Origin of the sequence: Belliella pelovolcani (genome assembly GCF_900156785.1) — a bacterium.
Taxonomy (GTDB): Bacteria; Bacteroidota; Bacteroidia; order Cytophagales; family Cyclobacteriaceae; genus Belliella; species Belliella pelovolcani.
Genome location: NZ_FTOP01000002.1, coordinates 115,344 through 173,014, shown reverse-complemented (window position 1 = coordinate 173,014; position 57,671 = coordinate 115,344). Strand labels below are relative to the sequence as shown.

Here is a 57,671-nt window from a genome sequence, read left to right as displayed (position 1 = left end):
CAACTTCAGAAGTTTGTAGGAATGGATTGATTTCACTTGCAACGTAGAGGATACGAAGTTTGGACATATCTTGTTATTTTTTGTTGAGGGATAATACGGGACTACAAAGTTACAAAAAAAATCCCGCAAATCCATTGTTTTTCTGAGGAATGACATAGCTTTGCGGCTATTTTACATTTGACAACTCAGGCAAATCGTGGATATTCTCAGGACCAAAAACGAAGTAAAATCAGCACTAGACATTCTTAGAAAAAGTCAAAAAACCATAGGTTTTGTTCCTACTATGGGAGCACTCCATTATGGCCACTTGTCTTTGGTCGAAAATGCAAAATTATCTTCTGACGCGGTGATTGTATCTATTTTTGTCAATCCTACGCAATTCAATAACAAAGAAGACTTTGAAAAGTATCCAATTACTTTAGAAGAAGACTTGAAACTTTTGGAAGAAAATGGAGTAGATTTTGTCTTTTTACCAAGTGTTTCTGAAATGTACCCTACCGAAACTCTCCTAAAAATAGACTTCGGAGACCTTGATAAAACCCTTGAAGGAGCCTTTAGACCGGGTCATTTTAATGGTGTAGGAGTGGTGGTTTCCAAACTGTTAAATATTGTTAAACCTTCCAAAGCCTACTTCGGTCAGAAGGATTTGCAGCAAGTTGCCATCATCAAAAGGCTTGTTTCTGATCTTTCATTTGATGTAGAAATCATCACAGTGCCCACCGTCAGGGAAAATGATGGGCTTGCCATGTCATCAAGAAATATCCGACTTAGCAAAGAAGATCGGCTTACGGCAACGATCCTTTACAAGTGTATGCTTTTTGCAAAAGATGAACTATTAGCTGGACAAAATTGGTTTGAAATCAAAGAAAAAGTCACTAAAAGATTCCATGACGAGCCCCAAGCTAGATTGGAATATTTTGAATTAGTACATACCGATACTTTGATCAAACTCAAAGGGATCAAAAACCAAAAGAAAGTATCGATCTGTACCGCAGCATATATCGGTGAAGTGAGGCTGATAGACAATCTCGAAATAATTTGATTAGTTTTGCGCAAAATTTGAGTCATGCATATCCAAATATTAAAATCTAAAATCCATAGGGTAAAAATCACACAGGCCGAGCTTCACTATGTAGGAAGCATTACAGTCGATGAAGACCTGATGGATGCTGCCAATATCATTGAAAACGAAAAAGTCCAGATCGTCAACATCAACAATGGTGAAAGACTAGAAACATACGTGATCAAAGGTGAGAGAGGAAGTGGAATGATCTGTCTCAATGGTCCAGCTGCGAGAAAAGCACAAGTGGGAGATGTAGTGATCATCATTTCTTATGCTTCAATGGACTTCGAGGCAGCCAAAAAATATAAACCCGTAGTCATCTTCCCAGATGACCACAATAAAGTCATCTAAATTTTGAAACTTAACATCAAACAATGGATCCAGGTCTTGCTATCTCTAGGAGTGGCGATCTGGATCTTTTGGTTTTTATACAAGGATATCAGCATCAGCGAACTATCCCAAGTAGTTTCGGAAATTTCTTGGGCTTGGATGGGAGCTTCTATTCTAATTGCTCTATGGGGTTTTTGGCTCCGGGCATGGCGATGGAAGCTTCTATTAGACGCTGGTGAGCAGCGTCAGATCAGAACATTGCGGGCTTTCTGGGCACTGATGATAGGCTACTTGGCAAATCTAATCATTCCAAGAGCTGGGGAGGTAGCCCGCTGTGGAGTCCTTCAGAAAACCGAGGGCTTGGAAATGGGTAAGCTGATCGGTACTGTCATATTAGAGCGCACCATTGATTTACTCTTTATGGCCTCCACGATATTCTTGGCTTTCTTTCTGGAGCGATCCCTCTTTATAACCTTGATTACCGATTTGGTTTCTTTAGTAGACTTATTCGATAAGATCAGTAGCATCCTACCAATTTTTATCGGCGGTTTAATGGTCGCTGCCTTATTTTTCTACTTCTTATTCAAAAGGTATCGAGACAATAGTTTGATCAAAAAGCTTCGACACTTCATCAGAGACTTGATCAAAGGCCTTATATCTGTAAGTAAAGTAAAAAATCAAGTGGGCTTTTGGGCATCTTCTATCGCGATTTGGTTTACCTACTATTTTACCATGTATGCTGTAGCTCTTGCCATTCCTTCTACTGCCAGTCTGTCACCTAGGTCCGTATTGATGGTCATGGTAATGGGTAGTATTGGCATGATAGCTCCTGTACAGGGAGGTATTGGAACCTTTCATGCACTTGTGGCCTTCATTTTGATCAGGTATGGTTTATCAGAAGATCAGGGAAAAATCTTTGCAGCCATCATTCATGGCTCTCAAGTTTTGACGATTATTGCCATCGGCTTATTAGCTTTCGGTATTTTCTTCAAAATCACTGCAAACAAAGAACCCAAAACTTCTTAAATTCGTATTGAAAAGCAGTTTAAAATAAAACAAAAGCTATGATTATTCTTATCGTCGTTGTATTCGGAGTCCTAGGATTCGTGGTGAGCAACAGGCTGAAAAGCAAATTCAAAAAGTATTCTCAAACACCACTTCAAGCAAACCTTTCAGGAAAAGAGGTCGCAGAATTGATGCTTGCGGACAATAATATTTCTAATGTGTCCGTAAATTGTGTGGAAGGTCAGTTATCTGATCACTACAATCCTGCCAATAGAACTGTCAACTTAAGCCCAGATGTATATTATGGTAGAAATGCTGCCGCTACAGCAGTAGCAGCGCACGAATGTGGTCACGCCATTCAGCATGCTACCGCTTACACTTGGTTAGAGATGCGCTCAGCTATGGTACCAATCCAAAATGCAAGTGGTAAAATTCTAAATATCGTCTTGATTGCTTCTCTATTGGGTGGCTTTTTCATTGGACTTCCTTATGAAATCATCGGATTCATCGTGGTAGGAGCTTACGGTATCATGACTTTATTTACTTTAGTAACACTTCCTGTAGAATTTGACGCAAGTCGGAGAGCATTGGCCTGGGTAAACCAAAGAAACATCGTGACACGCTCAGAATATGCCATGTCCAAAGACGCATTGAAATGGGCAGCAATGACTTATGTAGTTGCAGCCTTAGCCTCCTTGGCTACATTAGCTTATTACATCTTTATTTTCTTCGGAAATAGAGACTAAAAAAAACGGAAACCAAAATCTCACAAATCAGTTTACATAAGAGGCGCAAGTAATTGTGCCTCTTATTTTTTTGAATTATCTTTCAAGCGGAAAATTACTTAACCCAAATATATATATGAATTTCGACTATACAGAGGAGCACTTAGCAGTGCGGGACGCAGCGAGGGAATTTGCTCAGACTGAATTATTGCCTGGTGTTATCGATAGAGATACTGAGGCTAAGTTTCCCCACGAACAAATCAAAAAAATGGGAGAATTAGGCTTCATGGGCATGATGGTGGATCCCAAATACAACGGTGGTGGTATGGATACGGTCTCCTATGTATTGGCAATGGAAGAAATCTCCAAGATCGATGCCTCGGCATCTGTATCTATGTCTGTGAACAATTCTCTGGTCTGCTGGGGCTTGGAAAAATATGGTTCAGAAGCTCAAAAAGAAAAATACCTGAAACCATTGGCAACAGGAGAAATCATCGGTGCATTTTGTCTATCTGAGCCAGAAGCAGGCTCTGATGCTACTTCTCAAAAAACAGAGGCTGTCAAGGATGGAGATCATTATATTCTGAATGGTACCAAAAATTGGATTACTAATGGCAGCACCGCTAGCGTATATCTAGTCATCGCTCAAACCGATCCAGCCAAAGGTCATAAAGGCATCTCTGCCTTTATTGTCGAAAAAGGTTGGGATGGATTCATCATTGGTAAAAAAGAAGATAAGCTAGGCATCAGAGGATCTGATACACATTCTTTGATGTTTACAGATGTAAGAGTTCCTGTAGAGAATAGAATTGGAGAGGAAGGCTTCGGATTTACTTTCGCCATGGAAACACTCAATGGTGGAAGAATTGGTATCGCCGCACAGGCATTGGGAATAGCTTCTGGGGCTTATGAATTGGCTTTGGCATATTCCAAAGAAAGAAAAGCATTTGGAAAACCAATCAGTCAGCATCAAGCGATTCAGTTCAAACTTGCTGATATGGCCACCAATATTGAAGCGGCTAGACTGCTGGTCATCAAATCTGCCTGGCTCAAAGATCAAGGTCAAGATTATGCCCACGCTTCTGCGATGGCAAAATTATATGCTTCTCAAGTAGCTATGGATGTGAGTGTAGAGGCTGTTCAGGTACATGGAGGATATGGCTATGTCAAGGAATACCATGTAGAAAGATTGATGCGTGATGCTAAAATCACACAGATATATGAGGGGACTAGCGAGATTCAAAAAATAGTTATATCCCGTGGTATTTTAAGATAATCCAATTTTCAAGTCTAAAAAAGGGCAAAAAATCCAATTTTTTTGCCCTTTTTCTTTTTTACATGAAATTTTTATCAAATTATTCCATTGTGAATAAAATTTTTATCATAGTTTTACAATAAAACCACAAAGCCTTTATTCATGGAATTTTACAATAAAGTCATCGAATCAGTAGGAGTGCGCTTCTTAAAGGGCAATAACTACAAAGTTGAGAAAGCTGTAAGCATTTCAGATTTTAGTGATTCAGAAAATACAGCAATACTCTTACACCAAGGTTCTCTAAAATTCTCCGAGGAAGGAGAAGGTGTCAATGAAGGAGAAATTCTCTTTATCCCGGCAGGTAGGAAAACCAATATTTCATTTGGAGCAGTTTCCAAGAAGACAGATTTGAGCAACGAGTCTTTTTTGGATAACAAAAGAAAATACCTGCAAACTATCAGCTTCAAAGACATCAAAAATGCTGAAGAAGACTGTGTCACCATAGTCAATTTTGAAGCAAAAGTATTCGATGTTGTGAATTTCTTCAATTCACTCGGTATTCCTCCATTTGTAATCAGGTTCAATGATCAGATTGCAACTATACTAGAAGATATTGTAAAAGAGTCAGAACAACATACGCCAGGAAAAGAGCGTGTTTTGAAACTGTTCACAGAGCTTTTGGTAATCGAAATCGTCCGCCATATTTTGAAAAATAGACTATTTGTTGAAGAGCTTTCTACCAACAGTACTTATTTCAAAGACCCTAGACTAATAGAAATGTTCAATTACATCAAAAAGAACATTGGTGGAGATCTATCTAATAAAGTACTTGCTAAAGTGGCCAATGTATCCGAGGATTATGTAGGCCAATATTTCAAAATGCTCACGGGTATCAATCCACAGGACTACATCGAATATCAGCGTATGGAAGCAGCAGTAGAATTACTCAGAACTTCCAAAAAGAGCATCAGAGATATCGGTAAAGAGGTTGGCTATAAGGACACCGCCTACTTCTGTCGCAGATTCAAAATGATGTATGGTTTGCCAGCAGGCAAAATGCGTAGAAGAGAATCTTTAATTAATGTTCAAGGATAAATTGAGAACATGCACATATTCCAAAACCTCGGTCAATAGACTGAGGTTTTTTTCTGCACCATTGCCGATGACCACAACATCAGCCCCAGCTTTGAAGGATGATTTTACTTTGTCCAGCGTATTGAGTCCTCCGCCTACGATCAGGGGAGCGTCAATTTGACTTTTGATTGCTTGAATGATGGAACTGGAAACAGGTACTTGAGCACCACTCCCTGCGTCCAAATAAAAATACTTCAGACCTAAAAATGAACCCGCCAAAGCAGTAGCAAGTGCAATCTCAGGCTTATTGTTTGGTAAGGGAATAGTTTGGGAAATATAGTTCACACTGGTAGTCACTCCCCCATCTACTAGCATATAGCCTGTCGGTAATACTTCCATTTTGCTTTTTGCCAATAAAGGAGCCACTGTCACATGTTGACCAATCAAAAATTCAGGATTACGCCCCGAAATCAAGGAAAGAAACAGGATTGCGTCTGCATTAGGTGTAAACTGACTTGCATTTCCTGGAAATAAGATCACTGGAATAGTAGTGTCAATTTGCTTGATCGTAGCGATGATCTCTTCGGTGCCATTACTCTCAACCAAACTCCCACCAATAAAAATAAAATCAAGGTGGTGTCTCTGTACAATCTTAAGTTGAGCCAGAAAGTCAGCTTTGTCAGCCAACTTATCGGGGTCAATAAGCCAAGCGATAGCCTTTCTTCCCTCTCGGTAATTAGATAAAATCTTGTCAGTGACAGCACTATGCTTCATCTTCTTCTTCCTGAGATTGAAGGTAATTGTTCAAAAATTTATCTTTAGCATAAGCAATGGCCATCGGAATTAAAACTGCCGCCATTCTGCCCATAAAACCTGACTGCTTTTTAGCCGTGAGCTTTTCAGCGATTTCCTCGTCCAATAAGCCTTCCCTCTCGAGCACAGCCATGACTTTCTTTGTCTTTTTATTTTTCTTGCCTTTGAAGGCACTGACTAGACCAAAGGCAACCAATCCACCAACAAAGACTCCTGCACCTACTTTTACCCAATCTTGAGAATCAGATTTGAGTAAGTTCATCTGTGCTTGTAAAGTTTGCTCAAGCTCCTCCGCTTTTTTCTTTAAATCATCCTGCATGGCTTATTGCTTTTTGTTTCGAAATAAAAAAGCTCTGAAAAAAGCCCTAAAGGATGAAATTAAGCCATCAGACTCTCTCAGCAAAAATAGAAACACGAAGAGCAGCAAGTAAAGTAAACTCACATATAAAAACCCCATATATGGAGAATATAGCTTCTCCCCGATATAAAAAGCTAATGATATACTAGCAAATAATAAGATCATCAGAGAAGCTAGCCCCATCAAAACCAGAATAAAGATCCTAGATAAGACTTCCGAAAACTGCTCTTCGACCTGATTTTTGACAAGCTGAATTCTTACTTCTATCAGCTGCTTGATGGTCTGTACGATTTCTGAAACGTTCAGCATAGATGTAGTTTTTTAAAAATTCCTTTAATTACAATTGACTACAATATACGGCAAAAAGCTGGCATCAAAAATTATCTATCCCCTCAGGTTCATTGTTTTCAGTATAAAACATATAAGTCAATACTGTCTCTATAGCCTTTCTAATGGCAATATTGATTGGAAATTGCTCCTTGGTCAACTGAAAATCAATATTATATAGCTGTGAATAAAAATCTCCACTCGATGGAACTGCTGCACCTTCCTTGATCGCAGCAGCAGTTTGGTGATATGCTTCAGATTTTTGTTCCTTGATGATTTTGCAGGTGATCAGTTCTTTTTTTCCTTCTTTATTTCTTCTAGCAGCACTACCAAACAAGCGGCAAATCATACCACGATTTGCATAATCAGAGCAAAATCCAGACTTCGAATCCACGCTGAATGATTTGTAAATTATGCAATTGGCATCTTCACCCACTTCACCTAATAACTCTAGCGCTTTATCAGCTTTTCCCTTTTCGTATAAATCAAAAGCCAAGGGTAAAAATTCAAGCACCGATGCATGCACATTAGGATTGGCACAACAAGCCCCACACCCAGCTATACAAGAAAGCTGACTAGCCTGCATGAAGGCCTTGATTTCAACATCAAGATCCTCAAATACCTTCCTGACTTCCAGGGACTTTTCACGTAAATTCATAAGATCGAAAATAAAAGTCTGCGAAAGTAATACCTCTAACCATCTAAAGCAACAAGTATTTTTGAATGCAACTTTTTTGGACTAAAATCCATTATTACCAAGGTTTGTTTTACTTCTCTAAAAGAAAAATCTAACTTTACACGCTTAAAATAACTTTTGAGCCACTTTAAATCGTTTTTTAATTAAAGATTAAAAATTATGAGTGAAAATAACGGTCAAATAGACCCAAAACAAGAAGAAAGAATCCGCAAAGCATTCAAAGAAAGGGATTGGAATGAAATCAAGAGTGCCGACTCTTGGGCCATTTTCAAAGTGATGTCTGAATTTGTAGAGGGATTCGAAAAACTAGCGAAAATCGGACCTTGTGTATCTGTATTTGGTTCTGCAAGAACCCCAAGAGATCATCATTTTTACAAAATGGCAGAAGAAATAGCTGCCAAGCTTGTAAGGCATGGATATGGAGTCATCACAGGTGGCGGACCTGGTATCATGGAAGCTGGTAACAAAGGAGCACATTCTGAAAATGGAAAGTCTGTTGGTCTGAATATTGTTCTACCATTTGAGCAATTCAACAATATCTATATTGATCCAGACAAGCTGATTACATTCAATTACTTCTTCGTAAGAAAAGTGATGTTTACGAAATATGCACAAGGATTCATTGTATTACCTGGTGGTTTTGGAACATTGGACGAATTGTTTGAAGCTTTAACATTGATTCAAACAAATAAGATTGGAAAGTTCCCAATCGTACTTGTAGGTAAGAAGTATTGGTCTGGAATGGTAGATTGGTTGAAAGACACCATGCTCGCAGAGAAAAACATCAATGCGGAAGACTTGGATCTATTCTCCATCGTTGATAATCCAACTGATGCTGTGAAAGTGATCGATGATTTCTACAGCAAATATCTATTGTCACCAAACTATTAATTTTGAGAAGGTATCATCTTTTCATCATCTATGGGCTGATTGTCCTCCTTTTTGGGCTCGTTTTGTTGCCTTCTGGGCAGCAAGACGAACCCGAAATTCCTTATGAGGAAATCTATCTTCAACAAGAAACTGGCGAAAATATCAGGATACAAATCCCAGATAATAGAGCCAAGCTTTTTGAACTACCAAAGGAGATCAGCTTTGCAGGAGAAAATGTACCTTTAGACATAGAGGATGTCAGAGAGCGTCTTGAGCGGGAAATCTACGTGAACGCCTATTGGCAATCCAATATGATTCTATTGATGAAGCGCTCTGGCAAATACCTACCTATCATCGAAAAAATCCTCAAAGAAAACGGGATCCCCGAAGATTTCAAATACCTGGCCATGGCCGAGTCAGGGCTGATGAATGTAGTCTCTCCAGCAGGAGCTAGGGGTTTTTGGCAGTTTATGCCAAACACTGCCAAAGAATATAATCTTGAGGTCAGCAATGATGTAGACGAAAGATATCATCTCGAAAAATCCACACTCGCTGCCTGCAAATACCTCAAATCTGCCTATGCTAGATTTGGAAACTGGACCTCAGTAGCTGCCAGCTACAATATGGGCATGAGTGGCCTTTCTCGTAGAAAATCTGAACAAAAGCAAAATAACTACTACGACCTGCTGCTCAATGACGAAACAAGTCGATATGTATTCAGACTTTTGGCATTCAAAGAAATTTTTGAAAACTCTGAAAAATACGGATTCAATCTCAAGCAAACGGACTACTATCAAATGCCTGATCTCAGAGAAATCGTCGTAAGTGACAATATCAGCAGCCTTGCAGATTGGTCTATCAAACACAATAGCAATTACAAGTCACTTAAGTTGTATAACCCTTGGCTCCGATCTGATAAACTAAGAACGGCTAGAGGGAAAGTTTATACGATTCAGCTTCCTAGCTAAATTTCTTAGCCAATATCACTTGCTCCTGAACAAGGTGAGCTTGAAATCAGATTGCAGTTAGTGCTAAATTTTTCTATATTCATACCTTACAAACTTAACTTTTCAGAGAATTTTTATGAAGAAATGGACAATAATTGCCCTATTGGCCTTGGTTGTAGTGATCCTAGCCCTCAGAGGTATCCCTTTTTTGATCAATGTCTATCTGAATCAAAATGCTGATTCTATTGTCAGCAATATGATCACCAGGACGAGTGGCTTTGAGAATCACCACGTAAGCTTTGGAAATATCAAATTGGACTACAATTATGCTGGAACCTACTTGGACATTGAAGATATCAAGATCAAGCCTACGCAAGACTTACGCTCAGATCAAGCAAGCTTTGACCTGCTCCTCAGCCATGCTAAAATCACAGGGTTCAAATGGAAAAATTTTCTATTTAACAACACCATAGCCATTGACTCCGCTAATCTAGAAAACTTACAAATAAAAAGTGTCACTCCTCCTATCGACTCGCTAAACTTGGAAAGCAGGACAGAAAAAAGAGAAAGAAAGGATTATGATATGATTGCAGCAAATCAAATCATCCTCCACAACTTCAATCTTGAAAATAAAGACCTTTACTCTGATTCTATAAGACTCAACATTGAAAACTTATCGGTCAATGTTGAGAATTTTCAATTTACCAAAGAGGATCTTGCAGATCCTAATGCGCTTTTTGGTGTAAAGAACATCCATGGACAAATCACTGAAGTAGCTTTACACTTTGATGAATTCAGACAAACAGTCGCCATCAAAGGCCTATCCTTTGATACTGAGGATCAAGGTTTAGCTATAGAGGACTTTTCAGTCATCAACAAGTTTGAGAAATTTCCCTACACCCAATCCTTCAAACTGAGAAAACCTTGGCTTCAGCTCAAAGAAGGAAAAATGGATATCACTGGGATGAACTTTGAGGCATTTCTCAAAAGAGGCATCATAGAAATTGATAGCTTAAAAATCAGCCAAATTCACCTTGAAGTATTCAACAATAAAAAAATCCCTGAAGACATGGAAAGAAGACCAGCTATGGTTCACGAGATTTTTCAGACCATCAATGTTCCCATGGCTATAAGAAATACGATCTTGAAAAATGGATATTTGAGAATAGAAGAACAACCTGAAAAAAGCACACCAAGAACTGCACACCTTTTCTTTTCCAATCTAAATGCCGAAATCAGTGAGCTCAGCAACTTAGAAAACGGACAGGAAAGCAATGAATTGTCCCTCAAGGCTGATGCATTGCTGATGGGAAAAGGAAAGATTAACCTTGATCTCAATTATGCACTGGATGATAGTTTGGGCAACTTCCATCTACGAGGTACACTCGGCCCTATGGCGCTCAAGGAGGTCAATACCATGATAGAACCAGAAGCAAAAATCAGCCTTAAAGCAGGAATGATCAATCGACTTGATTTCAATATCTATGCAAATGACTATGATGGTTATGGAGAAGTTATCGTCCGCTATGACGACTTAGAAATCGAGCTGCTCAATGAAGATTACCAAAAGGATAAAAATATTCTCAGAAAAATAGGCTCCTTTCTAGCCAGCAAAGTCATCATCAAGTCCCAAAACCCAAAGAAAAATGGCGAGCTAAGAAAAGGGCCAGTCTATGCAAAAAGAGTCAAACACAAGTCCATGTTTTACTATTGGTGGCAACTGGTATTATCTGGCTTGAAATCAACAGTCACAGGTGAGGAACTCGAAGAACTCAAAGCCAAGGAAGTTCAGAAAAGCTAAATCAATACTCTTTGATTCATTGAACTTACTGCTAAACTATATCCCTCGAAAATAGGTTTATCAATCGCAATGCATCTTGGGATGGCAGTTATTAAATCCCTATTTTTGCAAGCTTGAAATCTAAAGGATTAGCCCTTCATGACAGAAACTATCGCCGACAAAGAAGAATTCATCGAAATATACGGTGCCCGCGAGCACAACCTCAAAAATATCGATATTGAAATTCCCCGCAACAAGCTTGTAGTCATCACGGGCTTGAGTGGTAGTGGAAAAAGCTCCTTGGCATTTGACACCATTTATGCCGAAGGTCAGCGTAGGTATATGGAGAGCTTTTCGGCCTATGCGAGGTCATTTTTGGGAGGTATGGAGAGGCCTGATGTGGATAAGATCAATGGCCTTTCCCCAGTGATTTCTATAGAACAAAAGACCACTTCTAAAAACCCACGCTCTACCGTAGGAACAGTCACCGAGATTTATGATTTCATGCGATTGCTCTATGCTAGAGCTGGTGAAGCCTTTTCTTATCTCTCTGGCCATAAAATGATCCGACAAACGGAAGATCAGATCATCGAGCAGCTTTTTGAAAACTTTGCTGGTAAAAAACTCTACATCCTTGCCCCTGTAGTCAAAGGTAGAAAAGGACATTATCGAGAGCTTTTTGAGCAGATCAGAAAAATGGGCTTCTCCAAAGTACGTGTGGACGGCGTAGTCATGGAGATGGTGCCAAAAATGCAGGTCGATCGGTACAAAATTCATGATATTGAAATCGTCATAGACAGGATCATTGCAGAGGAAGAAGACCGATATCGCATTACTCAATCCCTGAAAACAGCCCTGCAACATGGCAAAGGAGTAATCATGCTTCGAGATGAAGAGGGTAATATCCATCATTTTTCTAAATACTTGATGGACCCCACTACAGGACTTTCATACGACGAACCAGCTCCAAACAACTTTTCTTTCAACAGCCCTTATGGGGCCTGCCCAACATGCAATGGGTTGGGTGTGATCGAAGAAATCACCAAGGAAAACATCATACCTGACCCCAAACTCAGTATCAGCAGGGGAGGGATAGCTCCACTTGGTGAATACCGAGATATCTGGATATTCAAAAAAATCGATGCCATCCTCAAGCGGTACAAATGCAGTATCTCCACTCCAATTTCCAAGCTTCCAGAAGAGGTCATAGATGTTTTGCTTTATGGCGACAAACAGGAGGTTGAGGTTGACTCTGTCAAGTATCCTGGCACCAAGTGGACCACTACTTTCGAAGGGATCATCAACTTCCTGACCAAGCATCAAGAAGGAAGCTCTGACAAAATTCAACAATGGGTCAGTGAATACACTACTACCAAGACTTGTCCTGATTGTGAAGGCTACCGATTAAAGAAAGAAGCGCTACACTTCAAAATAGCGGAAAAACATATCGGTGAGCTGGCAATGATGGACATCAATACCCTTGGATCATGGTTTGCAAACATAGAATTGCGGATGACAGACCGTCAACAAGTGATTGGGAAGGAAGTCCTCAAGGAAATCAGAAAGAGAATTGGCTTTCTACTAGATATTGGTCTTGATTACCTTTCGCTCAATAGACCGCTGAGAACCCTCTCTGGTGGAGAAGCTCAGCGAATCCGACTAGCCACTCAAATAGGTACACAACTGGTTGGCGTACTCTATATTCTGGATGAACCCAGTATTGGACTGCACCAAAGGGACAATGTCAAACTGATCAAAGCACTCCAAGATCTTCGTGATTTGGGCAACACTGTCATTGTGGTGGAGCATGACAAGGACATGATGTTAGAATCAGATTATGTGGTGGATATTGGCCCTGGCGCAGGAAGACATGGAGGGCAGATCGTCGCCTCAGGTACACCTACAGATTTCCTGAATCAAAAAAGCATCACTGCCAAATACCTCTCCAACGAACTCAAAATCGAAGTTCCAAAATCCCGAAGAAAAGGCAATGGGGAAGTTTTGATCCTAAAAGGAGCTGAAGGCCATAACTTGAAAAAAGTAGATTTAAAACTACCTCTAGGCAAAATGATCTGTGTCACTGGCGTGTCTGGATCGGGCAAAAGCTCCTTGATCCACGAGACCTTGTATCCATTATTGAATAGTCATTTTTACAATTCCAAAAAAGAGCCTCTTGCCTACAAAGAAATCAAAGGATTAGAGCATCTCGATAAAGTAATAGAAGTAGATCAGTCACCGATCGGTAGAACACCAAGGTCTAATCCAGCGACTTATACAGGGGTATTTACTGATATTAGAGCGCTATTTACCGAGCTCCCAGAAGCAAAAATCCGCGGGTATAAGCCAGGCAGGTTCAGTTTCAATGTCAAGGGAGGCAGGTGTGAGGACTGCGAAGGTGCTGGTATGAAGCTGATCGAAATGGATTTCTTGCCAGATGTTCATATTCCTTGCGAAACCTGTAAGGGTAAACGATACAACAGAGAAACCTTAGAAGTGCGTTTCAAAGGAAAATCAATCTCCGATGTATTGGATATGACCGTTGAGCAAGCTGTAGAATTCTTTGAGTTTCAGCCCAAAATTCTTAGAAAAATACAAACCCTCAACGAGGTAGGCTTGGGCTATATCACCTTGGGTCAGCATGCCACCACCCTTTCTGGTGGCGAAGCTCAAAGAGTCAAATTGGCCACAGAACTATCCAAAAAAGATACTGGAAAAACCTTCTATATCTTAGATGAGCCAAGTACGGGACTCCACTTTCAAGACATTGAGCTACTGATGCAAGTGCTGAACAAATTGGTAGACAAAGGGAACACTGTTTTGATCATTGAGCACAACTTAGATATCATCAAAGTAGCCGACCATATTATCGATATGGGTCCAGAAGGAGGAAATCAAGGAGGGCAAATTGTAACAGAAGGTACGCCTGAGGAGGTTGCTAAAAATAAGAAAAGCTATACCGCCAAGTTTCTTAAAGTAGAACTAAAATGACGATTTGTCAATCAAACAAGCTATTTACCCATTGACATAATAGGATATAAGACTAACTTTAGCTTCCTTATCTTTGAGTTTGGGCATGAATAGAATCAAATTATACTGGATATTACAAGTCTTGGGTTGGTCTGGCTTTGCGCTGATCAACCTTTTCTTTGTATCCCTTGAGCGAGGAATCTCTCCAGTACAAACAGGTGCCTTTTTTACGCTTGCTGCTTTTTATTTGATATCTACACATGGACTTCGCTATGTCATCAAGGAATATGGCTGGTTTAGTCTGAGCTTTTCACAACTGATCTGGAATACTTTCTTGGCGCTGCTCGCCCTAGGCGTGTCCAATACCATCGCTCAGATCATCATCAACCTTGTATTTGATACGCTGATTCCAAGTATGGACCTCAGGCCGCTAGTCTTAGCAGTCAATACTTTTGTCAGCTTTCTATTCTACTCGCTTTGGGTGATGTTGTATTTTATTTTCCACTTTTTGGATAACTACAACCAATCCCTCAAGTACAAGGCTAAAATCAACGAAATACAGCTCAATCACCTCAAGTCTCAGCTCAACCCTCACTTCATATTCAATGCACTGAATAGCGTAAGGGCTTTGGTAGATGAGGATCCTGTCAAGGCGAAATCAGCCATCACCCAATTATCAAACATCCTGAGATTTTCCCTGATGATGGATAAAAAACGGGTGATTGATTTCGAAAATGAATTCAATACGGTGAAGGACTACCTCAACTTAGAAATGATCAGGTTTGAAGAAAGATTGACTGTGAAATATGAAGTAGAGCCAGAGGCGTTTGATTACAGAATTCCTCCGATGATGCTTCAAACAATCGTAGAAAACGCCATCAAACATGGTATTTCCAACAGGGTAAAGGGCGGAGAAATCATCATCAAATGCTATGAAGGCCTGACAGACGACTTATATATCCAAGTGAAAAATAGCGGTCAACTCAAAGGTCAGCCATTTGGTAAGAAGAAAGATGGAGAAGGCCACGGCATCACCAATACAATACAACGCCTCAAATTGATCTATGGAGAGCGGGCATCCTTCAAAATATTCAATTCTGGGAGCGATTTTGTCATCACTGAAATAAAAATTCCAAAACAAAACCTTACATTAGGTTAAAATTTCAAAGAAATGCGAGCACTTGTAATAGACGATGAAAGATTAGCCAGAAAAGAGCTGATCAATTTATTATCTCAATATGACCATGTAGAAGTAATCGGCGAAGCCAATAATGTGGATGATGCCAAGGAGAAAATCGATAACCTCCTACCTGATGTGGTCTTTCTAGATATTCAGATGCCTGAAAAAACCGGCTTTGACCTTTTGGAAGAATTGGACAATGTACCGCATGTGGTCTTCACTACTGCCTATGATGAATATGCCTTGAAAGCCTTTCAGGTCAATGCTTTAGACTATTTGCTAAAGCCCATAGAACCAAAAAGGTTAGGCGAAGCCATAGAGCGACTTCAGAAAAAACTCACGGATCAAAATCAAAAATCATCAGAATCCGAGAAAGACAATGGAGGTAAAAAGCTTACGCTGAATGATCAAGTATTTGTCAAAGACGGTGATAGGTGTTGGTTTGTCAAATTGGAGCATGTACGCTTGTTTGAATCCGATGGGAACTACATCAAGGTGTATTTTGACAACAATAAGCCGATGATTCATAAGTCACTCAATGCGCTAGATGAAAGACTAGATGAAAAATCATTCTTCAGAGCGAGTAGAAAGCACATTATCAACTTGAGTTGGGTAGAGGCTATTGAACCTTGGTTCAATGGAGGTCTGGTAGTGACGCTCAAAGGAGGTGATAGAATTGAAGTCAGCAGGAGACAAGCAGCTAGATTCAAGGATATGATGAGTCTATAATGACTCTTTGACATAAAAAAATCAGAAAAATGGGAAAACTATTGATTCTCCAAACTATATTTTGTAAATAGAATTGTTTAATTTCGTATACACAAAAATTGATTTGTTCACAGTAATCACGCCATATTTCCCATAACCATATATGAAAGAGGAAAGAATTCTGATCGTCGAGGACGATGTAAATATTGCAGAAAATATCGAGGAGATTCTCGAGCTTTTAGGTTATGTCAATATTGATATTGCCAATTCTGCCAATCAGGCCATCAAAATCATCAAGAAGTATAGACCTGATATGATTTTTATGGATATCAAGCTGAAAGGTGACAAAGATGGTATCGAGCTTGGTGAAATCCTAAAGCAAATGGTCGATGCACCATTGGTATTTGTAACTTCATATTCTGATCCTACCATCATCGAAAGAGCCAAACGAATCAACCCTGCCGGCTTTATCGTAAAACCATTCAACACGAATGATATCCATGCTATCGTAGAGATCGTACTGTACAACAAGCGCGTAAACCCTGTATCAGACGCAGCTTCTGTAAAGTCAAAAGATGAAAGCCCTTACTTGGTCACTGATGCAGTTTACATCAAAGCCGATAATGCATACGAGAAGGTTCCCTATACCGACATCTACTATGTAGAAGCCAACGGCAACATGGTCACGATTTTTACCAAACATAGGAACTACACCATCAGAAAATCTATGAAGGACATGGAAGAAAAACTTCCTTCGCATTTGTTCTTAAGAGTACAAAAATCGTTCATTGTACAACTGGGGCAGATCGAAAACTTCAATACCAAAGAAATCACCCTAGAGTCTGGCGCTGTAGTACAAGTCGGAAGACAATATTACAATAGCTTTCTAGCTAAGTTGAATACCATTACGGAAAGTTAATCAAACATTTATCGTTTGATCAAACAGAAAAAAGGTGAGCATGACTCACCTTTTTTTCTATCATTAAACCAAACAATCAAAATTTTAACTGACGAGGTAAAACTCGTGTTTGCCTGAGGCTGTGATGAAATCACACTTCTTAAAAAGGCCTTTGAATCTTTGCTCTAGTTCCGCTTTATCTCCATAAAACTCAGCTACTACTTCACCGTGTTTGTTGATAAAAGTAGCTGTAGGCTCAGGCTTGATGTTGATAAGATCGATCTCAACAAATAATTCTTGTTGCTCAGCAATTTCCAATTTTTCCATAGCAGCAATTTCATTTACCTGCTCACCTTGCAATGTCGCTCCCTGCGCATTAGCTGTCCATACAATCGTCAATGCCATGATTAATCCTAAAAAGGCACAAACATTTTTCTGAGTTAAAACTGTAGTGTTCATATGTGTTTTTTTAAATTTCTACTTTTGAAAGTATCCGATACAAATACGGACATAACACATATGCCAAAACCTGATCCAAAAATTGTAATATACTGGATTACAGATTGTTATGATTTTTTAGAAAGAGGAAACATGTACGATAGCGAACAGCACAATTCGAAAAATGATACAAAATCAATCCTATTTTTTATAAAAAATTGGTTGCACTAGAAAAGTTAAAAAGCTGTAATAGTGAAGTATATTTTAAATAATAGTGCTTCTCAACTCCTTGAAAGCAGGTGACTTCCTTAAAAAATTTCGTTTAATTCTTAGGCAGTCTTCTTATCAAAGCCCTTTCGGGTCATCTCACCCCAACCTTTATTTCCACGAAGCTTTTCCCAATTACCTTTCAAGGAAGCATATACGGTAAAAGGGTGAAAGAAAATAGGTTCTAATAATGCAACAAAAGCTAATTTCAATAGATCGCGGATTCTATGATATCTTTTGAAAGTAGACTCCTCAGCATAAAGGGCTATCATAGAAAAAAACACAGCAAAAACATACACCAAAGCAATAAATAACACAAAATACTGCCAATTTACTATGCTTAGATAGATCAAAATGAAGGTAATCAACAATCCAGTAATCTCAACCAGTGGTGCTAAATATTCAAACAAAAACCAATAGGGAAAGCTAAGAAGTCCCAATATTTTGTACTTGGGATTGAACATCATCTTGCGATGTGTCCAAAGAGTCTCTATTGTACCACGCATCCATCTACTCCTCTGCTTGCCCAAAATCTTGAAGCTCTCTGGTGCTTCAGTCCAACACAATGGGTCTGGAATATACTGAACAGTATAAGGCTCACCTTGATCAATCATATACCTTCTCATCCTGACTATCAATTCCATATCCTCCCCAACAGTAGCGGTACTATAACCTCCACATTTCATAGCAATCTCTCTGTCAAACATTCCAAAAGCACCACTGATAATAAGTAGGCCATCAAGCCTACTCCATGCCATTCTTCCTAATATAAATGCACGCAAGTATTCTATCACTTGTACCCTTGCGATAAGGTTATCTGGCGCTTTTACATCTATCAGTTTACCTGCTTTGATCACACAAGAATTAGCGATTCTCACTACGCCACCAGTTGCGATTACTTTAGAATCAGAGGCTTCCATATATGGTTTGGCCAACTTTAGAAGCACATCCTTATCCATAATACAATCTACATCAATACAGACTAAATATGGCTTTTGGGAAATGTTCATTCCCGTATTCAAGGCATCTGCCTTCCCTCCATTTTCCTTATCCACTACATAGAGCTTCGAAAATGCCGGATTTGCAGAAGTATAGATGCCTCGTACATTTTTGGTGGGTATGTAAGGTACATAAGTCATTTCGGTCCTTACAAGTTGGAAGCTTTGTATCAAAACCTCCATGGAGTTGTCTTTACTTCCATCATTGACTACAATGACATCAAAGTTATTGTAATTGATCGCAAGCAGTGATTTTACATTTTCAACGATTGTCTTACCCTCATTGTAGGCAGGAGCTATCAGACTTACTGAGGGGACATTCTCTAGTGCGAGTAGTGCTTTGTAGTTTACAAATCGATTTCTTTTCAAATATTGCCTCAAGCCCCTTGCGCTCAAGTAAGCCAATATTAAATAGGAAAGCATCACTAAAAAAGCAAAAAACAAAATAAAGTAATTGAATACCCAAATTAAATTATCTATACCACTGATACCTGTCATACTTGCGGAAGTGTTTTAACTTTTAATAAAAAATCAATCTCAGCCTGAAGCTTCTTATTTTTGGTAATGATTTTAAACTCACGCAAAGCCTCCATTTGGCTCAAGTCTTGGTAATAATCAATCAATCTAATGGCTAACAAAGAGATAGACTTATTGGTCGCATAGAGTAAATCAGGCAATAGGTCATCATTTGGAACTCTATGCTTTTTTACCACAAATATGATGTTACTTTGAGTCCAATCATTGAAATACACTTTGCTACTTTTGAATTCATGAAGCTCCTGAAGTCCATTCAATCGAATTCTGGCGAGGAGTTTTTCTTGATGAACAATATCATTGCCCTCAAAAGAAATTTTGAGTATTTCTAGATAGGCTTTTTTATAATTTAAAGACGAGAGATCCCTCATTCCTTCGACTACATCTACCCAAGATCTAGATCTGATTTTAGACAAGGAGTAATTTACCAAGCCTGATTTCACAAAAAACTCCTCCATCTTCACCGCTGATATACCGCTAAAATTATCATGATGCCCAATAAGTGACTTGATCATGAGCTTTTTAAATAACGTACTCTTTCCATGTACTGTAAAATGCTTCCCCCCATCCTGATCAAACATAATCCCAAAGAGTACTTTGTCTATTTCAATTTGGAAAAGTTTCTTTTTCTTATCCTCTTTTATTTTGAAAATTCTCTTTGTCAGCGTAGCCAAAAAGAAAATAATAGAGCATATCGAAAACACCAAGATTATTAAAATCAAGGTGAACTTTAAATCAAATTCTGACATGTTTATTTGAGAGAATTCTAACAATGCCTATTAAAGTTTTGTCCAAAATCAACCATTTAATTCCCTATCAGCTTTTGTATTCTTTTCAACAAAATAGCTGGACTAAATGGCTTTGAAATAAATTCATCTGCACCTAATTCAAGCATTTCAAGTTCAGTAGACTCGATTCCTGACGCTGTAAGAACGATTACTGGTAATTTTGATTTTTTTTCTTTGCGAACAGATTCTATAATTTGTTGTCCACCTGCAAATGGCAAATTAAGATCCGTGATGATCAAATCTATTTCCTCAATCTCTTGATGCAACAATGCTAAGGCATCTGCTCCATTGTCATAAGGTAGCACTTCAAACTGATTCATCTGAAGGTAATAGGACAGTGATTTGAGCAACATTTCATCGTCTTCTACCAGCAAAATCTTCTTCATTTATTTTTTCATTTTGTTTTCCAAAAAAGGGATCACAATTTTCAAGTATTGTATTACCCTTGAATAAACCGCTTCGATTCCAGCTATGTCTTCTAATTCAGCGAGATCTTCCAGATTGATCAAATCTTTGGTATCAGCACCTACCACACCGAAAGAAGACTTCATCTTATGAGTGCTATCAGCAATATTCTTAAAATCTGCTATGGCCATATGATTATCCATGGCTGTCTTCCATTTTTCAACTTGCCCTATAAACATTTGCATCATTTCATGCTCAAATGCTTCATCTCCACAGGAATATTCTTTTAAAACATTCAGATCAACTGAAGCCTCTGCTGCCTGATCTTCCTCAGTTTTGGTAATAAGTTGCTTTTTATTAACAGAATCTCCCCAAAGATATATTTTTTCAAACAATTCTTCTTTTTTGAAAGGTTTTGATAAGTAGTCATTCATCCCAAGTTCAAGGCATTTTTGTTTTTCCTTGAGCATATAGTTGGCCGTAAGTGCGATGATGGGAACTTGCGTATGAAGCTTTTCTCTAAGGTATATTGTGGTCTGATAACCATCCATGATTGGCATTTGTATATCCATCAATACCAAATCAAAATCCATTTCCTGAAAACGTTGAATGCCCTCTTCACCATTTGAAGCGATCACCAAATCAAAATTAGCAGGACGCAAGAGCGTTTTTACCAAGGCCTGATTGATTTCGTTGTCTTCGCAGAGTAAAATTTTGATCACTTGCTTGGATTGAGTGAAAGATACGGCTGCTTCTTTGGATTTTTCGATTGGCTGCTGCCCTCTTTGAAATGGGATAGTAAAGGAAAACTCTGAGCCAAGGCCTTCTTTACTACTGACTTCTATGGTCCCATCCATCTTCTCTACTAGGCTCTTGCTGATATTCAAACCCAGCCCAGTACCTCCAAATCTCCTTGAAATCTTTTCATCGCTTTGGGAAAATCTATCAAAAATCATCGAAAGCTTCTCTAGCGCAATCCCAATTCCAGTATCTTGTATACGGAATTTAAGAATAACTTGAGAAGTATTTTCTCTCACCCTTTCCAATTTCAACTTTACGTAACCCTTATCAGTAAATTTGATCCCATTTCCTATTAAGTTGATCAAGATTTGACCTAAGCGATTTTTATCTCCTATAATCCATTTAGGAACTTCAGCGTCTATCTCTACTGTAAATGAAATTTTCTTTTGGACAGCTTTGATCTTTAAAAAAGAAGCAACTTCATGAATTAATTGATGTAAATCAAACTCTAGCTGCTCAATCAAAATAGTACCAGATTCGATTTTTGATAAATCTAAAATATCATTGACTGTAAATAACAAATTGTCACCTGCTGTCTTTACAGCATTGAGATATTCTGTTTTGATGGTATCTGTTTCCTCCTCCAAAAGCAATTTTGTAAATCCTAGAATCGCATGTAGAGGCGTCCGCAATTCATGACTTACATTGGCTAGGAAGTTATCCTTCTGAATATTGAGCTGAATCGCATCATCTTTTGCTTTTTGGAGTGCCTTACGGCTTTCAATTGAACTGGTGATTTCTTGCGCTATTTTGATGATTTTAAAAACCTTTCCTTCACTATCCAAAATGGGATTGTAAGTGGCCAAAAGCCAGATTTCTTTACCAGATCTGTGCTTCCTCTTCATCTGACCTGACTTGAAATTACCTTGATTAAGACTCTCCCAAAAGGCCTTGTTGTTTTTTCTATCCTCTTCGAAGAGAAGTTCATCGTGATGAATCCCTCTTAGCTCTTCTGATGTAAACCCCAAATAAGAAGCAAAAATTTGATTTGCCTCAAAAATTGTCCCGTCAGGATTGAATTGTACCAAAGCATTTGAAAGACTTATTGCTTGAATCAAAGCATTGAACTCACTTTCTTTTTGCTTGATACTTTTTTTGAGAATGCTTTTTTGGCGATCTAAGATAGTTTTGAGCTCATCTCCAAGGATCTGATTGGAGCGTTTTGCATCAATCAATGTCATTGCCTGATCTGCCAAAAGCTCAAAGGCTTTTTTTTGCTTTTCCGTGAGCTTATGCGGTTTGGAACTTGCAACACAAGCAGTTCCAATATTATGTCCATCTGGAGCTTTGAGGGGAACTCCTGCATAAAACTTCAGCCCATCTACGCCTTGAGCAGCGGGTTTACCTTTGACCCTTTCATCATCCTGCACAGCGGTGATTTCCAAAAACCTATCTTCAATCAGGGTAAATTGACAGAAACTATCCTCTACCGGAACTTCATCATTGTCTACCCCTACTTTAGCTTTGTACCATTGTCTTCTATCATCTATGATAGAAATGATTGCTATAGGTACCTCGCATACCATAGCAATCAGTTCAGCTATTTTATCTAAGTCTTCCTCTGCTGGAGTATCTAAAATATTGTAAGAAAGTACAGTTTTTAGTCGGTCTATTTCTTTAGCTTTCACTAATCTCAAATTTTTTATAGCAGTTCATTGGCCAGGTTAGCCAGTTCTGAGCGCTCTCCTTTTTCTAATTTGATATGCGCATAGAGGGGGTGATCCTTGACCCGGTCGATCAAGTAGGAGAGTCCATTACTTTGAGAATCTAAGTAAGGTGTATCAATCTGGAAAACATCCCCCGTGAAAATAATTTTGGTATTCTCTCCCGCCCTAGTAATGATGGTCTTCACTTCATGCGGGGTGAGGTTTTGGGCTTCATCTACGATAAAGAAAATATTGGAAAGCGACCTACCCCTGATATATGCTAAGGGCTGGATTACCAACTTTTCTTGATTGACGAGTTCTGTGATTTTTTGATATTCCTTGTCTGATTCCTTGAATTGATTTTGGATAAATTTTAGGTTATCCCAAAGTGGCTCCATGTAGGGGTTCAGTTTGGACTTGATATCACCTGGAAGGAATCCAATATCCTTATTGCTCAAGGGAACGATCGGTCGAGCCAGGTACACTTGCTTGAAATCTCTACGCTGCTCCAATGCTCCTGCCAAAGCCAAAAGCGTCTTGCCCGTACCCGCTACCCCTTGAATCGTCACCAGCTTGACCCTAGGATTTAAAATTGCATGCATGGCAAAGGTCTGCTCTGCATTTTTTGGCTTGACATTATATGCCAGTTGCTTATCTACCCTTTCCAGTCTATTGTCTTCGGCGCTGAAATAGGCCAAAACAGAGTTCTTTTCATTCTTGAGGATAAAATAGCCGTTGGACTTGACCTTCTTCCTACCAAAAACCAGCTTAGCATCTATAGCATGGGACTCATATAGCTGGTTGATTGCATCTACATCTACATTTTCAATGATAAACTTACCAGTATTCTCTAGTTCGTTGATATTTTTGATCTTTCCCGTCTCGTAATCCTCTGCATAGATATCTAGGGACTTAGCTTTGAGTCGCAAGTTGATGTCTTTGCTGACTAAGATGACTTTTCTACCTTTTTCTGTTTGCTTGAGATGAAGTGCCGCATTGAGGATTTTATGGTCATTTTTCTCCTCTCCAAAGATCTCGTTGGCATTGAGATTATTGTCAGGGTTCATCAATACCCTGAAAAAACCCTTGGTCTTCCCATTGAGTGGCGTCCAGTTATGAATCATATTGTCCTTTGATAAGTCATCGAGCAATCTGATAAACTCCCTGGCTTCAAAGTTTTTGGTATCATTCCCTTTTTTAAACTGATCGAGCTCTTCCAATACAGTAATCGGGATGACCACATCGTGCTCTGCAAAGTTCATGATGCTATTGTGTGCATATAAAATGACAGAGGTGTCGAGCACAAAGATTTTTCGGTCTTTATTGGATTTGGCTCTAGGCATAGGTTAGAAAATTTAGCGGTTGTTAGTTGTCAATAAGTTAGAAAAATAATGGAAGGATTACCATGAATAAAAAGAAAATTAATCTCGAAAATTGAAAATTAAAGCTATCCTTTTGATTGTCAATGCTATTTTGATTTTAAAAATCAAGACCAAATAACTCTAATTACATCAAAACAACTGCTTCATCCCCGAAGTAAAAAATGGCCAGAAAGGTACACTATCTCTGATTTTGAACTCTTCCCAAAATCCACTTTCATTGGCCAAAAAAGCTAATATCCGCTCTGGGTCATTGGCTTTGAAGAGACTACTGAACAAAAACTCCCCCTCCACTTTCTTCTGTAGCAGCACATCCAATAAGACCATGTCATACCATTGAAACATTTTTTCCCTGAGGGAAAGCTGCACCAAAGGGGATTTATCCGCAGCTAGCAAAGCTACTATCCTGCTGACTTGGGCTTGGACAAACTGAAAGGTATACCCTGAACTAGCCTTGGTATGTCCACCAGCTGTTCCGATATGGATGATGCGCTCCTGTGAACCCAAGGTCCTTGGAAACTTGGCCATGGTCATGGGAATCACACCAAACTCCCTATGCTCAATCTTATAATCTTGCAATCCAAGTTTGTTTTCGATATAACTCTCCAGCTCTTTCTCGTATTCATGCTTATCGAGTACCCGCTCTGAGAACAAGGTATATTCCACCAAGGCTTTCGTAGATGAAGTAGGCAATACATACATAAAGGTCGTCCCATGGTGCTGAGAAAGGGTAAAATCCATCAATGTCCCTACCTCACTGTTAAAAACTGGTTCTTCTGTCTTGATAAACCAACCCATAAAATGTTGCAGCAGTGTGTTTTCTTCACTCATCTTTGGATAACATAGGCCAGTAGAGTTGAAAATATACTCGCTGCTAAACCTACCCTGATTTGTCTGTACAAAAACCTCTTGCCCAGTATCTTCAATGTCCTGAATACTGGCTTTCAAAAATGTAACGTTGGGAAATTGGCGAGCAAAATCCTGAACATGACTGTAAAAATCTCCCGACTGTATCATCTTATAGCTGTATTCTTTCATCTTGAAAGTCTTAGATACTGTCGGTGAGAAAAATTGTAAGGTCTTCCATTCCTTAGCCACCAAATGTTCAAATCGACTAGGTTGCTTTTCCCAAAAGCACCAAGTCCGGTCATTTTCAGTTTTGTCGGCACTGTCTACGACCAAGATTTGCTTTTGCTGAAGCATATCATGTTTCAGAATGGCATAGAGTAAGCTAAGCCCTGCCATTCCTGATCCAGCCAGAATATAGTCGTATTTTTTTTCCATCAATTTCATTTCAGCGGTATTTACCAAACATGCATATTAATCCCGAGGATTACAAAATGTTTAAACATCCTTTACAGCAATGGTTTGGAACAGCGCTCAAAAAATTCCTAGATTTGAGGTAGAACACTATAAATTATGAAAAATCCTTTACTCATTATTTGCTCCTTGATGCTGCTTTTTTCCTGTGGAAATCAGAAAGATTCAGCTGACAAGGTATTTATCAACGGCATCATCTATACAGTAGAAGACGAGCAACCAACTGCCGAAGCAGTGGCCATCAAAGATGGAATGATCTTGGCTGTAGGCACGCAAGCAGAAATAGAGGCATACATCGGAAAAGACACCGAGACCATAGACCTGCATGGCATGACGATGACCCCTGGACTGATTGAGTCGCATGCTCATTTGATGGGCATTGGTTACAATAAGCTTGACATAGATCTAATGTATGTCAAGTCTTATGACGAATTGGTAGAGAAAGTCGCTGAAGCCGTTGCCAAAGCTGAGCCAGGAGAATGGATCACAGGTAGAGGCTGGCATCAAGACAAATGGATTGAGATGCCTGATAAGACGGTCAGTGGATTTCAGACTCATGATCAGCTCAGCGCCATCACGCCTGATAATCCCGTCTACCTAGCTCACGCTTCCGGACATGCTTCATTTGTCAATCATAAAGCCATGGAACTAGCTGGAATTACCACATTGGGAAGTGAAAAGCCTATCCGAGAAGTAGAAGGAGGAGAAGTCATCCTAGATGAAGTAGGCAACCCAACTGGAGTACTTGTAGAAACTGCCTCAGGATTGGTTAGCAAGCTGATCCCAAAAGACACACCAGAAAGAGCTGAGAAAGCTTTGGAACTGGCTTTGGAAGAATTGGCTGCGAAGGGAATCACCTCTTTCCATGATGCAGGTGGCAATCAGGACTTGATCGATCTGCTGGAGAAATTCCAGCAAGAAGGGAGGCTGACCGCTAGAATGTATGTGATGCTCTCCAGCCGTATTCCTGAGCTACTTGAAGCATGGTATGTCAAAGGACCAAAGATTGACCCAGATCACATGGTCACAGTACGTTCTATCAAACTCAATATGGATGGGGCTCTTGGTCCCTGGGGTGCATGGCTGCTAGAAGACTATTCGGATAAGCCTGGAAGTAGAGGACATGAAACCATGCCAATCGAGAGGGTAAGTACAGTCGCTGAAAAAGGCCTCCAACTCGGTTTTCAAGTAAATTCCCACGCAATCGGAGACAGAACCAACAGAGAAGTATTGGATAGGTATGAGGCAGCTTTTGCCAAATACCCTGAAGTGACTGATCACAGATTCCGTGTAGAACATGCACAGCACCTTCATCCAGACGATATCAGCAGATTTGGGGAACTGGGTGTGATTGCGGCGATTCAGGCGATTCACTTGAGTTCGGATAGACCTTGGGCGATAGGAAGACTGGGTGCCAAGCGAATCAAAGACGGAGCATATGTGTGGCAAAAGCTACTTGGCTCAGGTGCCGTGATCTCCAATGGAACTGATGCTCCCGTAGAACCAGTGGATGCGCTACCATCTTTTTACGCTTCTGTTTCCAGAAAAACACTGAAAATGACACCTGAAGGAGGCTACGAACCAGATCAAAAACTAACCAGAGATCAGGCTTTGAAATCCTATACCTTGGCAGGTGCTTATGCAGAATTTGAAGAAGACTTCAAGGGTTCTATCAAAGTAGGTAAAGCAGCTGATTTCACCGTTTTTGACCAAAATATCATGGAGATACCAGAAAACGAAATTCTCAACACCAAAGTCATGATGACCGTAGTGGGTGGGAAAATCGTCTTCAAAGCAGAGTAATCACATCATACAAAGTTCATTTTAAAGGGGTTCTTAACAGGATCCCTTTTTTTATATGTTTGATTAATTGATAGTTAAAAAACCTACTCCTTACCAGCTTTTTGATCTACCAGCCTCTTTAAGCTTTCTTTGATAAAATACGTCCAGCCTGCCTGGCAACTTGCTATGCTAAACTCAGGAATCTCATCATTAAAGTCTTCTAGCACTTCATGTGTCAAGCTCAACTCGGTCTTGCCTCCCAAATCTCTCAATTCAAAAGTTACATTGGAGTCACCTGCATAACCTTTGTATTTCCAGTTATAGGAGATTTTCCTAAGTGGTGTTACTGCTATGACCTTCCAACAATGTGGAAAAACCCTCTCTTCGTTTTCAACCACAAACTCAGTCTCAAATCCAAGCACTGCCTGAAATTCTGGTATGTTTTCGAAATACCACTGAACCATCAATTCACGCTCGGTCAGGTATGACCAAAGCAGCTCAATTGACAGATCAAAAGTTTCTCGGACTAGGATGGGGGAATCTGATTTTTTCATGATTGGGAATTAAAGTCGCTAAAAGTCCAATTGAAAGAAGTCCTGTCGCTATTTTTAGCTTATTTTTCATTTGCGTGTGCACTTGTGGCAAGATTGCGGTTAATTATTTTGGTAATTTTCTTTTCTCTGAATAACTGTGTTATAAAGAATGAAATGCTTAAAGTTATCCAAAGCCAATATTCATACTCAAATGCCCAATTGATAAAAGGTGGTATTATTAATAGCCATTCGAGGAATAAAATCAGTCTAATTCTGTCAGTTTTTAAGTTAAAGCCTACTATGTCAAGAATAATAATGGCAGCAAGAAAGCCACCAATAATCTTTAATCCATATACGAAAAACAAAAGTGGAATTGTTAATAGACTTAAAAACAGAACTACCGTCCAATCTTCATTTTCAGAACCTTCAAGTCCAATTAGTTTGAAAAATATCAGACTTAAATATGTGGTCACATAAAAACCCACAAAATGAACCCAATTTGTTGCAAGTATTTTTGATGTGTACTTAATTCTATTTAACATCCTGTCGGGTTTTCTCAAATGTGCTATAACGGGATTCAGATTGGAGACGGCGGGCATTCGGAGCCGTTCTCTTCCAGCCTACTCCTAACTTCTTAAAGATAGGAAACTTTCTATTTACTCTGAACCGCTCGCTGTCTTCCAAGGTGATGTTGTGATGTTCCCGTTTAAGCGGGACAGGCTGTGATTATTTATTCTTTAGAAATGAATTCAGCCCAAGAAACTATTTTTGTCTTCTCTATCTTCCCTAATACTAATAAGTCAGAATCTCCTGTTACTAAAAAATCTGCTTTACCATCCACCGAAAGACTCAATAAGAAATTATCTTTTGGATCCCTGCATTCATTGATTTTTGATTCCACCCTTATTAATTCTCCAAAAGTTTCAATTTGGGTCAGAAGTGTTTTGATATCTGATTTTTTAAAAAATCTTTTGAATTTGGCCCTTTCTGAGACCTCTAAGAACTCTTCAAGCAATTCTTGCGAAAAAATCAGTGTTACTGCCCCAGATTCAAGAAGGACATCCAATTCCTTTTGTCTTTTGGAGATCAAAAAACTTATCCACAGATTAGTATCTAGAATTACCCTTCTATTTTTCATACCGGGCTTTGCGAACTGCTTCAACCTCTTTAGTAATTTCTTCTAAACTTGGGGCTTCATCTGACTTACTCCTGAATTTCTTCAATACTTCAGAAAAAGCATTCTCAGATTTGTCTTTCTTAATCCTTATCAAATCCAAATTTGCCAAATCTTTCAAAAGGGCTTTGGCCTTAGGATTCAATATATCAACTCTAATAGTTTCCATTTTTTTTAGTCTTTCTTAAAAATACGAATTTTTTAAATCGGTGGTCATTTTATCCTGCACCACAACGAATTTCTTCACGCCACTATGGCGTGAAGCATTCCAAATCGGCGTGGTAGACGCCATAACGGCGCTTATACCCGAATTATCTAAAGGTAAAACTAACCTTTTATATTTCCAATTTGTCCAATGGGCTTTTTATTTGTGCAAATCCTTTAGTAGTGACATGAGTATAAATCTGTGTGGTCTTGGGACTTTCATGACCTAATAAACTTTGAATATACCTGAGATCCGTTCCTTGTTCCAATAAATGGGTTGCAAAGGAATGCCTTAAGTATGAACAGTCACTTTTTTCTTAATCCCAACTTTTTCTACTGCAGATTTTAGAATATTCTGTACACTCCTCTTCCCATAAACTATTGGTGTTTCTTTTGTACTTCCAAAACCCTCAAATAAAAAATGATATGGTCTTTCTTTTTTTACATAGGCTCTTAGAACTTCAAGTGTTTTTGGTGAAAGCAAAGTATATCTATCCTTATTGCTTTTTGCACTCTCAACTCTAATTTGAATTCTTTCCGAATCAATATCTTTGATTTTTAGGTTTATCAGTTCGCTAATTCTCAATCCAGCCGAATAAATAGTCATCAAGATAGCTTTGTGCTTTAAGTTTGTCGTGCTCTTTAAAATCTGTGAAACCTCTTCCTCACTCAACACCTCAGGAAGTATCTTTTCCCGGATCGGCCTATCTATATGATAATACTTTCGCTCTCCACCTTTCACTTTCTCGAAATAAAAAGCCTCAGGTTGACCCGAGGCTTTTTTGATAAATGAACAATTGTCCAATGGGTAAAGACCTTCGGGGTTCTTGGAAACCCCAAAGGTCATACATCCCTAGTGACATTGCCAAAAAAAAGCCCCCAATTGCTCAGGGGCTTTTCTATAGCCAACTTATTCCTTGTGCCTTCGTGCCTTTGTGGCAAAACCACTTACTTAAGAAAAAGGATACTTACCCTTCTCTATCATATAATCTGCTATCTGTCTTCTCAGGGTCTTGGTATCTACGAGATCCATCTTGGTGAAGCGCTTCAAGCCCATCAGCATAACTTTCTGCTCATCTCCTTTGGTGAATGAACCGATCGCTTCCTTGGCCGCAGCATTGATTCTATCTACTGCCGAAGCAAGGTACACTTGCGTCATCGCTATCTGATGTGCACAGGCTGCTTCTCCTTGGATACTCACAAGCTTCTCTGTTCTCAGGATAGTTGACTCGGCTGCATAGATTTCGATCATTACATCGGCCAAGTTCATCATGATCTCTTGTTCTGATTCGATCTTGTCTTGCAATGCCATCGCTGCCTTACCACCTACCATCAAGAAGACCTTTTTCAATTTCTTGATCACCTCCTTTTCAGCAGCAAATAGCTCCGAAGTGTCGATGGTGTCAAAACTTGGTACGGATGTCAGCTCCTTAGACACCGCCATAGCTGGCTCGAAGAGGTTGATCTCTCCCTTCATGGCTCTCTTGAGGACCATACCGACCATCAGCATGCGGTTGATTTCATTGGTTCCTTCATAGATCCTCACGATCCTCGCATCTCTGTAGGCACGCTCCATAGGAGCATCCGCTGAGTAGCCCATACCTCCATAGACCTGTACGCCTTGATCTACTACATAATCCAGAACTTCTGATCCATGTACCTTGGAAATCGCACATTCTATGGCAAATTCCTCCACTCCTTTGAGCTTGGCTTGTGTATCATCCATCCCCTCAGCAATCAACGCATTGATTCTGTCTTCGATATCCTGACCAGCTCTATAAGTCAATGATTCAGAAACATAAGTTCTTGTCGCCATCTCTGCCAATTTGGATTTGATCGCTCCAAAAGTATTGATGCTCACGCCAAATTGCTTTCTTTCTGTAGAGTATTTGATTGCCTGAGATATAACTTCTCTCGCTCCATTCAAAATACCTGCTCCTAACTTGATCCTACCGATATTCAATATATTCACAGCGATCTTGAAGCCATTGCCTCTGTCGGAAAGCATGTTTTCAACTGGAACTTTACAGTCATTGAAGAATACCTGACGGGTAGAGGATCCTTTGATACCCATCTTTTTCTCCTCCTCATTCATGGTGATCCCACCGAAGCCTTTTTCTACCACAAAGGCAGTCAGATTCTTGTCATCCTCTATCTTGGCAAAAACAATGAAGATATCTGCAAATCCCGCATTCGAAATCCACATTTTCTGACCATTGATCAGATAATGTTTTCCATCTGCTGTCAAAGTAGCTTTGGTCTTGCCACTATTGGCATCTGAACCAGCATCTGGCTCAGTCAAACAATAGCAGGCTGCCCACTCACCTGTTGCAAGTTTAGGTAGATACTTCGCCTTCTGCTCTTCTGTACCATAGTACAAAATCGGCAAAGTCCCGATACCAGTATGCGCACCATAGGTAGTAGAAAAAGATCCAGCCGAGCCCACGATATCTGCTATCAGCATGGAGGTATTGAAACTCATGCCCATTCCTCCGTACTGCTCAGGAACAGAAATTCCCAACAAACCCAGTTCTCCTGCTTTCTTAAAGATAGCAGGAATGATATCTGGATTTTTCATGCTGTCGATCTCTTCGATATTTGGAGTGATCTCTGTATCGATAAAATCCTGACAAGCCTGCGCCATCATCTTTTGTTCTTCAGTGAACTCTTCAAAGATGAAAATGTCCTGGGCTTCAGTTTCCTTGATCAGAAACTCACCCCCGTTGATTGATTTTTTTGTTATTGTATTCATAATTAGAGACTTTAGATTCAAGACGTAAGACATAAGACAAGCCATAGACCTACGAACAAGTCATTACTTTTTTTCAAATTTTGTGATTAAAGCGTAAAGCATTTTCTGAATTTCAGTTAGCTCGGTAGTTACTTCATGGAATAATTCATTTTCAACATATTCAAGTTCAAAAGCTACATACAATTGCATTTCCAATTCACAAATTGATCCGTGAGCGATCCCTAAGAAATTTGCAAACTCACCATCTGTTCTTCTTCCTGCTCCTTCAGCAATATTTGAAGGAACAGAAACAGCACTTCTTCTGATTTGGGAAATAAGACCAAATCTTTCTTCTGCAGGAAAAAGTCGAGAAACCTTATAAACTTGAACTGCCAATTTGATAGCTCTTTTCCACACATTCAATTCTTTATAGTTGTGCATAGGATAAAATTTTAGATGTTCTTAAAAGGTTATAATCTACTAATCAGATCAACTGTAATCTGGCATATTGAATGAACGTAAGAATTATAAATAAACCAATCTTACAACTTACGTCTAATGTCTTCAATCTACTTTAATAGCTCAAACACTCCCGCTACACCTTGTCCTCCTCCTACACAGGCGGTGACCATGCCGTATTTTTTGTTTTGTCTGCGCAACTCGTTGAAGAGTTGGACTGAGAGCTTGGCTCCGGTACAGCCTAGTGGATGACCGAGCGCAATGGCTCCACCGTTGACATTGACGATATCTGGATTCATGTCCAAGGATTTCATTACAGCAAGTCCTTGAGCAGCAAATGCCTCGTTCAATTCGATCAAATCTATCTTATCTAAGGTCAATCCGGCTTGTTTCAATGCTTTTGGCACAGCTTCCTTGGGACCTATACCCATAATCCTTGGCTCTACACCTGCTACGGAATAAGACATCATCCTCGCGATCGGTTCAAGGTTCAATTCCTTCACCAAGCGCTCTGACATCACAACCACAAATGCCGCTCCATCAGAGGTCTGAGAAGAATTACCTGCTGTCACTTGTCCTCCTTGCTTGAATGCTGCTCTCAGATTGGCAAGTCCTTCTAGAGAAGTTCCTTTTCTTGGACCTTCATCGGTATCGACTACATATTTTCTAGTCTTTCTCTTACCCTTTTCGTCTAAGTAAGTTTCTTCTACTTCCACAGGGACGATCTCATCTTTGAACTTGCCAGCTGCTATCGCTGCCAAAGCTCTATCATGTGAGCGAACCGAGAATTCATCTGCCTGCTCTCTAGTGATGTCATAATCTTTGGCAAGCTCCTCTGCGGTAAGACCCATGCTGAGGTAATAATCAGGGGTCTCAGAGGCAATCTTCCAGTTGAGTGCAGTCTTGTAGCCCATCATTGGCAAGAGAGACATGGACTCTGTACCTCCAGCAATGATACAATCAGCCATTCCAGCTTTGATCTTTCCCACCGCTAAAGCAATGGCTTCGAGTCCAGATCCACAGTATCTATTGATGATAAATCCCGGATTATCTATACCTAAGGCCAAGAGTGAAATCATCCTTCCCATTTGCATGCCTTGCTCGGCTTCGGGGATGGCATTGCCGACGATCAGGTCATCGACCATTTTTGCTTCGAGTCCTGGAGTCTGTGCTACCAAATGTTTGATGACATCCGAGGCCAAATCATCTGGGCGATAAAATCGAAAGCCCCCTTTTTTGGCCTTCCCTACCGCCGATCTATATCCATTTACTATATATGCTTCCATTTTTATGTTTCTATTGAGGTTAATGTTTATTTCAGGTTTGTTGTGTTATTTTTTGAGAAATAAGAGATAAGAATTTAGAGAACTGTTTTAATAGATGAGACATGAATTGAATTTTGAAACTTGTGGAGATTCAACCCCTTCAGGGTTGTTACTCGAATTGTTACCTTTTGACCCCCGGGTTGTAACCCGGGGTTACTTAAGGTTTAACCCTTTCAGGGTTAGTTTTATTCGAGATATATTTACTCTACTTTGATTCTTCGTACTTATACTTCTTTTCTTATTGCTTGTTTCTTACTTCTCAAATCTCTCCCTTCTAATTCCTCAAGGGTTTACCTTTGAACAATATGCTATGGATACGCTCAAGGGTCTTTTTCTCGCCTGTCAAGCTCAAGAAAGCTTCTCTTTCTAGATCTAGGAGGTACTGCTCACTTACCAAAGTTGGTGCAGATAGGTCTCCACCAGACATCACCCAGGCTAGCTTCCTGGCAATCTTGGCATCATGATCTGAAATGTATGCGCCGTATTGCATTCCTGTGATACCTGCTTCGAATAAGGCTAAAGATGTTTTTCCTAATACTTTGATATCCGTACGCTGTGCAGCTTGGGTATAACCTTTCTCACTTAGGGCCAGTACTTTGGCTTTGGCCTCAGCGAGTTGTCGTTTTCTATTAAGTGTGATACCATCTTTGTCCTGCAAGTAGCCCAATCCATAAGCCTCTGCTGCTGACATGGACACTTTAGCCGTGGCGATATTCATGAAGTATTCCTGTAGTCTATTCAATTCTACATCACCTTCTTTGATCTGATCAGAGAATCTTAATGTCATCTCTTTGGTACCTCCTCCAGCAGGAATCAAGCCTACGCCAAATTCTACTAAGCCCATGTACAATTCTGCATGTGCTTGCACTGCATCTGCATGAAGTGAAAGTTCACATCCACCACCCAAAGCCATATTGTGAGGGGCTACTACTACAGGCACTGAAGAGTATCTGGCACGCATCATGGTATTTTGGAAGCCAGCGATCATCAGATTGATCTCATCATATTCCTGATCTCCGGCAAACATGAATAGCATGGCTAGGTTAGCACCAGCTGAGAAATTGGCTCCTTCGTTACCGATAACAAGACCTTTGTAAGATTTCTCAGCCATAGTGATGGCAGTATTGATTCCTTCTATCACTTCTTGGCCTAGGGAGTTCATCTTGGTATGGAATTCCAGACCTATCACATCATCACCCATGTCATAGATGGTAGCTCCTGCATTGCCCCATATTTTCTTATCTGCTGCTTTGAGTGTATCTAGGATAATAAAATCATCAATGCCTGGAATCGGCTGATAGGATTTGCTATTGATATCATAGAATTTCTTTTGGCCTGCCTCTACCTTATAAAATGTATCGTGCCCTGCCGCAAGCATTTCATGTACCCATGGTGCAGCTTTTTCTCCAGCTGTTTCCATTTTCTCAACTGTCTCTTTGACCCCGAGAATATCCCAAGTCTCAAATGGTCCCAATTCCCAACCAAATCCAGCACATACAGCCTGGTCTATTCGGTAAGTTTCATCAGATATTTCTGGGATTCTGTGAGAGCAATATTTAAATAAATCGTAGAAAGATGTTCTGTAGAATTCACCTGCCTTATCGTCGAAATTGACTAAGAACTTTATTCGCTTTTTGAGGTCTTCTATTTCCTTAGATGCTTCTAGTGCCTTGAATTTGGGCTTTTCTACATCTTTATATTCAAAAGTCTTTAAGTCAAGTTCCTTGAGTTCTTTGCTACCATCCTTATGACGGATCATTTTGAAATAGCCTTGACCTGTTTTGTCTCCCCACCATTTATTATCATAAAGTACCTTGACTATGTTTGGCAAGAGGAATTTGTCTCTAGACTCATCATGTTCAAGGGTCTTGTAGAGGTTATTGGCTACATTGACAGTGGTATCAAGACCGACTACATCCATGGTACGGAAAGTAGCTGACTTGGCACGGCCGATGACAGTACCTGTTAGCTTATCTACTTCGGATACACCCATTCCCATTTTTTCGATGGCGTGCATACCAGAGATGATGGCATATACCCCAATTCTATTGGCTATAAATGCGGGTGTATCCTTACATAATACCGTTTCCTTGCCGAGGTATCTGTCACCATAATCCATCAAGAAGTCTACAATGGCTGGATCTGTTTTAGGACCAGGTATGATTTCTAAAAGTCTGAGATATCTTGGTGGATTGAAAAAGTGTGTTCCTGCAAAATGTGCTTGAAAATCTTCAGATCTACCTTCACACATCAACTGCATTGGAATACCTGAGGTATTGGAAGTAATCAATGTACCTGGTTTACGATACTTTTCTACCTTTTCGAAAAGTGATTGCTTGATATCCAAGCGTTCCACTACTACCTCCATTACCCAGTCATAATCTTTTATTTTGGGTAGGTCATCATCAAAGTTTCCTGTAGTAATTAATGAAATACGATCGGAATCATAAAGTGAAGCCGGCTTGCTTTTCATGGTACTTTGCAAAGCAGTATTGACGATGCGATTGCGGACTTCTTTGCTATCGAGCGTGAGACCTTTTTTTGCTTCTTCTTCATTCAGTTCTCGAGGTACGATATCGAGCAATAGTACCTTGACGCCAATATTGGCAAAATGACAGGCTATTCTCGATCCCATTACTCCTGAACCCAAAATGGCAACTTTTTGAATGCTTCTTTTCATTGTATTTTATTGGTTTAGAGTTCGTACACTTTATCGCTGTACGGATTCGGGTTTATGGTTTCTGATTGATTGAATTCTATCACTTGGTTAATCTTTTCAAAGACATTAAAAAATGTCTCTAATTCTTCTTCACTGACCTTTTCTCTTACTTGTTGGTTAAACTCCTTTATAGTGCCAACGGAAATTTCTTTCTTACGTTTGCCTTCATCTGTAAGGTAGATCCTTACTGATCTTTTGTCGAGGGAATCCTGTTTTCTAAAAATTAGCCCTTTTTCTTCCATCGTCTTGAGCATGCGCGTAAGACTCCTCGCCTCTAGTCCCATCAAGGGTGCTATCTTGGTAGCTGGAGTACCATCCTTGGAATTGATATTGATCAAGACATAACCAATAGCTGCCGTAAAATCCTCCTGCGCAGCCTTTTGATTATACATTCTTGATATGGCGTGCCAAGAACTCTTGATGTGGTAATCTACCGTTTCTTCTCGTTTCATAGGCATAATAAATTTTGTCTGCCTAATTTACGCATAAAATGTTATGCATACATACTAATTTTAAAAAAAGTTATGCATGCAGAAGAAATTAATAAATGATAAAAATTATTATAATAAAATATTATTCTGTTGTAAATAGAAAAAAAAGCTTTCTGAAAACAAATATCTTCAGAAAACTGATATTGGCAAAAGAAGTTTCTTTTTAACTATTTTACTGATATAGTTCCTCAATCTCCTTGGCAAATTTAGAATGAATTACTTTTCGCTTCAGTTTCATAGTTGGTGTCAACTCACCAGATTCAATTCCCCATACTTCAGGTAGTAATTTGAATTTCTTAATCTGTTCCCACTTACCGAAGTATTTATTCAACTGATCCATTTCTCTTTGGTATTTTTCTACGATCTCAGGTTTTTGGATCATCTCAGCATCTGTGGTATAAGGAATGTCTTTATGCTTACAATATTCCCTCAATCCATCAAAACTTGGGACTAATAGGGCAGCTGGAAAATTTTTATTTTCACCAACTACAATCAGCTGCTCTATCAAAGTAGATTCTTTAAATTTATTCTCCATGGGTTGAGGAGCGATATATTTTCCTCCAGAGGTTTTGAACATCTCTTTCTTTCTATCAGTGATCTTCAAATAGTCTCCTTCATGCAATTCTCCTATATCACCTGTATGAAACCAGCCATCTTTGATTACTTCCTGTGTCATCTCGGGTTGCTTGTAATAACCTTGCATTACATTGGGTCCTTTTACTAAGATTTCACCATCTTCTGCAATTTTCACTTGGACTTCCTTGACCAATTTTCCTACAAATCCAATCCTGATATCCTTTAAGGTACATACTGATGCCGACACTACAGGTGAGGTCTCTGTCAATCCATATCCTTCACATACAGGAATTCCTGCACTCCAAAATACCCTGGCCAATCGAGGTTGAAGTGCAGAAGCACCAGAATTGATCTGAAGTATACTACCACCAAGGGCCTCTCTCCATTTACTAAAAATGATCTTATTAGCTAAGTTCAACTGAAAATCATACCAAAAACCTTGTGATTTATTGGGTTCGAATTTCAAACCTAAATTCAATGCCCAAAAGAAAAGGGATTTTTTAAGGCCCGTCAGTTCGTAGCCTTTAGCTACAATTTTATCATACACTTTTTCAAGTAACCTTGGTACTGTATTGAAAACCTGTGGTTGGACTTCCTTGAGATTTTCCCCTATGGTTTCCATACTCTCCGCATAGTAAATAGAAACACCCATATACATGAAGCAAAAAGAACCTGTTCGTTCATAAATATGACAAAGAGGTAAAAAACTCAAAGCTTTGGAAACGCCCTTTGGAACCATCATCCTATCTTCCACAGCCAAAAGATTGTGAATCACATTGCGATGGGTGAGCATGACTCCCTTTGGCCTACCAGTAGTACCAGAAGTATAAATAATCGTAAAGAGGTCATCTGTTTTAGCATTGTCTTTCAAAGATTCAAGATCTGCCAAATTTCCAGATTCACCCTTTTGACTGATTTCTTCCCAATAATTGCATCCAGTGATTTGATCAAAAGCATACAATTCAATACTTGTTCCTTCGACCGCGATTTTAGCTTTGCTAAAAATTTCTTCATTGCCTACAAAGGCCATTTTGACCTCTGCATGCTCAAAAATATATTTATAATCATCGGCTGAAATCGTAGGATACATCGGTACTGATATGGCTCCAATTTGTTGCAATGCCAAATCAATAAAATTCCATTGTGGCCTGTTATCAGATATAATGGCAACCTTATCTCCTGTATTGATGCCCTCTGCTAAAAATCCTAAACTCAAATTATCAACGATGCTTTTTAAATCTTTGGAAGAATATGTTTTCCAAGTGCCGTCTTTTTTTTCGGCAAAAGCTACCTCCTTGTCATAAGTTGCAATCTGATAATTGATGATGTCAAATAGTCTATTGATTTGCATGGTTTTCATTGGGTTTGTTAGTGGTTATCAAATTATCAAAAAGCATTCAGTAAAACAAAAAGAATTATCAATGAAAGGATAAATGTAAATTTGCTTTTAAGAATTCTAAATACTTATCCACCTACTATTTAATTCAATAGGTTAATTTTTTAAAAAGATTTGTTAAGCTTATTATAGTGTGGATTTGTGGACAAATAAAATGGTTTTATTTACTCACACAGTTTGTATTGTTTAATTTAACTTAATCCACTTGTTATCAACAGATATTTTTGCATTAAATTATTGATCGTGTGTTTATTGTATTTTTTACTTCCTGTTTTGTGGATAGCTTAGATTTAGTTATTTGTTTGTAAGTTTTTGTGTTTGTATTTGTGGATAGCTGTTTATGAAATTGTGGTTATCCTCATAATTCTTGTATCATAATTTTTTGACATTTGAAGGTCAGGATAAGTGGTTGTTTGTACTCATGTTCTCCACAGTTATTCACATATTTTGATGGAGTTATCTACAGTGTTTTCACGATGAATTAATTTTCTTCTTCTTCTATAATTCCTTCAATTACTTCTTCTTCTATTGTAGTCTCCTTTATCGGTTCTTTGTTGATCCCAAGTGGTGTTATAGGTATTATGGTAATATCATTGGTCCATCCAGCTTTCAATGGGACATCATATGATTTGGGATCATCTGGATTGGTATAATAGTACACCAATTCTGCCTGTCTATTTTCATTCATGTTTGAAGGATCCCACATTTTATTTCTGTTTTCATCTATGATTACTCTGACTTGATAGGTATTGGGTTCCAGATCGGCGAATGAATGTTTGTTGGTATTCTCTAAATAGACTTGTCTGTATGTTTTTCCTGCTTTATCTAGAACTTCCAATAATAAAGGCCTTTTATCAGTGTCTATAACTACAATAAGTTCAGTAACGAGTGTTTCTGGATTTAGCCTTTTATAGTTTGCTTCAATTTTTTTGTCATTGAATTGGTTCTCTACATCAAAAAAAGTGGAATCTGCTGCATATATCTGAAATGTACTTTTACTTATCGTATCTGATAATGGTATTTCTATCTTTAGTTTGGTAAAATCTGTACTATCTACTAATGATACCCATTCAGGTTTGATTTGAATGACTGAAGCTGTATCGTACTTTACTATCAATGAATCGTAACTAATTCTTTTCAATGGTTTATTGAATGAAAATTCTGCTCTTAAGTTCTTTAAAAAAGAAGCACCACTATTTGATGTGATTTCTAATGCTTCTTTTCTTCTGTCGCTTTCTTCAAACTTCAAAAAGATCAATGTATCTATTTTATAGCCTACTGAATCTTTGAAACTCAATCTAGTCTCTATGCTATCATTTCTTAATTCAGTATAATAGAACCTTAGGTTTTTTTCGTTTCTTCTGTAAAAGAGCTTTTTTCCATAATCTTCGTGTTCAATGATTGTTTCGATAGGAATCTTACTCAGTACTACATCAAAACTCTCCCCAATTGTTGAAGTTCTGTTGATTTTTAATTCCGTTAAATCAGCTTTAGAAATATAGAATTGCACATTTTGGATATCTTCTCTGATTCTTATGGTATCTCCTAGGAACCCGTATGGTTCAGACTTGTCTTCTGCCTTTAAGGAGTTGTTTGAATCGAACCAAGCATATGCTCTGTATTCCCCGGCTTTGATATTGGTGATTTCAAAATTTCCAGAACTATCTGCTGCTGATATATAATATGGTGATGCTGTTAGTACATCAGTTGTGTCATTTTTTTCATATAATCCCACTAAGACATCTTTGATAAATTTGTCTTTCTGTGGAAATAAATAGCTTACTTTTCCAGAGAATCTTAAACTATCGATATCATTTCCAGTGGAGAATACAAGTTTGAGGTTTTCTGCTGGATTGCTCTCTGTGATATCTTGGATACTTTTTTGGAAATTAAATACATAGGTTGTACTATCCTCTAGATCTTGATTCAACTTGATAACCACTCTATTTTTAATAGCAGTCACTACCATTTCATCTTTATTGATTCTAGGGGTAACGATAATCTGCTTTGAAGCATTATCTAATTTCACATATTCATTGAATTCAAGCTCTATTGTTTGTGGCTTTATATTAGTGGATTCATTTGCTGGTTTGATGCTTACAAGTACAGGTGGATCTAAGTCTTTCTCTCCTCCCATTGGCGTACTTTGTTTAGCACAAGCATATATTATTATAATGAAGGAAATCAGTAATATATTTTTGAATATTTTCATTTTTTCTTTAGAATAAACAAAATACTTGAATAATTGTCTTGGTTATTTTTGGCCCAATAGTTTGATTTCAATCCATTTATAAAGCCACTAAATAATGCTTTGATACCTCTCTTTTCTTGGTGTTTTTCCGATAAAAGCGAGACATAGTAGCTATCAAACTTCATTGGTATGGATGATATGATTTGCATATCCAACATTTTGGCCAATGTTTTCATAGTCATTTGATTGAAATGATACAAATGTCTTGGTACATCCCAGGCTGCCCAATCAGTTTGATATTTGTTTGCGTCCCATGAATCTTTATTTGGTACAGCTATTAATAATGTTCCATTTGGATTCAATTTATCTCGTAAAGATAGACTAATCTCCTTCAGATTATGAATATGTTCTAGTACATGGAAGAGTGTGATTATATCAAATTTACTATCTGAATTTATTCCTGATAAGTTAGCTGATACATCTAGCTGAAACTGTTGTGCAATATTTCTTGCTTGTTTATTTGGTTCTATTCCTTTTACATTCCAGCCATCTTCAGATGCAGCTTTTAAAAAATATCCTGTTCCACAACCATAGTCTAATAAATTACCTTTTCCTCTATGAATGGTATTGATCCATTTTATTTTTTGTTTTAAGGTTATTCTTCTTACTAATTTGTATAAACTATTAATAAGATTATTCGCTTGATCTTGGTGTGATATATAGTCTTCAAATTCGTAGTATTTGCCAATACTTTCTTTATCTGGTCTAGGATTAGTAAAAATGAGTGTGCAGGAATTGCATTTGCATAGCAAGAAATCTTCTTTGCTTACTGAAAAATCTTTTATTGTTTGATAATTAATAAAATGCCCACTTGAGCAAAGTGGGCATTGTGTTAGTTTCTCAGTCATTTTATCTACCAAGGTAAACAGTCAATATTGACAAATCTGCAGGTGAAACACCAGATATTCTCGATGCCTGGCCAAGTGTTTCAGGCTTGATTTTATGTAATTTTTGTCTTCCTTCAGCCGAAAGAGCGGTTACAGCAAGATAGTCGAAGTTTAATGGAATTTTATAATTTTCCATATTACTCAATTTTTCTACCATTTGTTGTTCTTTCTCAAGGTAGTTTTCATATTTGATTTGTATTTCCGCTTGTTCTATTACTTCCTTGTCGTATTTGCTGAGGTATTGTCCTATTTCATCATCGAGTTTCATGATGTCAAGTATACCCAATTGAGGTCTTTTGATCAGTTTATCAATGGTGATTTTTTCTTTGATAGTTGCTGTTTCTAGATCTTCCAAGCCTTCATTGATACCCTCTGGTGAAAGTTTCTTTTGTTTCAGATCGTTGATGAGTTTTGCTGTATCGTTCTTTTTGTCCAGCATCTTTTCCAATCGTGTATTATCTGCCAATCCTATGCTATGACCCAATTGAGTCAATCTCAAATCAGCATTATCTTGTCTTAGTAACAACCTGAACTCAGCCCTTGAAGTGAACATTCTATAAGGTTCCTCAGTCCCTTTATTGATCAGATCATCGATCAATACTCCTATATAAGCATCAGATCTTTTGAGTAAGAATGGATCTTTTTCCTGTGTTTTCAACGAAGCGTTGATACCAGCAATCAATCCTTGCGATGCTGCTTCTTCATAACCTGTTGTACCGTTAATTTGACCAGCAAAATATAGATTATCTATCAGCTGAGTTTCTAATGTAAGTTTAAGCTGGGTTGGTGGAAAGAAGTCATATTCTATGGCATACCCAGGTCTGAACATTTTTGCATTCTCAAATCCTGGAATTTTGCGCATGGCTTCATATTGTACATCTTCTGGCAATGAGGTGGAAAAGCCATTGATATACATTTCCACTGTATTCCAACCTTCAGGTTCTACGAAGATTTGATGCCTTTCCCTTTCTGCAAACCTATTGATTTTATCTTCTATGGAAGGACAATATCTAGGTCCTAATCCTTGGATTCTACCATTGAACATTGGTGAGCGATCAAACCCAGTTTCAAGTGTTTGATGAACTTCCTTATTGGTGTAGGTTATCCAACAGGTATGTTGTTTTGTCAATGGTTTTGTTTCGTCTGAAAATGAAAATTTTTCTGGATTTTCATCTCCATATTGGATTTCCATTTTGGTATAATCCAATGATCTACCATCTACTCTAGGTGGAGTACCCGTTTTCATTCTTCCTGCTTCGAAACCTAGCTGAACTAGTTGTTCGGTAATTCCTCTCGCTGCTCCTTCCCCTGTTCTTCCCCCACCGAATTGCTTTTCACCTATATGTATCAAGCCATTTAAGAAAGTTCCGTTTGTTAAGACAACTGATTTACCCTTTATTTCTAAGCCTATGCTTGTCCTTACGCCAATTACTTGTTTATCTTTTACAAGCAAACCGGTAATCATTTCTTGCCAAAAATCTACGTTTGGTGTTTGTTCTAATGCTAATCTCCATTCTTCAGCAAATCTCATTCTGTCATTTTGTGTTCTTGGAGACCACATAGCAGGACCTTTTGATCTATTTAGCATTCTAAATTGAATCATGGATTTATCAGAAATTATTCCTGACATTCCACCAAGAGCATCAATTTCTCTCACTATTTGTCCTTTTGCAACTCCACCCATGGCAGGATTACAAGACATCTGAGCAATAGTATTCATATTCATGGTACATAGTAATACCCTTGAACCCATCTTCGCAGCTGCATGTGCAGCCTCACAGCCTGCATGCCCTGCCCCTACTACTATGACATCATAATTTGGAAACATATATTTTTTACTTTGGTGTTCCACGTGGAACACATGATTTTGCTTTGCTTAATATTTTCACTGTTCCACGTGGAACATTATATTTTATCGAAGAGTTGAATGGATTGATTTTCCATTTTTCTCATTAGGTCAGCTTCTTTTTTGGTTTTGTCTTTATAGCCCAATAAGTGAAGAAGTCCATGACTCAATACTCGTCTGAGTTCGTGGTCAAAACCTTCATTCTCTTTGATGGCATTTTCCTTTACCCTATCGATACTGATAAATATATCTCCTTCAATTAAACTTTCTACTTCTGAATTGTCGAATGTGATGATATCAGTATAAGTATCATGATCTAGGTATTCTAAGTTGATATTGTAGAGGTACTCGTCAGAACAGAAGATATAATTCAACTCTCCAATTTTGTATTCTTCTCTTAGAGCTATCTCCTTCAACCATTTTTTGTATTTTAACTTTTGGTTGAGATTAAACTTTGCATCCTCGTCAAAAAAGGAAATGGCCATAACTTACATGTAAAATGTTAGAATGGTTTTTCTTCCCTCATCCTCAAATGCAACATGATCTGATAAATGCTTCATGATGAAGATTCCTCTTCCACCCGCCTTCTCTAAATTTTCAGGTGCAGTGGGATCCTCTAAATGTTCGTAGTCAAATCCAGAACCTTGATCAGTAATTACAAATTGAATCTGCTCGTCTTCAAAATGGAGCTCCAGATTTACTATTTTGTTTGCATCACCTTCATTACCATGTAAGATGGCATTGCTGACACATTCGGTAACCGAAATCATGATATTTCCATAGATATCATCATCGATGTGAAATTTTTCACGCGCATTATCGATGAAGCTTTCTATGATTTTAATATTCTCAATCAGAGAAGGGATTGAAATTTTAATAGATTTCATGAAGCTTTTATTGAGTAATGAATATTTAATTTATTTATATCAAGTCTATATTTCTATCATTATTGGACAATGATCAGAATGTTTTGCCTCAGGTAAGATGATAGATCTTTTTACCCTTTTTTGCATTGAATCTGTGACCATGTGATAATCTATCCGCCAACCTAAGTTTTTGCCCCTCGCGCCTGCTCTGTAGCTCCACCAAGTATAATGATGTGGATCTGTGTTGAACATTCTGAAACTGTCCGTAAAGCCATTTTCAGTAAACTTATCCATCCAAGCTCTCTCTTCTGGCAAAAATCCTGATGAATTTTTGTTTGAAACAGGATTATGAATGTCTATGGGTTTATGACAAATGTTATAATCTCCACTGAGAATCAAATTAGGTAATTTTTTGATCAAATCCTGTGTGTAGCCATAAATGTCGTCCAAAAACTGATATTTGAAGTCTTGTCTTATATCTCCTGTAGTTCCAGATGGGAAATAGGCTGAAATAAAGGAAAAGTCCTCAAAATCTGCTCTGATCGTTCTTCCCTCGTCATCATATGCATCTATCCCTATTCCATAGACCACATGCTTTGGTTTTTGTTTTGTCAAAATAGCCGTACCGCTGTATCCTTTTTTGACGGCAGGATACCAATAGATCTCGTATCCCATATCTTCAAAGATGCTGCGATCTATTTGATTTTCTATGGCTTTCACTTCTTGAAGGCCAATGATATCCGGATCCGTGGCTTTCAACCAATCTGCAAAACCCTTATTTAGGGCTGCGCGAATTCCGTTTACATTGTAGGATACGATTTTCATGCTAATTAGATTTTTTATTTAATCTCAATGTCAAATTCTTGCTCAAAGTATTCTAATACTTGGATTTTTAAGAATTTCTCTTGGTCTATGGTGTTCAGGTGTGGCAGCTTTTTGAGTAGTTTCCAATGTGGCCATCCATCTTGATCAATGTAATCAAGTTCATAGAATCCAGCCAAACTGAGGACTTTACAAATTGCAATGTGCATCAAATCTTGCTTTTGCTCTTTGGTGAACGTTTTATTCCCCTGACCGAGTTCTTGTACACCGATGAGAAATAATACACCATTGAGATCCGCAGGTTTTTTGCCAATCAGTTCATGAATACCAATCAATAATTTTCCCCAGCGTTTTTCAAGGTCTAAATCTTTCTTAAACATCCTGATTGTTTTGTTCCAAAGCTTCCCAATATTCCGCTGCTCTCCTCAAATGTGGAATCACAATGGATCCTCCTATCAATGTGGCAATGGAAAACACTTCAAAAACCTCCTCTTTGCTCAATCCAGCTTCGTAAGATTTCCCAAGGTGGTATTTGATACAGTCGTCACATCTCAATACCATGGAACAAGCGAGACCAATCATTTCTTTGGTTTTGACGTCTACAGCACCAGCTGCATAAGCATTGGTATCAAGGTTGAAAAAACGCTTGATCACCTTATTGTCGGCCGACATGATTTTTTCATTCATGCGGCTTCTATAATCGTTGAATTCTTCTATTAAATTCATTAAATTCAAATAAGTTTTTAATTAACTGGCAAATATAACAGGTATTTTGCTGTCATTCAGTTCTAACAAGCCTTTTTGGATATGCGTTTCACATTTTGGGAAGATTTTTTGGCTCTGGTTTTTCCAAAAACCTGCGCCAGCTGTAAAAGGAGTCTCTTTGATTTTGAAAAGACACTTTGTAAAGCTTGTATAGCACGGCTTCCTATCACCAATTACCACCTACAGCCTCAGAATAATGACTTGGTTACCAAAATAATGGGCTTAACGAAACCAGGTTTGGTGATGTCTTTTCTTCGCTTTACCAAAAAAGGTGTAAGTCAACAACTCTTGCATCTATTGAAGTACAAAAATAAACCTGAAATAGGTTTGGAATTGGGAAGTTTATACGGACACTTGCTGCTCAATCATGGGTTTAAGGATTATTGGGATGTCATCGTAGCTGTTCCTCTCCATCCTCAAAAGATGAGAAGAAGGGGCTATAATCAAAGTGAGCAATTTGCAAGAGGCATTTCGGAAGCTATGAATATTCCTTTTGAGCAATTGCTTCACCGATCTATATATACTGAAACACAAACTAAAAAATCTAGAATTGAGCGCATCCAAAATGTGGCTGCTGTCTTTGAAGTAGCTAAAAGTCGTCATGCAACATCATGGCTTCGTGTCCTTCTAGTAGATGATGTGATGACCACAGGTGCTACCTTGGTAGCCTGTGCCAACACCCTACATCAGTCAGGTGTAGCACAGGTAGATATGGCCGTCATTGCGGCAGGTAGATATTAATATTTTACCAGCTTCCACCAGCTCCACCTCCACCGAAGCTACCACCTCCAAATCCACCAAATGAACCCCCGCCAAAGCTACCACCTCCAAATCCTCCTCTTCCAGAAGAGAAGTCACCGAATTTTCCTCTGCTACTTCCTTTGAGCATATTGGCTAGCATGATCGTTGTGAAGAGGTCTACTCCTCCGCCTTTACCACCCATGTGGTTATCATTGTCCTTTCTGTTTTTGATCATTGGTAGAATCACGAAAATGAAGATGAAAAACAAAAACATCAATAAAGCTCCACCTGAATTACCACTTGATGTTACTTTGTCTGCTTGGTACTCCCCTGAAGCCAATTTGAATATCATATCTGTGGCCTTGTCCAGACCCGTATAATAAGATTCCATGCGGAAATTTGGCACAATCAACTGGTCTACAATCCTTTTGGCTAGAGCATCAGGAATAGCACCTTCCATCCCATATCCAGTGGCTATGAATACTTTCCTATCCTTCATGGCTGCAAGGATCAAGATGCCGTTATCTTTTTCTTTCCTTCCAATTCCCCAACGATCCCCAAGTTGAAAAGCGTAGTCACTGATATCATAAGGACCTACAGAATTGATCAGAACGATGCTCACCTGGGAGGAAGTGCTGTCATTGTAAGCAAGAAGTTTACTTTCTAACTTTCGGATCTCTAGATCAGAAAGTGTATTGGAGAAGTCATTGACAAGTTTAGGAGGGTTGGGTTTTTCTGGAAAGTCTCCTTGAGTCCAACCTGTCAGGGTCAATGAAAATAAGATGATAAGGGTGAAAATTGTGTTTTTGATCATGTTTTTATCCAAAGGATATTTCATCAGGGAGCTCGTTGATGTCTCCTTTTTGTTCGAATGGAAAATGTTGCTGCAATTGTTGACCAGACATTTCTATGCCTTTTCTCAAGCCCTCCGTGTATGATCCTTTTTTGAAATGGACGATCATTTCTTCTTTGATATTTTCCCAGAAGTTTTTAGGCACGACCCGATTGATGCCTGCATCGCCCAATATAGCGAATTGGTGGTCTTCTACAGCAAGATAAAAAAGCACCGCATTGCGGTGCTGTGTTTGGTGCATTTTGAGGGTTTCGAATACTTCAGCAGCACGATCCAATACATCACCACTTGTATGGTTTTCGATGTGTACTTGAATCTCTCCCGAAGTTTCTTTTTCGGCAGCTCTGATCGCTTCGATGATGATTTCTCGGTCAGCTGTGCTGAATAGTTTTTCTGCCATGATTATTGATTTAAAATTCTACAGTTGGGGCATTTTCTGCACCTGCAGTAGCCTCAAAGTAACCTTTTCTCTCAAAACCATACCATCCCGCAAAAATATTGTTGGGGAAGGTTCTTAGGTTGGAATTATATCCCTGGACAGACTGGTTGAAGTTTCTTCTGGCTACTGCGATCCGGTTTTCAGTACCTTCAAGCTGCGCCTGAAGTTCTAGGAAATTTTGATTGGCTTTCAAGTCTGGATATCTTTCTACCGCTACTAAAAGCCTGCTGAGTGAGCCACTGAGCTGATCCTGAGCTTGTTGGAATTTGGCAAGATTTTCAGGTGTAAGATCATCTGCTTGCAAGGTGATAGCGGTCGCTTTGGATCTGGCTTCGATCACATTGGTTAAGGTTTGTTGTTCAAAATCCGCATAACCTTTCACTGTGTTGACCAGGTTAGGAATCAGATCGGCTCTTCTTTGATATTGGGTTTCAACTTCAGCCCACTGTCCATTGATGGTTTCTTCTGTTTGTACAAAAGTATTGTAAACGCCTACTGCTTTGGTGTAGACAAATAGCCCAATAAGAGCAATGACAAGAATAGGGATTAATGCTTTTTTCATTTGTTTTTAGATTTTAAACATTGCTGGTAAAAGACGTAAATTTAAAGCGTATGTTGCTTTTTATATTTAATTTGATGTGGTAAGTATGTCCTCTGTGTTGACTATCAGGTTTTTGAGGTAAATATAGAAAGTAGTCCCTTTTCCTACTTCACTTTCTACATGAAGATTTCCATCATGCGCTCGGATCTGCTCTCTTACCAAATAAAGTCCCAAGCCTTTGCCCTCTACATGTGAATGGAATCTTTGGTACAGTCCAAATAGTCTATCTCCATATCTTTCTAAGTCTATCCCAATGCCATTATCCTTGAATTCAATGACCATATATTCACCATCTTCGTAGGTTTTTATCCCTATCTGAAGATCCTCATCAGGTTTTCTGTACTTAATTGCATTGGTAGTTAAGTTTGTTAGGAAATTTTCCAAATGCGAATAAATGTAATTGATGCTTGGAGCGCTGGAAAAGTCCTTGGTGATTACAGCGCCTGACTCTTCTATCTGTTTGCTCAAACTCGTCTCAATATTGGAAGATAGCATTTTGAAATCAATCTTCTCGATTTTTGGAAGCTTATTTTTCTTGATAGCAACTACATCAATGAGGTCTTGAAGTGTGTTGTTTAAAATACCTGTTGCTGTCTTTAGATTATCTATTACTTCAATATTTTCGGGGTCTTCTGGATCAATACTATTATACAAATCAAGCAAAGCGGTGATGTTGACAATTGGAGCTCGAAGATTATGAGAAATGATATAGGCAAATCGCTGCAACTCTTCATTCTGTGATTTAAGGTCCTTGATCAGTTGATTTCTCTCTTCTTCTGCCTTTTTTGTTTCAGTGATATTTTGAGTGACTAGCAATACCCGATCTATTTGATTTTGCTCATTTTTCAATGGAACACCACTTTTCAGGTATTGCTGTTGATCAATGAGCATTTCAAACATTACAGACTCCCCTGCCAATACTTTCTCAAGCTGAGTCTTGATCTTATCTCCAATTTCTTCTGAATACCTCGATATAATTGATTTGCCAATGAGGTCCTTAGGGTTGATACCTTGCTGATGGTACTCTTTGCCATCTGTGTAGACATAGGTGAAGTCAGTATCTAATACCTCTACTGTGCCTTTGGGAAAATTCTCAGCTATACTTCTGAAAAGCATTTCAGAATTGATCAATAAACGCTCGTAATTGATTCTACTCAATTCTGCACCGATCCTATCAGCAAGTATTTTTAATACAGTCTCGTAAGCTGGGCTGTACTGAACAGGCTTGGTGTTCATCAAGACCAACATCCCCAGATTCTTATTATTGATATCTGATATCGTCACCCCCATATAGGTGCTGATATTTAGCTTTACCAACTCTTCGTCTTTTGGAAAAAGCTTGGATGCATCATTGAGAATGATCAATGGACTTGAAGACTGCAAGCAATGTTCACAAGGAGAATTGGCGATTTCATAAATGAAATTTTCCTGCTTTTCTCCGTTTTTGAACATAGATATAACTTCTGCCTTTTCTAAGCTATCATCTACCTCCGAAATGAAGCAATATTCGGTACCAAGTTTTTCTGAAAGGAATAGTGTCAATTGGTCAAAAAATGCTGTTCCACTAAATTTAGAGGTTCTTTCTGTCAATTCAGCAAGGATATTTTGTACATATTCTTGCTCAGTAATATTCTCAAGGATTGCTTGAAAACTGTCATTGTCTATGGGTTTTGCATTGACCCTTAAGTGAAATAGTTTTTTGCTAAAGTAGCTAATATAGGGACCTTCATAGAAGCCAGATCCTTTCTGAATACTGTCAATATATGCCTGACGGATGGGTTGATCTCCAATCAATTCGAAAAGATTTTGTCCTTTGACTTCTGATTCTTTTACTAGTCCAATATTCGATAAGAAAGCTTGATTTGCCGTTAAGATATTACCATTTCGATCATACTGAAAGATAGGCACTGGGTTTTCATCAAAGAGTAGTTTGTACTTTAACTGTTGAAGCAATGCTTCTTCCTCTTTAATTTTACTTTGGGTGATATCTATGAATAAACCCGCCCAGATAGATTGGTTCTGATATTTTTCCAGTCTATTAGATGCGCCATAGATCCATTTGATTTGCCCATCTTTGGTTTTGATTCGGAATTGGGATTCAAATTTTTGGTTGTTGTTATAAGCATCTCTATCTGCTTGGAGCACCTGATTGATATCTTCTCTAAGAATCAATGCTTCAAATGATTTTTCATCTTCAAGTATTTCTTTGGGTTCTAGTCCTGCTAATTCCCTACTTCCCTCACTGATAAAAATATACTGGTGTGTTCCATCAGGAAAAGACTTGAGCATGTATACAATTCCAGGAACTACTCCTGTCAGTTCATCAAGAATACTCTTGTTGTCAAGTAGGTTTTTTTCGATCTCTTTGAGTTCTGATATGTCTCCAATGACACCAAGCTTAAGATGTTTATTTTCCCTGTCCTCTTGGCTGAGTTTTTCTATTTCATCTTGAAGAAAAATATAATGCCCATCAGCATGAAGAAATTTGTAAACGATGGTTTTACTATGTTCGAATCCATGGTCATAGACACGATCATCGTCTGGATGGATCAATTTTCTCCATCGAGACTGTGTAAAGTTCTCGAAAAATTCAGTCTGATATCCTAAGACATTTTCTACCGCTCCCGTCAGAATCATTTCGCCTGTCACGACATCGAGTTCGTAGTAGACCAAGTTGCTTTCTTGAGGATTTGGTAAGCCCAACTCCATCGCCGTTTGGTTGTTATGGTATTCTAGCTGAATCAGGAATACATTTTCCGCTAATATTCTCTTGGTGAGATAAAGCCTGTTGGGAAAAATACAGAGATAGGCTTCTCCTTCTTGATTTTTAAATGTATCTAAACTGCTTTGATCCAAAAATGGAAACCTACTCCCGATGAGTTTTTCCCAATCTAAATCATAACCATTATTTCTAGTGAGTTGCACTGTCTGCCCATCAGTTATCAACCAACTAAATGGGATATCTGAAGAAATGGCCTGAGGTGAGATCAATGCATTGATCAAATAAGAATTATCCTCCTGACTGATGACATATCCTTCTATTTTTACCCATTGAAAGTACTTGTTTTTGATCAATATAGGACAAGAGAATTTGTCACCATTTCCCAATGCTTTGAAGAGGTAATTGAAAATGGGTTTTGGTAAAGTTGGAAAAATATGTTCAAAAAAACTTTCTTGGAAGAATTTACTGTCTCCGTTGATCAGCCCTCTTATTTCTGAAGAGATATACAGTAATTCATAAGTATCATTGCTGTACTTTTTAAGAGTCAGTAGTATATTATCGAAGCTATTGTGAATTTGATTTGGCTTCATTTTATAATGGATAAAATATTTATTTTCATCATTTTAAACCTTTCAGGTCTAAAAAAATACTTAGTACAAAGTTACTAATTTCAGTAGGATTTCAAGGCAATGAAGCTTAACTAAAGATATTTTTAAATCTGTCTTCGTAGGATGAACGAAAAGTCCATCTCTATTGGATTTGTTTCGTTTTCAGGATTTGCTCTCAGAATCGTTAAATTAATCTTTCTTCCTACTTCCGATCTGAAGACCTTGATCAAGTCTGAAATTTCCCAGAAATCTATGGGTATGTTATTGACTTTGGTGATTTCATCCAAAACCTCAAGTCCAGCTTGCTTTGCTGGTGAATTCTCTTTCAAACCAGCTATGTAGACTCTCCTTTGCTCTGTTGGTAGTAGCTTAGGTGTAATCCCACTCATGTCATATTCAAAGGGATTCAAAAAAGTCGAGGATTTCTTGAAGAGCATGCGCTCTCTGGGATAATCTAAAATCAATTCCATTCTACTTAGCACCTCAGAACCAAGACTTCCTTGTCTTCCTGTTTCTTTGATGACATAGCTATAGTCGTTTTCTTCGGGAAAGGAAGTAATGACATTGTAGAATTTGAGACCACCCAAATTCAATTGCTTAGCTCTACCGATCCACCCAAACAGATCTCCACCCAAGGACCTTCCCAAGTCAGACGCTAATGTCAAAGGTGGCAGTTTGATATCATCGGAGGTTTCTGGGTTGAGTAGTAGACCATGGTTAGCACCTGTATCTATCAGCAGTTTGGTATTTAATCTAGGTCCTGATAGTTGATTTACTTTGGCAGTTACGTATGGTTTGCTGTTCTCTATGCTGATAGCGATTTTTCTGTAACCCAAAGGACGCCACCTCATTTTGTTTGGCTGATAGAAAGTAATTTGGCCTTTGTCATAATTGATTTTCATCGGATTGAATTTGAAAAATTCGTAGCCAATCACTCCGTAGACGGGAATGCCTATGACACTTTCCAATTCAAAAAAGTCTTCATCTAACACCAACAAGGTTTGACTGATGCCTTCTACATTGCCCAAGTCAATATGATTATTCACAGTCACAGAAGCCGAAAGGACGGTTTTACCATCTGCTCCTACCAGATTAAGTGTACGACTATATTGCAACCCTAGCTGGTCACCAAGGGTTTTACTGAACAGAATGTTAGTCCTTACCCCAGTATCCAATAGAAAATTAATGGGTGGATTGCCATTGATAGAAAGGGGAACGATGATCAGGTTATTGGAATTCAAAAAAGGTACAACAGTCTTTCTTTCCTCATTTTTTATAAAAAAACCAGGAATTTGAGACCATACTGGACTACTCAGTAGGAGGCATATTTGGGTGATAATCAGAGACAGAATTCTACGCATGTGAATTTTAGAGTCTGCTTTTGTCATTCTTAATATAAGAAGAAAAAAACGAGAATTATGTTTTGAATTCGCTTTGATTTTTATTCCAAGAGATTTTTTTCTGATAGATAGAATCTATAAAGTTGAAAAAATCTAAAAAAACCCGCATCTTAGTTTTTTAGATAGATAGAGTCATGGCAGAAAAGTCGGTAGTAGAAAAAGCAAAAAAAATATTTGAAAACTTCTTGTTGCGTCAGGGCAGTAGAAAGACCCCTGAACGATTTTCTGTCATCGATGAACTTTATGCCCTACCTCAAGACGAACATATAGATGTAGAGGGACTTTTTCTCTTGATGCGAAATAAAGGTTACTCTATCAGTCGTGCGACGATTTACAATACTCTTGACCTCTTGGTAGAGTGTGGATTGGCTGTCAAGCATCAGTTCAAAGATAAAGTGGCGCTGTACGAACAGGCTTTGACTTACAAGCATCATGACCATCATGTATGTAATCAGTGTAGAAAAATCCGTGAGTTTTCAGACGAGCGTCTCAATTTGATCAAGGAAGCCATGGGTAGGGAGTTTCAATCTGCCATCACAAGCCATTCCTTGGTACTCTATGGAGATTGTCAGATTCAGGATTGTGACAATTTGCAATATTAATTATTTGCCAAAAATCTTCTTATATATCGGCTTGCGATACAAAAACTGCAAGTAGAGTGCTGGATAAAGCAATAAGGTCATCAATCCAAATGGACCTTCATAGCTGATTTCGTCTCTGATGATACTGCCATTTTTTGCTTTGATGATTCGGTGCTTGTGTTTCCACTTTTTGAGGAAAAATGGTAAGACGACTCCTTCATCTATGAAAAAAAACTCCTGCTCATCGGTCTGATCATCAGTGATCTCGGAAGTCCATTTTTGTTTGAAAAAGATAAAATTCAATTCTAGCGTCACCAAGTCTCCAGTCTTAGAACCATCGAATCGAAGTAATTTGACAGGTGGAAATGGAGGGCTCAATTTGGTAAACAAGGTTTCATCAAATCCTTCCTTAACTTGCAAGTAATCTTGCGCTACTGTAGTTTCTATCGTAATATCCATCTTAGAGAATTAAGTCTAATTTCATCATTTTTGTTCTCCTTTTTGAATAATTTATATGTATATCCGCTTTCACACCAGTAACCATATTTTATTAGGCTCATACCTAAAACTCAGCTGTTGTCGACGGTCGACCGTCATCAGTCGACGATTATCCGCTTGATTCTTTCGTTTTATTGAATTACTGGTGTCATTGTGGATAATCATATTAATTTTTTTGAGTATTGAGGATTAAACAAAAAAAGCCTCCATTTTCATGAAGGCTTTTTGAATAATCATTACAAGGGTTTATTTCCTGTTTTTCACATATTTTTCTAACCACTGATGCTGCTCCCAAAGGGTGTGAAGAATAGACTCTTCAGCTGCATAGCCATGTGATTCGTGAGGTAAGAATACCAATCTAGTAGTTGCTCCGTGACCTTTCAATGCATTGTAGTAACGCTCAGACTGTATAGGGAAAGTACCAGAGTTGTTGTCTGCTTCACCATGGATCAATAGGATTGGTGTTTTTACTTTGTCTGCATGCATGAATGGAGCCATGTTGAAGTACACATCTGGAGCTTCCCAGAAAGTTCTCTGCTCGTACTGGAATCCAAAAGGCGTCAAAGTTCTGTTGTAAGCACCTGATCTTGCGATACCAGCTGCAAATAGATTAGAGTGTGACAGCAAGTTAGCAGTCATGAACGCACCATAAGAGTGTCCACCTACACCTATTCTATTTCTGTCACCTACACCTGACTCTACCACATAATCGATAGCAGCTTCAGCATTAGCCACCAATTGCTCCAAGAAGAAATCATTTGGCTCTAGGTCACCCTCACCCACGATAGGCATCTCTGTCTGATCCATGATGGCGTAGCCTTGAGTTACCCAGTAAAGTGGAGAACCCCAGCTCAGTCTGGTGAATCTATATTGAGAACCTCTTACTTGTGCCGCTACTTCTGCAGACTTATACTCTCTAGGATATGCCCACATCAACACAGGAAGACGGCCATCTCGTGCAGGGTCATAGCCTTCTGGCGTGTAAAGTACAGCTGATAGGTCTAGCCCATCGTTTCTCTTGTATTTCACCAATTGCTTATTGATACCTTTGATTGACTCGTAAGGGTTGTCAAAGTTGGTGATTTGGATAGGCGCTACTCTTCTTCTGGTGTTTACTAACCAGTAGTTTGGCTGAATGTCAGTACTCTCTTTTACAGTTACAAATTCAGTAGCATTGTCATTCAATACTTTCACTACTCTCTCGTAGTAAGGTGCCTGAGATCTCCAAAGGATTTTCTCTGTCTTGGTTTTGGCATTGAAAGTAGAAAGGTAAGGCATACTACCCTCTGGAGAGCCGCCTTCACTTGTCATGAAGATTTCATCTCCTTTTCTTTGTATTACAGATCTACCGTATTCGTTGGTGACGAAAAGTGGACTTCCTGGATCATTGTAGATGTCATCAGAAGATCTCTCGATGATGATTCTGCCGTTATCACCTGGCTTTGAAGGATTGATTACTCTGACGATTTGCTTTCTAGTCGCAGACCATCTTTCGTTGAAAAGCGCAAAGTTGTCATCAGACCAAGAAATGCCGCCATATCTGTATGGTGTACTTACCAGTTTTGTTCTTTGAGCAGTAAAAGGTGCGTCCAAAGTATAGACAATGTCTCTTTCCTCCATGGCAACTCTACCGTCACCACCATCTTGAGTTTCTACCCAGTAAAGTGTAGCAGGCTTGTCAGCTCTCCAGTTGATGGATCTCGGACCTGTTACAGTAGCATCAAATCCCGTAGGTCTTACCTCATCCAATGGCAATTCAGCCATGGTTTTTACATTTTTACCAGTTCTGTCCCATACTTCTACATTGTAAGGGAATCTTGAAGCAGGAACTAAGTAAGAGAAAGGTCTTTGGATGATATCTACCATGACATAATTACCATCAGGAGAAACACTGACAGATTTGAACATGCCTGGCTTACCGAATGGTGTTGCTTTTCCATCTAGGTCGATCATCATCAGCTGTGAATCCATGAAGTATGCAAACAAAGCTTCATCATGTGGATTAGCCAACAAATCTTGATATGTTCTAGAAGGAGCAGCATTTCCAGAAGTCTCCTGAACGGTTGGCCCTACGGGAGCAAGCGGAGCCTTAGGCATCTGACCTCTATTTGGGTTGATCGCTTTCAACAAGATTTTATTGTCAGGAGTCCAGCTAAGGGTTCCACCCATGACATCGTTTACAATCTCGTCAGTTAATTTTTTTGCTTCATAAGTAGTCAAGTCAACTACCCATAGACTGATACCAGTATTGGTGGTGTTGGTCACAGCAGCATATTTTTCATCTTTGCTTACTGAGAATCCACCCAATCTTGCATTGGCAGGAAGTCCCTTGATTTGGAATTCCTCGCCTGATTTGGTCATTTTGATTTTTACATTCTCCACAGCACCAGAACGGCTCGGGCCATTGGTAGCTGGGTTGATTCGCATACCGGCGATTCTTAGCTCAGGTTGAGCCAAGTCCTCAATGGATGGGTTGCCAGAGCGCTCCAAAAGCAACATAAAGTCGCCTGTTCTACTGAAGCTGACAGAAGGCGTAGAAGGAGCCTTTACCAAGTCAGCGATTTCTTTTGGTGGGGTTTGATAAGTAAGTGCATTTTGGGCATTTGCCTGTGGGTTGGTAACCAACCAGGCCAGACAAACTATCAGTGATGCACTTAGCGTTTTTCGTAGTGAATATAGCATAGCATTAGTTCGTTTAATTATAGAAATTTACAGCTTAAAGTACAGTTTAGCTATTTTTTTTGACTTGGATTGCCCTACATGATATGAGCGGTCATATCTGGGGCTTAGAAAATAAAAAAGGAGCCAATTGGCTCCTTTTGTGAATT

The 57,671-nt window shown here is 38.8% G+C and carries 53 protein-coding genes and 1 pseudogene (1 of these 54 only partly in view); 16 read left to right on the top strand and 38 right to left on the bottom strand.

What is annotated here, in order from left to right; translation table 11 throughout:
• A protein-coding gene (locus BW935_RS02900) for a glycogen/starch synthase (protein WP_076498425.1) crosses the window boundary here: on the bottom strand, window positions 1–67 show its 5' end (the start). It extends 746 nt beyond the left edge of the window; 67 of the gene's 813 nt are visible here — the first part of the coding sequence; the start codon lies at window positions 65–67; its stop codon lies beyond the left edge, outside the window.
• A 129-nt stretch (window positions 68–196) separates the two neighbouring features.
• Here BW935_RS02900 and panC point away from each other — a divergent pair, with 129 nt between their 5' ends.
• The 6 genes from panC (at window position 197) to BW935_RS02870 (ending at window position 5,473) form a co-directional block, all read left to right on the top strand.
• Window positions 197–1,042: a pantoate--beta-alanine ligase gene (gene panC / locus BW935_RS02895; RefSeq protein ID WP_076498423.1), complete on the top strand. Its 846-nt coding sequence runs from the start codon at window positions 197–199 to the stop codon at window positions 1,040–1,042.
• Between the two features lie 24 nt (window positions 1,043–1,066).
• Complete coding sequence (gene panD / locus BW935_RS02890) at window positions 1,067–1,414, top strand: aspartate 1-decarboxylase (protein ID WP_076498422.1); 348 nt, start codon at window positions 1,067–1,069, stop codon at window positions 1,412–1,414.
• Between the two features lie 3 nt (window positions 1,415–1,417).
• Window positions 1,418–2,419, top strand: a complete 1,002-nt coding sequence (locus BW935_RS02885) for a lysylphosphatidylglycerol synthase transmembrane domain-containing protein (RefSeq protein WP_076498421.1) — start codon at window positions 1,418–1,420, stop codon at window positions 2,417–2,419.
• A gap of 38 nt (window positions 2,420–2,457) precedes the next feature.
• Complete coding sequence (locus tag BW935_RS02880) at window positions 2,458–3,144, top strand: zinc metallopeptidase (protein ID WP_076498420.1); 687 nt, start codon at window positions 2,458–2,460, stop codon at window positions 3,142–3,144.
• A 115-nt stretch (window positions 3,145–3,259) separates the two neighbouring features.
• The gene (locus BW935_RS02875; protein WP_076498419.1) at window positions 3,260–4,399 is read left to right on the top strand and encodes an acyl-CoA dehydrogenase; all 1,140 of its coding nucleotides are present in this window, start codon (window positions 3,260–3,262) and stop codon (window positions 4,397–4,399) included.
• Between the two features lie 141 nt (window positions 4,400–4,540).
• Entirely contained in the window at window positions 4,541–5,473 is a 933-nt protein-coding gene (locus BW935_RS02870; protein ID WP_076498418.1) for a helix-turn-helix domain-containing protein, read from the top strand.
• Here the strand turns inward: BW935_RS02870 and BW935_RS02865 are convergent.
• The 4 genes from BW935_RS02865 to BW935_RS02850 all read right to left on the bottom strand — a co-directional run bounded on the left by BW935_RS02865 (window position 5,453) and on the right by BW935_RS02850 (window position 7,608).
• The gene (locus BW935_RS02865) at window positions 5,453–6,226 is read right to left on the bottom strand and encodes a phosphoglycerol geranylgeranyltransferase (protein WP_076498417.1); all 774 of its coding nucleotides are present in this window, start codon (window positions 6,224–6,226) and stop codon (window positions 5,453–5,455) included. The genes BW935_RS02870 and BW935_RS02865 overlap by 21 nt on opposite strands.
• The gene (locus BW935_RS02860) at window positions 6,216–6,584 is read right to left on the bottom strand and encodes a hypothetical protein (protein ID WP_076498415.1); all 369 of its coding nucleotides are present in this window, start codon (window positions 6,582–6,584) and stop codon (window positions 6,216–6,218) included. Before BW935_RS02860 ends, BW935_RS02865 begins: the two co-directional genes overlap by 11 nt.
• A 3-nt stretch (window positions 6,585–6,587) precedes the next feature.
• Entirely contained in the window at window positions 6,588–6,932 is a 345-nt protein-coding gene (locus BW935_RS02855) for a phage holin family protein (protein ID WP_076498413.1), read from the bottom strand.
• Between the two features lie 64 nt (window positions 6,933–6,996).
• Entirely contained in the window at window positions 6,997–7,608 is a 612-nt protein-coding gene (locus BW935_RS02850) for a YkgJ family cysteine cluster protein (protein ID WP_076498410.1), read from the bottom strand.
• Between the two features lie 198 nt (window positions 7,609–7,806).
• Here BW935_RS02850 and BW935_RS02845 point away from each other — a divergent pair, with 198 nt between their 5' ends.
• The 7 genes from BW935_RS02845 to BW935_RS02815 all read left to right on the top strand — a co-directional run bounded on the left by BW935_RS02845 (window position 7,807) and on the right by BW935_RS02815 (window position 17,018).
• Window positions 7,807–8,538, top strand: coding sequence for an LOG family protein (locus tag BW935_RS02845; protein WP_076498407.1), 732 nt, complete (start codon window positions 7,807–7,809; stop codon window positions 8,536–8,538).
• A gap of 2 nt (window positions 8,539–8,540) precedes the next feature.
• Window positions 8,541–9,485, top strand: a complete 945-nt coding sequence (locus BW935_RS02840; RefSeq protein WP_076498405.1) for a lytic transglycosylase domain-containing protein — start codon at window positions 8,541–8,543, stop codon at window positions 9,483–9,485.
• 115 nt (window positions 9,486–9,600) lie between these two features.
• Window positions 9,601–11,265 (top strand): hypothetical protein, encoded by a 1,665-nt coding sequence (locus BW935_RS02835; protein ID WP_076498403.1) that lies wholly within the window; start codon window positions 9,601–9,603, stop codon window positions 11,263–11,265.
• A 138-nt stretch (window positions 11,266–11,403) separates the two neighbouring features.
• Complete coding sequence (gene uvrA, locus BW935_RS02830) at window positions 11,404–14,232, top strand: excinuclease ABC subunit UvrA (RefSeq protein WP_076498401.1); 2,829 nt, start codon at window positions 11,404–11,406, stop codon at window positions 14,230–14,232.
• Window positions 14,233–14,317: 85 nt separating this feature from the next.
• Entirely contained in the window at window positions 14,318–15,370 is a 1,053-nt protein-coding gene (locus BW935_RS02825) for a sensor histidine kinase (RefSeq protein WP_076498399.1), read from the top strand.
• A gap of 12 nt (window positions 15,371–15,382) precedes the next feature.
• Window positions 15,383–16,120, top strand: a complete 738-nt coding sequence (locus BW935_RS02820; protein WP_076498397.1) for a LytR/AlgR family response regulator transcription factor — start codon at window positions 15,383–15,385, stop codon at window positions 16,118–16,120.
• A 142-nt stretch (window positions 16,121–16,262) separates the two neighbouring features.
• On the top strand, window positions 16,263–17,018 hold the full coding sequence (locus tag BW935_RS02815; RefSeq protein WP_076498395.1) for a LytR/AlgR family response regulator transcription factor: 756 nt from the start codon (window positions 16,263–16,265) through the stop codon (window positions 17,016–17,018).
• Window positions 17,019–17,102: 84 nt separating this feature from the next.
• On the opposite strand, the gene BW935_RS02810 is transcribed toward BW935_RS02815, so the two are convergent.
• The 7 genes from BW935_RS02810 to BW935_RS02775 form a co-directional block, all read right to left on the bottom strand.
• Complete coding sequence (locus BW935_RS02810; RefSeq protein ID WP_076498393.1) at window positions 17,103–17,456, bottom strand: hypothetical protein; 354 nt, start codon at window positions 17,454–17,456, stop codon at window positions 17,103–17,105.
• A 308-nt stretch (window positions 17,457–17,764) separates the two neighbouring features.
• Window positions 17,765–19,198 carry a glycosyltransferase family 2 protein gene (locus BW935_RS02800; RefSeq protein ID WP_076498389.1) on the bottom strand — a complete coding sequence of 478 codons (1,434 nt, stop codon included), beginning with the start codon at window positions 19,196–19,198 and terminating at the stop codon, window positions 17,765–17,767.
• Window positions 19,195–19,983, bottom strand: coding sequence for a hypothetical protein (locus BW935_RS02795; RefSeq protein ID WP_076498387.1), 789 nt, complete (start codon window positions 19,981–19,983; stop codon window positions 19,195–19,197). The genes BW935_RS02800 and BW935_RS02795 overlap by 4 nt, the downstream gene beginning before the upstream one ends.
• Before the next feature lie 56 nt (window positions 19,984–20,039).
• Complete coding sequence (locus BW935_RS02790; protein WP_076498385.1) at window positions 20,040–20,408, bottom strand: response regulator transcription factor; 369 nt, start codon at window positions 20,406–20,408, stop codon at window positions 20,040–20,042.
• Window positions 20,409–22,856 (bottom strand): response regulator, encoded by a 2,448-nt coding sequence (locus BW935_RS02785; protein WP_076498384.1) that lies wholly within the window; start codon window positions 22,854–22,856, stop codon window positions 20,409–20,411.
• A gap of 14 nt (window positions 22,857–22,870) precedes the next feature.
• Window positions 22,871–24,217, bottom strand: coding sequence for a PhoH family protein (locus tag BW935_RS02780; protein ID WP_076498382.1), 1,347 nt, complete (start codon window positions 24,215–24,217; stop codon window positions 22,871–22,873).
• A gap of 168 nt (window positions 24,218–24,385) precedes the next feature.
• Complete coding sequence (locus tag BW935_RS02775) at window positions 24,386–25,546, bottom strand: lycopene cyclase family protein (RefSeq protein ID WP_245802627.1); 1,161 nt, start codon at window positions 25,544–25,546, stop codon at window positions 24,386–24,388.
• A 126-nt stretch (window positions 25,547–25,672) separates the two neighbouring features.
• On the opposite strand from BW935_RS02775, the gene BW935_RS02770 reads away from it, so the two are divergent.
• Window positions 25,673–27,376, top strand: coding sequence for an amidohydrolase (locus BW935_RS02770; RefSeq protein ID WP_076498381.1), 1,704 nt, complete (start codon window positions 25,673–25,675; stop codon window positions 27,374–27,376).
• 83 nt (window positions 27,377–27,459) lie between these two features.
• Here BW935_RS02770 and BW935_RS02765 read toward each other — a convergent pair whose 3' ends face one another.
• The 19 genes and pseudogenes from BW935_RS02765 to BW935_RS02675 form a co-directional block, all read right to left on the bottom strand.
• Window positions 27,460–27,909 (bottom strand): SRPBCC family protein, encoded by a 450-nt coding sequence (locus BW935_RS02765; protein WP_076498379.1) that lies wholly within the window; start codon window positions 27,907–27,909, stop codon window positions 27,460–27,462.
• A 59-nt stretch (window positions 27,910–27,968) separates the two neighbouring features.
• Window positions 27,969–28,430 (bottom strand): hypothetical protein, encoded by a 462-nt coding sequence (locus BW935_RS02760; protein ID WP_076498378.1) that lies wholly within the window; start codon window positions 28,428–28,430, stop codon window positions 27,969–27,971.
• 188 nt (window positions 28,431–28,618) lie between these two features.
• A complete protein-coding gene (locus BW935_RS02755) occupies window positions 28,619–29,026 on the bottom strand; it encodes a putative toxin-antitoxin system toxin component, PIN family (RefSeq protein WP_076498376.1) in 408 nt (135 codons plus the stop codon).
• Window positions 29,016–29,231 (bottom strand): hypothetical protein, encoded by a 216-nt coding sequence (locus tag BW935_RS02750; RefSeq protein WP_009034614.1) that lies wholly within the window; start codon window positions 29,229–29,231, stop codon window positions 29,016–29,018. Before BW935_RS02750 ends, BW935_RS02755 begins: the two co-directional genes overlap by 11 nt.
• Window positions 29,232–29,397: 166 nt before the next feature.
• Window positions 29,398–30,113: pseudogene (locus tag BW935_RS02745) on the bottom strand (tyrosine-type recombinase/integrase).
• A gap of 105 nt (window positions 30,114–30,218) precedes the next feature.
• Window positions 30,219–32,018: an acyl-CoA dehydrogenase family protein gene (locus BW935_RS02740; RefSeq protein WP_076498375.1), complete on the bottom strand. Its 1,800-nt coding sequence runs from the start codon at window positions 32,016–32,018 to the stop codon at window positions 30,219–30,221.
• Between the two features lie 63 nt (window positions 32,019–32,081).
• Window positions 32,082–32,438 (bottom strand): four helix bundle protein, encoded by a 357-nt coding sequence (locus tag BW935_RS02735; RefSeq protein ID WP_076498373.1) that lies wholly within the window; start codon window positions 32,436–32,438, stop codon window positions 32,082–32,084.
• Window positions 32,439–32,566: 128 nt separating this feature from the next.
• On the bottom strand, window positions 32,567–33,742 hold the full coding sequence (locus BW935_RS02730; protein ID WP_076498372.1) for an acetyl-CoA C-acyltransferase: 1,176 nt from the start codon (window positions 33,740–33,742) through the stop codon (window positions 32,567–32,569).
• A gap of 313 nt (window positions 33,743–34,055) precedes the next feature.
• Window positions 34,056–36,461, bottom strand: a complete 2,406-nt coding sequence (locus tag BW935_RS02725; protein WP_076498370.1) for a 3-hydroxyacyl-CoA dehydrogenase/enoyl-CoA hydratase family protein — start codon at window positions 36,459–36,461, stop codon at window positions 34,056–34,058.
• A gap of 14 nt (window positions 36,462–36,475) precedes the next feature.
• Window positions 36,476–36,952 carry a MarR family winged helix-turn-helix transcriptional regulator gene (locus tag BW935_RS02720; protein ID WP_076498811.1) on the bottom strand — a complete coding sequence of 159 codons (477 nt, stop codon included), beginning with the start codon at window positions 36,950–36,952 and terminating at the stop codon, window positions 36,476–36,478.
• A 211-nt stretch (window positions 36,953–37,163) separates the two neighbouring features.
• Window positions 37,164–38,918, bottom strand: a complete 1,755-nt coding sequence (locus tag BW935_RS02715) for an AMP-dependent synthetase/ligase (RefSeq protein WP_076498809.1) — start codon at window positions 38,916–38,918, stop codon at window positions 37,164–37,166.
• 526 nt (window positions 38,919–39,444) lie between these two features.
• On the bottom strand, window positions 39,445–41,175 hold the full coding sequence (locus BW935_RS02710; RefSeq protein ID WP_076498369.1) for an Ig-like domain-containing domain: 1,731 nt from the start codon (window positions 41,173–41,175) through the stop codon (window positions 39,445–39,447).
• Entirely contained in the window at window positions 41,172–42,062 is an 891-nt protein-coding gene (locus BW935_RS02705) for a class I SAM-dependent methyltransferase (protein ID WP_076498367.1), read from the bottom strand. Before BW935_RS02705 ends, BW935_RS02710 begins: the two co-directional genes overlap by 4 nt.
• 1 nt (window position 42,063) lies before the next feature.
• Entirely contained in the window at window positions 42,064–43,929 is a 1,866-nt protein-coding gene (gene mnmG / locus BW935_RS02700) for a tRNA uridine-5-carboxymethylaminomethyl(34) synthesis enzyme MnmG (protein ID WP_076498366.1), read from the bottom strand.
• Window positions 43,930–44,006: 77 nt separating this feature from the next.
• Window positions 44,007–44,432, bottom strand: coding sequence for an rRNA maturation RNase YbeY (gene ybeY, locus BW935_RS02695; RefSeq protein ID WP_076498364.1), 426 nt, complete (start codon window positions 44,430–44,432; stop codon window positions 44,007–44,009).
• A 3-nt stretch (window positions 44,433–44,435) separates the two neighbouring features.
• Window positions 44,436–44,834: an ATP-binding protein gene (locus BW935_RS02690; protein ID WP_076498363.1), complete on the bottom strand. Its 399-nt coding sequence runs from the start codon at window positions 44,832–44,834 to the stop codon at window positions 44,436–44,438.
• 45 nt (window positions 44,835–44,879) lie between these two features.
• On the bottom strand, window positions 44,880–45,638 hold the full coding sequence (locus BW935_RS02685; protein ID WP_076498361.1) for an exodeoxyribonuclease III: 759 nt from the start codon (window positions 45,636–45,638) through the stop codon (window positions 44,880–44,882).
• 14 nt (window positions 45,639–45,652) lie between these two features.
• Window positions 45,653–46,015 carry a hypothetical protein gene (locus tag BW935_RS02680; RefSeq protein ID WP_076498360.1) on the bottom strand — a complete coding sequence of 121 codons (363 nt, stop codon included), beginning with the start codon at window positions 46,013–46,015 and terminating at the stop codon, window positions 45,653–45,655.
• Window positions 46,008–46,361 carry a carboxymuconolactone decarboxylase family protein gene (locus tag BW935_RS02675; RefSeq protein ID WP_076498358.1) on the bottom strand — a complete coding sequence of 118 codons (354 nt, stop codon included), beginning with the start codon at window positions 46,359–46,361 and terminating at the stop codon, window positions 46,008–46,010. Before BW935_RS02675 ends, BW935_RS02680 begins: the two co-directional genes overlap by 8 nt.
• Window positions 46,362–46,442: 81 nt before the next feature.
• Here BW935_RS02675 and BW935_RS02670 point away from each other — a divergent pair, with 81 nt between their 5' ends.
• Window positions 46,443–47,141, top strand: a complete 699-nt coding sequence (locus BW935_RS02670) for a ComF family protein (RefSeq protein ID WP_076498357.1) — start codon at window positions 46,443–46,445, stop codon at window positions 47,139–47,141.
• A gap of 4 nt (window positions 47,142–47,145) precedes the next feature.
• Here BW935_RS02670 and BW935_RS02665 read toward each other — a convergent pair whose 3' ends face one another.
• The 5 genes from BW935_RS02665 to BW935_RS02645 all read right to left on the bottom strand — a co-directional run bounded on the left by BW935_RS02665 (window position 47,146) and on the right by BW935_RS02645 (window position 53,752).
• Window positions 47,146–47,979, bottom strand: a complete 834-nt coding sequence (locus tag BW935_RS02665) for a TPM domain-containing protein (RefSeq protein WP_076498355.1) — start codon at window positions 47,977–47,979, stop codon at window positions 47,146–47,148.
• Entirely contained in the window at window positions 47,960–48,394 is a 435-nt protein-coding gene (locus tag BW935_RS02660) for a TPM domain-containing protein (protein WP_076498353.1), read from the bottom strand. The genes BW935_RS02665 and BW935_RS02660 overlap by 20 nt, the downstream gene beginning before the upstream one ends.
• Window positions 48,395–48,404: 10 nt before the next feature.
• Window positions 48,405–48,995 (bottom strand): LemA family protein, encoded by a 591-nt coding sequence (locus tag BW935_RS02655; protein ID WP_076498352.1) that lies wholly within the window; start codon window positions 48,993–48,995, stop codon window positions 48,405–48,407.
• A gap of 66 nt (window positions 48,996–49,061) precedes the next feature.
• The gene (locus tag BW935_RS02650) at window positions 49,062–52,346 is read right to left on the bottom strand and encodes a PAS domain S-box protein (protein ID WP_076498350.1); all 3,285 of its coding nucleotides are present in this window, start codon (window positions 52,344–52,346) and stop codon (window positions 49,062–49,064) included.
• Between the two features lie 122 nt (window positions 52,347–52,468).
• Window positions 52,469–53,752, bottom strand: coding sequence for an aspartyl protease family protein (locus BW935_RS02645; RefSeq protein ID WP_245802626.1), 1,284 nt, complete (start codon window positions 53,750–53,752; stop codon window positions 52,469–52,471).
• A 146-nt stretch (window positions 53,753–53,898) separates the two neighbouring features.
• Between BW935_RS02645 and BW935_RS02640 the strand changes: the two genes are divergently transcribed.
• Window positions 53,899–54,366, top strand: coding sequence for a Fur family transcriptional regulator (locus BW935_RS02640; protein ID WP_076498349.1), 468 nt, complete (start codon window positions 53,899–53,901; stop codon window positions 54,364–54,366).
• Here BW935_RS02640 and BW935_RS02635 read toward each other — a convergent pair whose 3' ends face one another.
• Both BW935_RS02635 and BW935_RS02630 read right to left on the bottom strand, forming a co-directional pair.
• Window positions 54,367–54,804 carry an SRPBCC family protein gene (locus BW935_RS02635; RefSeq protein ID WP_076498347.1) on the bottom strand — a complete coding sequence of 146 codons (438 nt, stop codon included), beginning with the start codon at window positions 54,802–54,804 and terminating at the stop codon, window positions 54,367–54,369.
• Between the two features lie 285 nt (window positions 54,805–55,089).
• Window positions 55,090–57,525 carry an alpha/beta hydrolase family protein gene (locus BW935_RS02630; protein WP_076498346.1) on the bottom strand — a complete coding sequence of 812 codons (2,436 nt, stop codon included), beginning with the start codon at window positions 57,523–57,525 and terminating at the stop codon, window positions 55,090–55,092.
• Window positions 57,526–57,671: the final 146 nt, after the last annotated feature.

Bases quoted from the DNA above. Each gene is read 5' to 3' on its own strand.
- panD (WP_076498422.1), top strand. From the start codon at position 1,067: ATGCATATCCAAATATTAAAATCTAAAATCCATAGGGTAAAAATCACA.
- BW935_RS02880 (WP_076498420.1), top strand. From the start codon at position 2,458: ATGATTATTCTTATCGTCGTTGTATTCGGAGTCCTAGGATTCGTGGTG.
- BW935_RS02875 (WP_076498419.1), top strand. From the start codon at position 3,260: ATGAATTTCGACTATACAGAGGAGCACTTAGCAGTGCGGGACGCAGCG.
- BW935_RS02870 (WP_076498418.1), top strand. From the start codon at position 4,541: ATGGAATTTTACAATAAAGTCATCGAATCAGTAGGAGTGCGCTTCTTA.
- BW935_RS02865 (WP_076498417.1), bottom strand. From the start codon at position 6,226: ATGAAGCATAGTGCTGTCACTGACAAGATTTTATCTAATTACCGAGAG.
- BW935_RS02860 (WP_076498415.1), bottom strand. From the start codon at position 6,584: ATGCAGGATGATTTAAAGAAAAAAGCGGAGGAGCTTGAGCAAACTTTA.
- BW935_RS02855 (WP_076498413.1), bottom strand. From the start codon at position 6,932: ATGCTGAACGTTTCAGAAATCGTACAGACCATCAAGCAGCTGATAGAA.
- BW935_RS02850 (WP_076498410.1), bottom strand. From the start codon at position 7,608: ATGAATTTACGTGAAAAGTCCCTGGAAGTCAGGAAGGTATTTGAGGAT.
- BW935_RS02845 (WP_076498407.1), top strand. From the start codon at position 7,807: ATGAGTGAAAATAACGGTCAAATAGACCCAAAACAAGAAGAAAGAATC.
- BW935_RS02835 (WP_076498403.1), top strand. From the start codon at position 9,601: ATGAAGAAATGGACAATAATTGCCCTATTGGCCTTGGTTGTAGTGATC.
- uvrA (WP_076498401.1), top strand. From the start codon at position 11,404: ATGACAGAAACTATCGCCGACAAAGAAGAATTCATCGAAATATACGGT.
- BW935_RS02825 (WP_076498399.1), top strand. From the start codon at position 14,318: ATGAATAGAATCAAATTATACTGGATATTACAAGTCTTGGGTTGGTCT.
- BW935_RS02820 (WP_076498397.1), top strand. From the start codon at position 15,383: ATGCGAGCACTTGTAATAGACGATGAAAGATTAGCCAGAAAAGAGCTG.
- BW935_RS02815 (WP_076498395.1), top strand. From the start codon at position 16,263: ATGAAAGAGGAAAGAATTCTGATCGTCGAGGACGATGTAAATATTGCA.
- BW935_RS02810 (WP_076498393.1), bottom strand. From the start codon at position 17,456: ATGAACACTACAGTTTTAACTCAGAAAAATGTTTGTGCCTTTTTAGGA.
- BW935_RS02800 (WP_076498389.1), bottom strand. From the start codon at position 19,198: ATGACAGGTATCAGTGGTATAGATAATTTAATTTGGGTATTCAATTAC.
- BW935_RS02795 (WP_076498387.1), bottom strand. From the start codon at position 19,983: ATGTCAGAATTTGATTTAAAGTTCACCTTGATTTTAATAATCTTGGTG.
- BW935_RS02790 (WP_076498385.1), bottom strand. From the start codon at position 20,408: ATGAAGAAGATTTTGCTGGTAGAAGACGATGAAATGTTGCTCAAATCA.
- BW935_RS02780 (WP_076498382.1), bottom strand. From the start codon at position 24,217: ATGCCTAGAGCCAAATCCAATAAAGACCGAAAAATCTTTGTGCTCGAC.
- BW935_RS02775 (WP_245802627.1), bottom strand. From the start codon at position 25,546: ATGAAATTGATGGAAAAAAAATACGACTATATTCTGGCTGGATCAGGA.
- BW935_RS02770 (WP_076498381.1), top strand. From the start codon at position 25,673: ATGAAAAATCCTTTACTCATTATTTGCTCCTTGATGCTGCTTTTTTCC.
- BW935_RS02765 (WP_076498379.1), bottom strand. From the start codon at position 27,909: ATGAAAAAATCAGATTCCCCCATCCTAGTCCGAGAAACTTTTGATCTG.
- BW935_RS02760 (WP_076498378.1), bottom strand. From the start codon at position 28,430: ATGTTAAATAGAATTAAGTACACATCAAAAATACTTGCAACAAATTGG.
- BW935_RS02755 (WP_076498376.1), bottom strand. From the start codon at position 29,026: ATGAAAAATAGAAGGGTAATTCTAGATACTAATCTGTGGATAAGTTTT.
- BW935_RS02750 (WP_009034614.1), bottom strand. From the start codon at position 29,231: ATGGAAACTATTAGAGTTGATATATTGAATCCTAAGGCCAAAGCCCTT.
- BW935_RS02740 (WP_076498375.1), bottom strand. From the start codon at position 32,018: ATGAATACAATAACAAAAAAATCAATCAACGGGGGTGAGTTTCTGATC.
- BW935_RS02735 (WP_076498373.1), bottom strand. From the start codon at position 32,438: ATGCACAACTATAAAGAATTGAATGTGTGGAAAAGAGCTATCAAATTG.
- BW935_RS02730 (WP_076498372.1), bottom strand. From the start codon at position 33,742: ATGGAAGCATATATAGTAAATGGATATAGATCGGCGGTAGGGAAGGCC.
- BW935_RS02725 (WP_076498370.1), bottom strand. From the start codon at position 36,461: ATGAAAAGAAGCATTCAAAAAGTTGCCATTTTGGGTTCAGGAGTAATG.
- BW935_RS02720 (WP_076498811.1), bottom strand. From the start codon at position 36,952: ATGAAACGAGAAGAAACGGTAGATTACCACATCAAGAGTTCTTGGCAC.
- BW935_RS02715 (WP_076498809.1), bottom strand. From the start codon at position 38,918: ATGCAAATCAATAGACTATTTGACATCATCAATTATCAGATTGCAACT.
- BW935_RS02710 (WP_076498369.1), bottom strand. From the start codon at position 41,175: ATGAAAATATTCAAAAATATATTACTGATTTCCTTCATTATAATAATA.
- BW935_RS02705 (WP_076498367.1), bottom strand. From the start codon at position 42,062: ATGACTGAGAAACTAACACAATGCCCACTTTGCTCAAGTGGGCATTTT.
- mnmG (WP_076498366.1), bottom strand. From the start codon at position 43,929: ATGTTTCCAAATTATGATGTCATAGTAGTAGGGGCAGGGCATGCAGGC.
- ybeY (WP_076498364.1), bottom strand. From the start codon at position 44,432: ATGGCCATTTCCTTTTTTGACGAGGATGCAAAGTTTAATCTCAACCAA.
- BW935_RS02690 (WP_076498363.1), bottom strand. From the start codon at position 44,834: ATGAAATCTATTAAAATTTCAATCCCTTCTCTGATTGAGAATATTAAA.
- BW935_RS02685 (WP_076498361.1), bottom strand. From the start codon at position 45,638: ATGAAAATCGTATCCTACAATGTAAACGGAATTCGCGCAGCCCTAAAT.
- BW935_RS02680 (WP_076498360.1), bottom strand. From the start codon at position 46,015: ATGTTTAAGAAAGATTTAGACCTTGAAAAACGCTGGGGAAAATTATTG.
- BW935_RS02675 (WP_076498358.1), bottom strand. From the start codon at position 46,361: ATGAATTTAATAGAAGAATTCAACGATTATAGAAGCCGCATGAATGAA.
- BW935_RS02670 (WP_076498357.1), top strand. From the start codon at position 46,443: ATGCGTTTCACATTTTGGGAAGATTTTTTGGCTCTGGTTTTTCCAAAA.
- BW935_RS02665 (WP_076498355.1), bottom strand. From the start codon at position 47,979: ATGAAATATCCTTTGGATAAAAACATGATCAAAAACACAATTTTCACC.
- BW935_RS02660 (WP_076498353.1), bottom strand. From the start codon at position 48,394: ATGGCAGAAAAACTATTCAGCACAGCTGACCGAGAAATCATCATCGAA.
- BW935_RS02655 (WP_076498352.1), bottom strand. From the start codon at position 48,995: ATGAAAAAAGCATTAATCCCTATTCTTGTCATTGCTCTTATTGGGCTA.
- BW935_RS02650 (WP_076498350.1), bottom strand. From the start codon at position 52,346: ATGAAGCCAAATCAAATTCACAATAGCTTCGATAATATACTACTGACT.
- BW935_RS02645 (WP_245802626.1), bottom strand. From the start codon at position 53,752: ATGACAAAAGCAGACTCTAAAATTCACATGCGTAGAATTCTGTCTCTG.
- BW935_RS02640 (WP_076498349.1), top strand. From the start codon at position 53,899: ATGGCAGAAAAGTCGGTAGTAGAAAAAGCAAAAAAAATATTTGAAAAC.
- BW935_RS02635 (WP_076498347.1), bottom strand. From the start codon at position 54,804: ATGGATATTACGATAGAAACTACAGTAGCGCAAGATTACTTGCAAGTT.
- BW935_RS02630 (WP_076498346.1), bottom strand. From the start codon at position 57,525: ATGCTATATTCACTACGAAAAACGCTAAGTGCATCACTGATAGTTTGT.